Source organism: Pseudomonas sp. Pmew2 (assembly GCF_058129885.1).
Genome location: NZ_CM176702.1, coordinates 861273 through 918943, shown reverse-complemented (window position 1 = coordinate 918943; position 57671 = coordinate 861273). Strand labels below are relative to the sequence as shown.

General features: G+C 58.1%; 44 protein-coding genes, 2 tRNA genes and 3 pseudogenes (2 of these 49 cut by a window edge). 13 read left to right on the top strand and 36 right to left on the bottom strand.

Annotated features, from left to right (window positions below; genetic code table 11):
* The 12 genes and pseudogenes from AC4ANK_RS04095 to AC4ANK_RS04040 form a co-directional block, all read right to left on the bottom strand.
* Positions 1 to 430: the 5' portion of an alpha/beta hydrolase gene (locus AC4ANK_RS04095; protein ID WP_002551867.1), read on the bottom strand. It extends 422 nt beyond the left edge of the window; 430 of the gene's 852 nt are visible here — the first part of the coding sequence; it begins with the start codon at positions 428 to 430; the stop codon falls past the left edge of the window.
* Positions 430 to 2709, bottom strand: coding sequence for an autotransporter family protein (locus tag AC4ANK_RS04090; protein ID WP_031594771.1), 2280 nt, complete (start codon positions 2707 to 2709; stop codon positions 430 to 432). Before AC4ANK_RS04090 ends, AC4ANK_RS04095 begins: the two co-directional genes overlap by 1 nt.
* Positions 2710 to 2901: 192 nt before the next feature.
* A pseudogene (locus tag AC4ANK_RS04085) lies at positions 2902 to 3945 on the bottom strand (WavE lipopolysaccharide synthesis family protein).
* Between the two features lie 42 nt (positions 3946 to 3987).
* The gene (locus AC4ANK_RS04080) at positions 3988 to 4593 is read right to left on the bottom strand and encodes a hypothetical protein (protein WP_002551864.1); all 606 of its coding nucleotides are present in this window, start codon (positions 4591 to 4593) and stop codon (positions 3988 to 3990) included.
* A complete protein-coding gene (locus AC4ANK_RS04075) occupies positions 4590 to 6365 on the bottom strand; it encodes a hypothetical protein (protein WP_460384252.1) in 1776 nt (591 codons plus the stop codon). The genes AC4ANK_RS04080 and AC4ANK_RS04075 overlap by 4 nt, the downstream gene beginning before the upstream one ends.
* A 3-nt stretch (positions 6366 to 6368) precedes the next feature.
* Positions 6369 to 6689 (bottom strand): hypothetical protein, encoded by a 321-nt coding sequence (locus AC4ANK_RS04070; RefSeq protein WP_002551862.1) that lies wholly within the window; start codon positions 6687 to 6689, stop codon positions 6369 to 6371.
* On the bottom strand, positions 6686 to 7417 hold the full coding sequence (locus AC4ANK_RS04065) for a glycosyltransferase family 2 protein (protein ID WP_002551861.1): 732 nt from the start codon (positions 7415 to 7417) through the stop codon (positions 6686 to 6688). Before AC4ANK_RS04065 ends, AC4ANK_RS04070 begins: the two co-directional genes overlap by 4 nt.
* Positions 7414 to 8052: an HAD family hydrolase gene (locus tag AC4ANK_RS04060; RefSeq protein ID WP_002551860.1), complete on the bottom strand. Its 639-nt coding sequence runs from the start codon at positions 8050 to 8052 to the stop codon at positions 7414 to 7416. Before AC4ANK_RS04060 ends, AC4ANK_RS04065 begins: the two co-directional genes overlap by 4 nt.
* Positions 8053 to 8059: 7 nt before the next feature.
* Positions 8060 to 8674, bottom strand: a complete 615-nt coding sequence (locus AC4ANK_RS04055; RefSeq protein ID WP_002551859.1) for a PI-PLC domain-containing protein — start codon at positions 8672 to 8674, stop codon at positions 8060 to 8062.
* Position 8675: 1 nt separating this feature from the next.
* Positions 8676 to 9449 (bottom strand): glycosyltransferase family 2 protein, encoded by a 774-nt coding sequence (locus AC4ANK_RS04050; protein ID WP_460385128.1) that lies wholly within the window; start codon positions 9447 to 9449, stop codon positions 8676 to 8678.
* 58 nt (positions 9450 to 9507) lie between these two features.
* Positions 9508 to 10212 (bottom strand): ABC transporter ATP-binding protein, encoded by a 705-nt coding sequence (locus AC4ANK_RS04045; protein WP_002551857.1) that lies wholly within the window; start codon positions 10210 to 10212, stop codon positions 9508 to 9510.
* Positions 10209 to 10984 (bottom strand): annotated as a pseudogene (locus AC4ANK_RS04040) (ABC transporter permease). Before AC4ANK_RS04040 ends, AC4ANK_RS04045 begins: the two are co-directional and overlap by 4 nt.
* Positions 10985 to 11296: 312 nt before the next feature.
* Between AC4ANK_RS04040 and yghU the strand changes: the two are divergent.
* From yghU to AC4ANK_RS04005, 7 genes are all read left to right on the top strand, one after another.
* Positions 11297 to 12139, top strand: a complete 843-nt coding sequence (gene yghU / locus AC4ANK_RS04035; RefSeq protein ID WP_002551855.1) for a glutathione-dependent disulfide-bond oxidoreductase — start codon at positions 11297 to 11299, stop codon at positions 12137 to 12139.
* A 200-nt stretch (positions 12140 to 12339) separates the two neighbouring features.
* On the top strand, positions 12340 to 13344 hold the full coding sequence (locus tag AC4ANK_RS04030) for a PDDEXK nuclease domain-containing protein (protein ID WP_031594769.1): 1005 nt from the start codon (positions 12340 to 12342) through the stop codon (positions 13342 to 13344).
* A gap of 85 nt (positions 13345 to 13429) precedes the next feature.
* Positions 13430 to 14596 (top strand): cystathionine beta-lyase, encoded by a 1167-nt coding sequence (gene metC, locus AC4ANK_RS04025; protein ID WP_002551853.1) that lies wholly within the window; start codon positions 13430 to 13432, stop codon positions 14594 to 14596.
* A 102-nt stretch (positions 14597 to 14698) separates the two neighbouring features.
* Entirely contained in the window at positions 14699 to 14944 is a 246-nt protein-coding gene (locus tag AC4ANK_RS04020) for an exodeoxyribonuclease VII small subunit (protein ID WP_002551852.1), read from the top strand.
* Positions 14941 to 15828, top strand: a complete 888-nt coding sequence (locus tag AC4ANK_RS04015) for a polyprenyl synthetase family protein (RefSeq protein ID WP_002551851.1) — start codon at positions 14941 to 14943, stop codon at positions 15826 to 15828. Before AC4ANK_RS04020 ends, AC4ANK_RS04015 begins: the two co-directional genes overlap by 4 nt.
* A 160-nt stretch (positions 15829 to 15988) precedes the next feature.
* Positions 15989 to 17881: a 1-deoxy-D-xylulose-5-phosphate synthase gene (gene dxs, locus AC4ANK_RS04010; RefSeq protein ID WP_460384246.1), complete on the top strand. Its 1893-nt coding sequence runs from the start codon at positions 15989 to 15991 to the stop codon at positions 17879 to 17881.
* Positions 17882 to 17953: 72 nt separating this feature from the next.
* Positions 17954 to 19168, top strand: a complete 1215-nt coding sequence (locus tag AC4ANK_RS04005) for an AGE family epimerase/isomerase (protein ID WP_031594768.1) — start codon at positions 17954 to 17956, stop codon at positions 19166 to 19168.
* A gap of 42 nt (positions 19169 to 19210) precedes the next feature.
* Here AC4ANK_RS04005 and AC4ANK_RS04000 read toward each other — a convergent pair whose 3' ends face one another.
* The 6 genes from AC4ANK_RS04000 to AC4ANK_RS03975 all read right to left on the bottom strand — a co-directional run bounded on the left by AC4ANK_RS04000 (position 19211) and on the right by AC4ANK_RS03975 (position 25809).
* Positions 19211 to 19975 (bottom strand): SDR family oxidoreductase, encoded by a 765-nt coding sequence (locus tag AC4ANK_RS04000; protein ID WP_002551848.1) that lies wholly within the window; start codon positions 19973 to 19975, stop codon positions 19211 to 19213.
* A 720-nt stretch (positions 19976 to 20695) separates the two neighbouring features.
* On the bottom strand, positions 20696 to 21412 hold the full coding sequence (locus tag AC4ANK_RS03995; protein WP_002551847.1) for an ABC transporter ATP-binding protein: 717 nt from the start codon (positions 21410 to 21412) through the stop codon (positions 20696 to 20698).
* A complete protein-coding gene (locus AC4ANK_RS03990; RefSeq protein ID WP_002551846.1) occupies positions 21409 to 22284 on the bottom strand; it encodes an ABC transporter ATP-binding protein in 876 nt (291 codons plus the stop codon). The genes AC4ANK_RS03995 and AC4ANK_RS03990 overlap by 4 nt, the downstream gene beginning before the upstream one ends.
* Positions 22281 to 23594 carry a high-affinity branched-chain amino acid ABC transporter permease LivM gene (gene livM, locus AC4ANK_RS03985; protein ID WP_002551845.1) on the bottom strand — a complete coding sequence of 438 codons (1314 nt, stop codon included), beginning with the start codon at positions 23592 to 23594 and terminating at the stop codon, positions 22281 to 22283. The genes AC4ANK_RS03990 and livM overlap by 4 nt, the downstream gene beginning before the upstream one ends.
* A gap of 2 nt (positions 23595 to 23596) precedes the next feature.
* Positions 23597 to 24511, bottom strand: coding sequence for an ABC transporter permease subunit (locus AC4ANK_RS03980; RefSeq protein WP_002551844.1), 915 nt, complete (start codon positions 24509 to 24511; stop codon positions 23597 to 23599).
* 161 nt (positions 24512 to 24672) lie between these two features.
* Entirely contained in the window at positions 24673 to 25809 is a 1137-nt protein-coding gene (locus AC4ANK_RS03975) for a branched-chain amino acid ABC transporter substrate-binding protein (RefSeq protein ID WP_002551843.1), read from the bottom strand.
* 504 nt (positions 25810 to 26313) lie between these two features.
* Between AC4ANK_RS03975 and AC4ANK_RS03970 the strand changes: the two genes are divergently transcribed.
* The 3 genes from AC4ANK_RS03970 to nadE all read left to right on the top strand — a co-directional run bounded on the left by AC4ANK_RS03970 (position 26314) and on the right by nadE (position 29396).
* Complete coding sequence (locus AC4ANK_RS03970) at positions 26314 to 27219, top strand: LysR substrate-binding domain-containing protein (RefSeq protein ID WP_031594767.1); 906 nt, start codon at positions 26314 to 26316, stop codon at positions 27217 to 27219.
* Between the two features lie 99 nt (positions 27220 to 27318).
* Positions 27319 to 28542, top strand: a complete 1224-nt coding sequence (pncB, locus tag AC4ANK_RS03965; protein ID WP_002551841.1) for a nicotinate phosphoribosyltransferase — start codon at positions 27319 to 27321, stop codon at positions 28540 to 28542.
* Positions 28543 to 28568: 26 nt separating this feature from the next.
* A complete protein-coding gene (gene nadE / locus AC4ANK_RS03960) occupies positions 28569 to 29396 on the top strand; it encodes an NAD(+) synthase (protein WP_002551840.1) in 828 nt (275 codons plus the stop codon).
* A 214-nt stretch (positions 29397 to 29610) separates the two neighbouring features.
* Here nadE and azu read toward each other — a convergent pair whose 3' ends face one another.
* The 4 genes from azu to AC4ANK_RS03940 form a co-directional block, all read right to left on the bottom strand.
* On the bottom strand, positions 29611 to 30057 hold the full coding sequence (azu, locus tag AC4ANK_RS03955; RefSeq protein ID WP_002551838.1) for an azurin: 447 nt from the start codon (positions 30055 to 30057) through the stop codon (positions 29611 to 29613).
* Between the two features lie 153 nt (positions 30058 to 30210).
* Positions 30211 to 31104 carry a transglutaminase family protein gene (locus tag AC4ANK_RS03950; RefSeq protein WP_002551837.1) on the bottom strand — a complete coding sequence of 298 codons (894 nt, stop codon included), beginning with the start codon at positions 31102 to 31104 and terminating at the stop codon, positions 30211 to 30213.
* Complete coding sequence (locus AC4ANK_RS03945; protein ID WP_002551836.1) at positions 31104 to 33599, bottom strand: circularly permuted type 2 ATP-grasp protein; 2496 nt, start codon at positions 33597 to 33599, stop codon at positions 31104 to 31106. Before AC4ANK_RS03945 ends, AC4ANK_RS03950 begins: the two co-directional genes overlap by 1 nt.
* An 89-nt stretch (positions 33600 to 33688) precedes the next feature.
* Positions 33689 to 36967 (bottom strand): transglutaminase family protein, encoded by a 3279-nt coding sequence (locus AC4ANK_RS03940; protein WP_002551835.1) that lies wholly within the window; start codon positions 36965 to 36967, stop codon positions 33689 to 33691.
* 273 nt (positions 36968 to 37240) lie between these two features.
* Here AC4ANK_RS03940 and AC4ANK_RS03935 point away from each other — a divergent pair, with 273 nt between their 5' ends.
* Positions 37241 to 39985: a hypothetical protein gene (locus tag AC4ANK_RS03935; RefSeq protein ID WP_002551834.1), complete on the top strand. Its 2745-nt coding sequence runs from the start codon at positions 37241 to 37243 to the stop codon at positions 39983 to 39985.
* Positions 39986 to 40036: 51 nt separating this feature from the next.
* Here the strand turns inward: AC4ANK_RS03935 and AC4ANK_RS03930 are convergent, their stop codons facing one another.
* The 8 genes and pseudogenes from AC4ANK_RS03930 to rnr all read right to left on the bottom strand — a co-directional run bounded on the left by AC4ANK_RS03930 (position 40037) and on the right by rnr (position 49661).
* Positions 40037 to 42352, bottom strand: coding sequence for a YgiQ family radical SAM protein (locus AC4ANK_RS03930; protein ID WP_002551833.1), 2316 nt, complete (start codon positions 42350 to 42352; stop codon positions 40037 to 40039).
* Between the two features lie 107 nt (positions 42353 to 42459).
* Complete coding sequence (dnaB, locus tag AC4ANK_RS03925) at positions 42460 to 43854, bottom strand: replicative DNA helicase (RefSeq protein ID WP_002551832.1); 1395 nt, start codon at positions 43852 to 43854, stop codon at positions 42460 to 42462.
* Between the two features lie 123 nt (positions 43855 to 43977).
* Positions 43978 to 44424 carry a 50S ribosomal protein L9 gene (gene rplI, locus AC4ANK_RS03920; RefSeq protein ID WP_002551831.1) on the bottom strand — a complete coding sequence of 149 codons (447 nt, stop codon included), beginning with the start codon at positions 44422 to 44424 and terminating at the stop codon, positions 43978 to 43980.
* Positions 44425 to 44443: 19 nt separating this feature from the next.
* Positions 44444 to 45340 (bottom strand): YybS family protein, encoded by an 897-nt coding sequence (locus tag AC4ANK_RS03915; protein WP_002551830.1) that lies wholly within the window; start codon positions 45338 to 45340, stop codon positions 44444 to 44446.
* A gap of 39 nt (positions 45341 to 45379) precedes the next feature.
* A complete protein-coding gene (rpsR, locus tag AC4ANK_RS03910; protein WP_002551829.1) occupies positions 45380 to 45610 on the bottom strand; it encodes a 30S ribosomal protein S18 in 231 nt (76 codons plus the stop codon).
* Positions 45611 to 45638: 28 nt separating this feature from the next.
* Positions 45639 to 46064 carry a 30S ribosomal protein S6 gene (rpsF, locus tag AC4ANK_RS03905; protein WP_002551828.1) on the bottom strand — a complete coding sequence of 142 codons (426 nt, stop codon included), beginning with the start codon at positions 46062 to 46064 and terminating at the stop codon, positions 45639 to 45641.
* Positions 46065 to 46299: 235 nt separating this feature from the next.
* Positions 46300 to 47031: pseudogene (gene rlmB, locus AC4ANK_RS03900) on the bottom strand (23S rRNA (guanosine(2251)-2'-O)-methyltransferase RlmB); the annotation flags it as partial.
* Positions 47028 to 49661 carry a ribonuclease R gene (rnr, locus tag AC4ANK_RS03895; RefSeq protein WP_460384238.1) on the bottom strand — a complete coding sequence of 878 codons (2634 nt, stop codon included), beginning with the start codon at positions 49659 to 49661 and terminating at the stop codon, positions 47028 to 47030. The pseudogene rlmB and the gene rnr, both read right to left, overlap by 4 nt.
* A 225-nt stretch (positions 49662 to 49886) precedes the next feature.
* Between rnr and AC4ANK_RS03890 the strand changes: the two genes are divergently transcribed.
* Both AC4ANK_RS03890 and AC4ANK_RS03885 read left to right on the top strand, forming a co-directional pair.
* Positions 49887 to 49973, top strand: a tRNA-Leu gene (locus AC4ANK_RS03890).
* Positions 49974 to 50133: 160 nt separating this feature from the next.
* A tRNA-Leu gene (locus AC4ANK_RS03885) sits at positions 50134 to 50220 on the top strand.
* A 106-nt stretch (positions 50221 to 50326) separates the two neighbouring features.
* On the opposite strand, the gene AC4ANK_RS03880 is transcribed toward AC4ANK_RS03885, so the two are convergent.
* The 6 genes from AC4ANK_RS03880 to hflX all read right to left on the bottom strand — a co-directional run.
* A complete protein-coding gene (locus AC4ANK_RS03880) occupies positions 50327 to 52261 on the bottom strand; it encodes a methyl-accepting chemotaxis protein (RefSeq protein WP_002551825.1) in 1935 nt (644 codons plus the stop codon).
* Between the two features lie 171 nt (positions 52262 to 52432).
* Complete coding sequence (locus tag AC4ANK_RS03875) at positions 52433 to 53725, bottom strand: adenylosuccinate synthase (RefSeq protein WP_002551824.1); 1293 nt, start codon at positions 53723 to 53725, stop codon at positions 52433 to 52435.
* A gap of 54 nt (positions 53726 to 53779) precedes the next feature.
* Positions 53780 to 54967, bottom strand: coding sequence for an ATP phosphoribosyltransferase regulatory subunit (locus tag AC4ANK_RS03870; RefSeq protein WP_002551823.1), 1188 nt, complete (start codon positions 54965 to 54967; stop codon positions 53780 to 53782).
* Between the two features lie 270 nt (positions 54968 to 55237).
* The gene (gene hflC / locus AC4ANK_RS03865; RefSeq protein ID WP_002551822.1) at positions 55238 to 56107 is read right to left on the bottom strand and encodes a protease modulator HflC; all 870 of its coding nucleotides are present in this window, start codon (positions 56105 to 56107) and stop codon (positions 55238 to 55240) included.
* Positions 56107 to 57306 carry an FtsH protease activity modulator HflK gene (gene hflK, locus AC4ANK_RS03860; RefSeq protein ID WP_002551821.1) on the bottom strand — a complete coding sequence of 400 codons (1200 nt, stop codon included), beginning with the start codon at positions 57304 to 57306 and terminating at the stop codon, positions 56107 to 56109. Before hflK ends, hflC begins: the two co-directional genes overlap by 1 nt.
* 96 nt (positions 57307 to 57402) lie before the next feature.
* Positions 57403 to 57671, bottom strand: partial view of a ribosome rescue GTPase HflX gene (gene hflX, locus AC4ANK_RS03855; protein WP_002551820.1) — the 3' portion only. Its footprint extends 1033 nt past the window's final position; only the last 269 of its 1302 coding nucleotides appear in the window; the start codon falls outside the window, past its right edge; its stop codon occupies positions 57403 to 57405.

Here is a 57671-nt window from a genome sequence, read left to right as displayed (position 1 = left end):
GGCTGGTGACCACTGCCTGGGAGAAACGGCGATTGGTCCAGAGGGCAGCGTTGCAAGCCGGGGCCGTGATGAATTGGCAAGGTCGTGCCAGATAGGCGCTGGGCGTCGGGTCGTTGACTGCCAGCTGCGGCACGAGGAGCTTACGTGGGCTCGGGTCGAGACTGGGTTGAGTGGCGGTGGCCCAGGCATGACCGTCGCCTTCCAGATAGACCCGCAGACGGTTCGCTCTGAAGGTCTCTGGCGGTAACAGCGCCGCAAGTGGAAAGGGCTGTGCCGACAGAATCTGCATCTGTCGGCCATGCTGGTTGGCCAATTGCTGTAGATCAGCGCGCGGAGACTGACAACCGGCGATGGCTCCGCTCAACAGCAGCGCCATCACGACTGCAAGGGTACCGCCCAAGCGTTTTCGACCGAGGCGGTAACTCCACATCAAAAGTCGTAACGCACTTTTGCAGAGAACACATCGGCATCGAAGCCTGATTTACCGATGTAGTCATAGTTGACGCCCAGTGTGACGGCACCCAGTTTGTAATCGGCACCCACACCCGCTTCGTAACTGTCACGCACAGCCTTGGCACCGCTGGTTACAAACGGTGTACTGCCGAGCAAAAAGGTGGACGTGCTCTGCGCTTCGTCGGCGGCGAAGTCGTGGTAGGCCATCAGTTTGGCTTGTGGCTCCAGTGTTCCGGCGCCCAAGAGGAAGCTGCCAGCCACGCGCATGCCTGCGCCCAGCTCAATGGTTTCATAACGCTGGTCTTCAACCTTTAACGCAGTCGACGAGCCTTTCTCACGATAGCCGTCGATGTTCACTTGGCTGTAACGCGCCGCCAGGCGTGGTTCGACCAATACTTGCGGGTTGACGTGATAGGTGTAGCCACCCACCAGATTCAGGCCCAGCAGGTCACTGTCGTAATCTGCCTTGGCACGCGTACCTGCAATGCTGCGTTTGCCCTGGTTGTCGTTGAGGCCGTAAGTCAGGCTTGTATCGACAAAGTAATTGCCTTGTTCGAAGCCGCTGTACAGCGTGAATGCATGGCTATCGACTTCGGTCTTGTTGCCACTTTTGCCATTCACGTCGGTATTGATGAAGCTGTACGCCAACCCCAGCGTCAGGTTGTCGTTGAGCTTGCCGTCAGCGCCCACCGCGACTCCGCTGCTGTACGCGTTATAGCCAGCAATTCCGTCACGCTGGCCTTGAGTGGCATCGCTGTAGAGCGACTGGACCCAAACCCCGGCATTCTTGAAACCTTCGCCAGAAGACGCGCCGCGTATCGAGCTGGTGCGGCTGCCCGTTACGTTGCTGATCAGACCCTGGCTGGTAGTAGCGGCGCTTCTGGCCCCGCCGTTGACCTCCGGCGACAGCTGCGAGGCCAGCTTGGCAAGCTGCCCTCCGTCAGCGTTCAGCAAAAGCTGTTTGAACGCATCGCTGTCGTTCAGCTTGCTGATGATGCTGTCGCCGGTCAGGTTGACCAGTGTGGTCTGTTCATTAACTGAGCCGCCGTTGTTGGCAACTACCTGAGCGACCTCTTCCTTGCCCTTGGCGGTGACCACAGCTACAACGTCTTTGCCGTCAACGGTATAGCTGTCGATTTTAAGTAGCGCCGAGGTACTGACTACATCCAGTTTGCCAGCAGGGTCGACCGCGCGCCCATCCTTGGTCAGCAGTTCGATCTTGCCTGATTCGATGAGCGTGTAAGCAGTGCCGTTGGCATTGAAGTCGTCACCCTTGGCCGCGAGCTTTACTTGCGCTCCCGGTTCGAACTGAGTAGTGCCGGTAACTTTCAGCACCGCGGTTTTAGTATCAGTGGCCTTACTCAGATTCAGGCCGAGTGCCGAATTGCCGTCGACATACAGATCGCCGCCAATGCTGCTGTGTGCGGACTCGAAAGTCATGGTAGTAGGACTGTCGGAGGTGCCACCAACATAAACCGATCCGCCGCTCTTGAGGCGAATGTTGTAGCCATCTTTACGGCTGTCAGTACCTGTGAAGGAAGTATCCCCCTCCAGCTCGATATTGCTTACGTCGATCAGGTTACCGACAACGACGCTGCCCTTTCTCAGGATCAGCTCGATCGGACGATTGCTTCCAGAAGCGTCGATAGCCCTGTCAGCGGAAATGATCGAACCTTCGTTATAGATATTGAAGTCGCCCCGTTCGATGTACCAAGGCTGAGCGCCGATCATAGAGAATTTAGTAGTGCCCATCACGATAGCAGCGCTCTCGCCGCGGATCGTCCCGGTGTTGGTTATGTCCGCACTATTGCCTATCATAGTGGCCCCGTCGATTCGAAGACCTTGAGACCCCGCGCCGCTAGCGGAGAGGCTGCCATGGTTTTCGAAGAATTTCAGGCTCGTGGCGACGTCCAGGGCCGTCGCGCCTTGACCGGAAACTTCAACCAGACCGTGGTTGATGACGTTGCCGTTGATCCTACCGCCCTCCAGGCTGATGCCTTTGGCTCCTTCACCACTAGCAAAGGTGCCGGAGCCACTGATGTTCCCGTTGAGGATAAGGTTCTTTTCAACGGTCGAACCACTTAGCTGAATCGCATCTTTAACCGCACTCCCCGAATAGGCACCGTTGATCTCAAGATTGCCGGTATGGGTCTGACGCTCGCTTTTGTAGCCAGCGTTGGTCAGTTGGACTGTTTCAGCAAAAGCCGGAACGGCAGTTGCAGCCACAGCCATGGCGAGAAGGGTCTTGCGAAACATCACAGAGTTCAAGATTCATTCCTTATGTTGGGGGCGCTGCCATGCTTGTCGAGAACCTGTCGCAGCGAAAAGTGGCCATTGGCCACACAGAAGAGCGCGGCGAGAATAAAGTAACCGACTTGAAATAACATCAACTATTATCGGCGCAATCGCACTTCGCTAAAGTCGAGCAAGTGCTCAGGGTCGGGATGACTAGATCCGATATGACTCTGCATGCGCTACCTTCCTGAGCGTGCGCCAGTACGAGCGAACGCGCTTGGCAAAGGTCGGCGAACTGCTGAACAATACGATGGTCGCAAAGGACACCCACCAGCCGGGGCGCAGGCAGGTCAGCAGGTACTGATTGAGTCAGATGCGCGCGATTCTCAGCCTGTAGCGCTTCGGATCAATACCCCGCAATTGCTCTATCGCAGAAGCTTTGTAGAGTGTGCTCAATACGCGGCGGCTGGTTAGAAAGCGTTCCGGGAAGTCTACGCCAGCCTCGGAGTGATTCAGGACTCTGAAGTTGCGCCTCAAGACGTTGTCCCATAACTTCAGATTGCTCAGCCCTACCTCGCAGGGACGTCCAAGCCGGGCGTCAATGCCCTTCCTGCGCATGACACCCAGCATCAGCGCCTGCTCGGTCACCATGCGCGCAGACGTGTAGCCAATGAAGTTGCCAAACGGGTTGCGAGACGGCTTGTCATTGAAAAGCGCGCGCCTTTCAAACAGTGGTTGCTCCCACATGGCGAGCATCGCATCGCGTGTGCCGAACTGAACAAGGTCCGATATGTGGAACAACATCGGTAACCGTTCAGGGTCACGAATGTAGAGCGTCGTGGTGGTAATGGGCGTCTCGAACAAGCGCGTTTCGCCAGGGTTGGCATCATCTGGCTGGCCTATGACAGCCAGTGCAGGGCTGGTCAGGTTGTGGTCGGCGCGCGTCTTCATGACATACGGTCTTGAGGCGGCCTGAATACCGCACAACGTCGATCGCAGCATGCGATTGATGTTGATCTGATTACCGGCATCGTCGACGAAGGCACCCGGATCATCCGACATGATGAGCTGATCCGCTTCAACCGCAGAAGTATCTTCATGACACCAGGTAGAGACGATAACTTCGGCATGTGGCAGGTGTGTCCTGACCGATGCGATACAGGCGAAGATATTCCGCTGGGGGCTCAGGTTGCGATAAAGAGGTCCCTGGATAACCACGCTGATTTTTCTGGAATCAACGGCCACAAGATGAGGCATGTTCTTAACCTTTAATGAGGAATGACGACGAGAACAGATCATTCAGATAAATCTCGCAGCACGCCGAAAGACGCGCAAAAAAAGACGATGCATGCGACGCAGGACTCCAGCCAGCATTGGCAGGCTGATCAGCACCGTCTCAAGACGAGTGACCATGAATAACCTCCCGATTTGAGCCGAACGAGCTGCAGCTGTTGTGATTGAAGGCAGGTTATTGAACGAGGCATTGAGGGTTCGCGAATAGATACCCAGGTGCATGGCAGGCACCATGATCACGATGTTTCGGTTTCGAAGCCTTGGGCTCAAATAGTTGTAGCGAGCCATTTTCTGGATGAAGTCCATGCAGGTAGCCGAGTCATGCTGACCAAAATCAATCAGCACCCATACGCTCTCGACCTTATCCATATGACGCGCAACGCTGTTCGCCACGATGCCGCTCAGGCCATTTTCGTGAAGGAAGTCTTCCAGACTGAACTGGACGTGGTCCGTCGGTAGATCGCTGATGGGCAGTTCGGTCAGGTTGTAGCGGTCATCGATGACAAGCACCGGGATTGTCTTTCTATACGCGTGCTGGATGTGGGACAGCTGACAGATCAGCTCATGACTGGCCGGCCTGGGGCTCAAATGAGACACGACGAATATCTTCATTTTGAACCTCTGGCATAGGACTCGAAGGGAGTGGAGTTATAGATAGCCTTCACCGCAGCCCACACGCTTTCAAAATAGAAGATTTTCCCGTTGTTTCTGCAAGCACGAACCGCGGAAATCAAAATACCCGGGAGCGACAGGAGGAGGTGATGAAAGTAATCATCCTGCTGACGAACAAACCATGTCTGCGTACTGCGTTGACGCAACATATTGCGCACTTCACAGCTCTGGGTGATCAGCGTCTGTTTGGCCAGCACAGGGTCTGCAAGGAAGCGATTGACCAGAAACTCTTGCCGCGTACTTGGGAGCTGGTCAAACAACACCAGCCTCTCAAAGTCGCTGATAAATTCTCTGACCGTTCCAATATCGTTTTTGAACGTGGACTGCTGAACGACATGATTGATCAGCTCGATCCAGGCTCGAACACTTATATGACAAACCCCGGTCGGTATACTCACTGCTGCCCGGCTGACGAGGTACTTACTTGCGAACTGGTGCAGCCTGGCGAGAGCCGTTTTGCTGGAGATGTTGATCAGAGGCTTCTTGTTCAGAACCGAGAAGTAACGCGGGCCTATGCGTCCGAGTTTGCCACTTGCTGATTGCACCAAAGTCTCTGATCCCAATAGCGCACGGGAGGTGATTGATTGCGTAATGCCGAATGGATTGACCCTGCAAGGTACGCCAGCTTTTGACAGGCGCATACCGTGTTCAATGTCTTCAAATTCAACCCAATACAAAGACTCGTCCAACGGGAAGGCATTCCACACTTCCTTCCGGCAGATGTAGAGACTGCCGGTCGCGTAGCAGGAGTCGCTGTTGTAACGCATGGCACTGGCATAACTGAAACCGGTCCGCTCGATCTCTGGAAAAATCGACGGGGCGATACTCGCTGCATCGCTGCAGTTTCGGCTCACCCCCTGAAGACCGTTGGCTATCGCGCCCAAAGCCATGCCGTAATCCGAATAGCGGCGAGGGTGCATACTGAGCCGATTGTCGAAAAACATGCTTTGCAGTGTCATCAACGGATAGCGCGGACCAAAGCGACGTACGATTTCTCCAAAATTCCTGGGCAGAAATACGCGGTCATGCAGGATCACGAGATTGCTGAATCCGGCCTCCAGAGCGAGACGATTTTTCTTCTTGCAGATCTGCACTGGCGGAGCGGTAATGTCCTGCCCCACGATGCGGACCTTGTCGAAATAGGCGAAGTTGCTTCCCGGTGTGCCACACAGAAGTATCTCCTTGCGCGGGACGTCAATTTCCAGAATACGCTTCACTACCGCATTCAGGACCGTGGCGTCTCCTGGCCCTACAGGAAGGCAAAAGCTCCAGCCATCAAGATCGTCATCGGATTCCGCCGCCAGCCTTGCTACCTTTTTGTAGGTGACAGAGGTGGCCGAGCGTTCGATTGCCTTGAGTGATCCGGCAAAATACTCACGGTCCAGATAGCACTCAAACTCAGTGTCTTCGATAACTGTAATCTTCTGGCCAACATTCAGAAAATGGGCACCGTCCCACAGCAGCAGTGGCGCCAGCGGTGAATCACTCTGGACACCATAAAAGCAGTAACTACCCGAGTCGTACATGGATAACGGACGCAGTGCGGCATGCAGGTTTTTGATTACCCGCTCCGGCTTGCGAAACGGATGGGCGCGGAACGAAACAAAACCCGAACATTCATGGGGCAGCAGCAGGCCAACCGGGAGCTTATGCAGGCTGTCCGCCGCCAGGTAACCAAGGCTTGGATGGTGCTGGAGATGGGTCGTTTTCATGGCTCAGACGACGTACTTGTCGGCAAGCGCGCCGGGCACCTTAACGACAACGGTGGTTGCATCAGTGAGCGCTTCGAACGCAGTGATGTCGCCCGGCTCCAGAACGATGATGTCGCCTGCATGCCAGACCTGATCGCGCATGTTGACGGACCCGGAAATGAGCACGGTTATCTCTGTGGCAACCTTATGATAATGGGCAGCTTCCTTTTCGCCTGCCTGGTAAATCTTGACCCCGACCTCACAGGACTCGGTATTGAAAGCAGCAGGCTCGAAGCCGCCCACAAACCAGCCTTTGACCATGTCTTGCAGTCTTGCCGTTTTCATCGCATTTCTCCTGCTTCGAAAGCGTGAAGCTGACTATTGGTTTTCAGTGGCCGGTACTGACTGGGTTCGATTCGGTAGGCACCGATCCTTTTCTGTAACAGCACCAGTTCATTGAGGGCGGGTGCTATGTAGAAGTTGTCATTGACCCTGGCATCCTTGCGAATCATCTCTTTCGCCGCCGCCACGAACAGCGAGCCGGATTTGAACCAGTACACACCTGCAATGGCGTGGGGACTGATCGGATTTTTTTCGGCAGCTTCAATGACCCGGCAGTTGCTATCCAGACGTGCGAATGAATAGCGAGGGTGCAGTGAATTGAAGATAACCACGCCGGCATCTTCATCGTTGTTCCGAAACGCACGCACGGCGTCACGCAGCTCTATATCCAGAAAATCACTGACACTGAGAATCAACAACTCATCATCGTTGTCGATTTGCCCGCTCGCCAGAAGTGCCGTGCAGGCGGCACCCCGGGTGACTTTGTTAATGGGCAGAACACTGGCCGCAGGGTGCATTTGCTGGACCATGTTGCGAAGGTGCAGCCGAGTGACATCGTCATTCGAGAATGTGCAGATGATCCTGCGCGGCTCAAGCGCAGCACAGTTGTCGATCAGCGTATGGATCAGTGGCTTGCCATTGCATTCGCACAGATATTCGGGGTACTCGCCGTCGTCGAGCGACGTATCTCCCTTCTTTCCCGACAGAAGAATGATGTTCAATGCGCTCACAGGCTAGCCACCTTGTCGACGTTGATCTCATCGACCTTGCCGAGGATGTTATTGAGGTTTACATCGCAGGTTTCAGCCACGACCAGAACATGGGCACCGGAATCTCTGGCGGCTTTGATACCATTTTCGTTGTCTTCGACGATCAGACACTCTTCGGGCATCAGGCCCAGTTGCCTGATGGCTTTGGTGTAGATATCGGGAGCTGGCTTGGCATGTTTGACATCCTCGTTGGAGAGCTGCAAATCGAGGTATCGCTCCAGGTCTGCCCTGTTCATCATGACCTCCACGGTGTTGCGAATGGAGTTGGATGCAACCGCCAGCTTGTAGCCCATTGTTTTCAACGATGACAGCGCGTACTGATGCACAAACGTCGGTTTGCACTGGGCGTACACGATTTCCATGGTGTACTGCTGCTTCATTTCGTTGATGAATGCGTGCAACGCAACCGGCAGGTCGCGCTCTACGCTCAGCATGTCGAGTTTGCGCGAGGTGGGCAGACCGTCGTAGGCGGTGAGGTGTTCATGGCGACTGATGTTGTAACCGAACAGGCTGAGGGCTTTGTTCAGTGCATCGTAATGCCATTCCTTGGCTTCAATGAGGACGCCATCCATATCGAATATCACTGCCTTGATCATGATTGCCTCACTTGAAGAAAGTGGCTGCGTCTGCGGGAATATCAGTGCAAATCGTTAAACCGTCGTGCGCGTCGAGTTCAAGCAATTGCTGCCACAGGCTGCGATGGTCACGCCCATGCAACTCGGGAGATACCACACACACCTGCTTGCCCTGAGATAGAAGATCGCCAATAACCTGACTGGAAAACCATTCCCCCTCAAAACCGTCAAGCCAGACACCTGCTGCCTTTTCGATCCAGGCTGGGGACGGTTCAACTTCGCTGAGCCGGGTGTAAGTAATAACGTTCGCGTGAAAGTAACTGCGCATGTCCGGTACCGCCATATCGAAGGCAAACCAGTTGGTATGACCATATCGAGCGAAGGTTTTGGCGAGCGCCTGCGCCATTCCATCAGCTTTGATGTTGATGGCCAGTGGCAAGTTACGACCTGCCATGATGGCGAGCAGCTCCTCAAGCGTCAGCTCGCCACCAACGGGCATGTCGTGAGAAATAACCAGTTGACCCGCCACGTCGCGGACATCGGTTTCTGTACCGAAACCAAGGTCGAATGATCGGTGAAATGCTTCGGGCAAATTGCGCTCCGGCTTTTGCAGCCAATAGCCGCGATGGCTGATGATCTGCATGTCAGGCCTGCCTTCCCGAGGCTGCCTGCCTGCTTAGCGGCAACGACAGGAATTGGTTCAGGTCTGCCGGTATACCCAGTCCGTACATGCCATGACCCTCTGCGCCAATACTGTAATGAATCACTTTGGCGCCGCGTCCGATGATCTCGTTGTACGCCGGGGCAACATAGAACTCGCCATTGACGCGAAGATCTTTCATGACCATTGTCTCGATGGCCGATATCAACTGACCTGCATTGCGAAAGTTGTAGATGCCGACAGTGGCTTCATCAGAGATGACCTCTTTTTCCACTACGCGGGTGATGAGGCCTTCTGCGCTGAAGCCCACAAACGACCACTTCGGATCACTGGCTTTCATCGTCATGATCAAGCCCGCTGCGTCACTCTCGTTAATTGCCTGCAGATAAGCGTTTATGTCCACATCGACATACTGGTCGCTGTTGGCAATCATCACTTGCTGGCTATAGTCGAGCAGGTGCCTGGCGGCATAAACGGAGCACGCGGCGCCCCCCGTCAGCCCACCAAGCTCGACGATGTCGCATCCAGGTGCCCAGGCATTCAGCTTTTCCCTCAGCGAATAGGTTGCGACCTGATCCGCCTGACAGATGAAGATGAAGATGAAGATGAATCGGTGCGGACAATTCGGCGTCAGGTTGTCAATCACGACCTTGATCATCGGTACGCCATGTACAGGGATCAACGGCTTGGGATCGGTGTAGCCCGCGACCGCAAAGCGACTCCCGGCACCCGCCATCGGAACGATAATTTGCAGCATGAAAATCCCTTTTGAATGGGTGATTTGAAGTTGACGAAGCGGCATTGACTGCAATGAATCAATAACAACCGTGTTCAATCATCCGGCCACGCTCAAGCGTCAAATAGCGCTGACAAAACTCTTTACCCTCTTCTACCGCGTGGGTAACAAGAATCAGGGCCATGCCGTCATCCTGCAAATTGCGAATTCGCTCGTGGCATTTGCGCTTGAACTCTTCGTCCCCCACAGCGAGCACTTCGTCAGCCAGCAAAACCTGTGGCTCAACATGAACCGCCACCGAAAAACCCAGCCTCATATACATACCCGACGAATAGTTCTTGACCGGGGTATCAATGAAGTTTCCCAGCCCGGAAAAATCCACGATCTCGTTGAAACGCGAACGCACTTCCCTGTTACTTAACCCGAACAGGCTGGCGTTGAGATAGATATTCTCCTCCCCTGTCAGATCAGGGTGAAAGCCCACACCGATTTCTATTAAAGGGGCTACACGACCCACCGTAGTCAAACGTCCGCTGGTGGGAACAAGGATGCGTGAAACCAGCTGTAAGAGCGTGCTTTTACCTGAACCGTTATGTCCCACAAGTGCAAGCGACTCCCCTTTATGCAAGGTGAACGACACGTCGCTGACTGCCATGAACGTTTCGGCATGCTCACGGTATCGAGCATCGAACAGGCCTAGAAACTTGCTTTTCAAACCGCCCCTGTTGTGGCGAAGAGTGAACTGCTTGGTAAGGTTTTCCGCCTTGATGACGACGCGGCTCATAAATACTCCACCACGTCGTCGACCTTTCTGAATATCAGCAGGCCGATGAGCAACGAGGCGGCCCCCATCAACACGCAAAGCAGCAGATCACGGGTGTCTGGAACCACACCAGCATGCAAAATGCTGCTGAAACTATCGAAATATAGAGCTACCGGGTTGTAGGCCGCTATGCTGGCGACACCCTCGGGCAGCGCGGAGGTGACCCACACAATTGGCGTCAACCAGAACAGCAAGGGCAGAAACACATCGATGAAGTGTTTTGCATCCCTCACAGTTACCTGAATGACGCTAAGCGCCAGACCGAACCCCATAATCAGCGCCATGAACGCAATCAGTACAATGGGATAAAAAACAGAGCGCGTGAAAACACGCCACCCAGCATGGGAAATAACGATGCATACACGATCATGCAGCCCGCCCAGAACACAGCAATCGACAATGCTCCGGAGAGGGGTAGCAATATACGCGGGAACCGTAACTTTCGAATGAGATTGCCGTTATTGATGAGCCATTCCCCGCTCTGTGAAACTATTTGCGCCAAAAGCATCCAGTGGACAACACCCGTTACCAGATGAAGTGCAAAACGGTCCTGACTGCTGGGCAGGATATAGGTAAAAACCGTGTAATACGTAAGTGTAACAACCAGCGGATTTCCCAATGACCAAACGAAGCCTAGCGTCGCACCCATGTAACGGATTTTAATTTCCTTGGACACGAGATTGATGATCAGGTCACGCCATTTTATAAAGCTTGTGCTGCGAGATGACGACATACGGTATCCAGCTATTGACAGGTAGATCAGAGAACGATTTTGACAATCAAGATCATAAATGGATAACCTTATGGCCTCATGCTGCGGGCACATGCTCTCTTCTTTCATAGAGTTACAGCTATAGGACGACGCCTTAGTTACTGTAGGAATATTCCACAAACTACCGGCGGCAGCTAAATGGCCCTTTCGAGGCCTCGCCACGCTCGATCAGAATCGCAAGGCACTTCCATCCGCGCACGTTGATCTATAACGTCAATGGTCATTCGCAATACGACCGGTCCAGCGATCACCCTTGAACAAGCGAGGCTACTCATGACCCAAACCCCTTACACCCCGCCGAAGGTATGGCAGCAGGAAACAAAAGCAGGCGGTACGTTCGCCAGCATCAACCGGCCCGTAGCCGGTCCCACGCATGACAAGGTACTGCCCGTCGGCAAGCACCCACTGCAGCTTTATTCTCTGGCCACACCCAACGGGGTGAAGGTCACGATCATGCTCGAAGAGCTGCTGGCGCTGGGGCATAGCGGCGCGGAATACGATGCCTGGCTGATCCGCATTTCCGAGGGCGATCAGTTCTCCAGCGGCTTTGTCGAGATCAATCCCAACTCCAAGATCCCTGCATTGCTGGACCGAAGCCATGAAACACCTGTTCGGGTATTCGAGTCCGGTTCGATTCTGCTGTACCTGGCTGAGAAGTTTTCCAGTTTCCTGCCCGCCGACACGGCAGGCCGTACCGAAACGCTGAACTGGCTGTTCTGGCAGATGGGCGCGGCGCCCTACCTGGGTGGCGGGTTCGGGCACTTCTACGCCTACGCGCCGGAGAAACTCGAATACCCCATCAATCGCTTCGCGATGGAGGCCAAGCGCCAACTCGATGTGCTGAACCGCCGACTGGGCGAGCACCGCTACCTGGCTGGCGATACCTACACGATTGCCGATATCGCGGTCTGGCCATGGTATGGCGCGCTGGTAAGGAACAAGGTTTATTCGGCCGCCGAGTTCCTGTCGGTGCACGAATACCCGAACCTGATTCGCTGGACGGAAGAAATCGCCGCGCGCCCTGCCGTCATCAAAGGCCAGAAGGTCAACCGCACCTGGGGCGAAGAGGCGGATCAGGTGCCGGAGCGGCATCAGGCATCCGACCTGGATAAATAAGACGCAAGTCAAGGCCTGCGCAAACAGAAACCTGTTGCTACACACTCAAAAGAGATTCTGGGTCGGACAGTCGTGATCTGAACGTAAAGTAGCGTCCTTAGCCACTGCCCAAGGACGCGCCCTATGAGCCGGACAACTGCCCATCCAGATTTTCACTTGCAACTCGACACCGGTTTTCCATGCAGTGGAGTACTTGCAGCATGAGTACTCCCAATGCACCGCATACGCCTGTAAATGATCGCTTTGATGAAGTGCTCGCAATGATTCAGCAAGCTGCACAGGCGGTCAACACTCGCCTGATCGAGCTTTACTGGCAGGTAGGCGCTTACATCAGCCGCAAGATTGAAAACGCCGAATGGGGTGACGCGGTGGTCAGCCAGCTTGCCGAGCATCTGGCTGTAACCCAGCCAGGGTTGCGCGGGTTTACGCGTCGAAACCTATTTCGTATGCGCCAGTTCTTCGAGGTTTACCGCGACGATGAGAAAGTGTCAGCAGTGCTGACACAATTGCCATGGACTCATCACCTGATCATCTTCAGCCAAAGCAAGCGCCCCGAAGAGCGTGAGTTTTATCTGCGCGTGGCAATCAGGGAAAACTGGTCCAGCCGAGAGCTGGAGCGCCAGTTCAAGACAGCCTTGTTCGAGCGCAGTATCACCCAGCCAGCCAAGGCCTCGGCGATGCTCAAGGAAACCCGACCGGCAGCACTGGATGTGTTCCGTGATGCCTACATGGTGGAGTTTCTCGAGCTGCCATCGGGACACGCCGAAGCTGACCTGCACCGCGGTTTGCTGCAACGCCTGAGGGATTTTCTGATCGAGCTGGGCCGCGACTTCTGTTTTGTCGGCTCCGAGTACGCGTTGCAGGTCGGCGGCCAGGATTTTGCGCTGGATCTGCTGTTTTTCCATCGCGGCCTCAACTGCCTTGTTGCCATCGAACTCAAGGTCGGCCGCTTTGAACCCGAATACCTGGGCAAGCTGGACTTTTATCTTGAAGCGCTGGACCGGAATGTACGCAAACCCCATGAAAACCCGGCCATCGGCGTTTTACTCTGCGCCAGCAAAAACGATGAAGTGGTCGAGTACGCCCTGAACCGCTCGCTTTCACCCGCGCTGATTGCCGAGTACCAGACCCGCTTGCCGGACAGGCAGCTATTGCAGGCGAAGCTGCATGAGTTCTATGCGAGTGCTGTGCTGAGCGATCAGTGATACCTGCCAGACGCACGATGCATTACGCTTGTGCATGCCTGAGCGGCAGTCTGCCTGCTTGCCCTTTCCCTGACTGGAGCCTCCAATGCCGCACGATAAGGACCCTCGCGCCCACACCGCCCTGTCGCAACGCGGCCGTAGCGCCAGCAGCGGGCCAGGGCTGGCGGTCAACCCGCCGGTCGTGCGTCTGAGTACGGTGCTGTTCGACAGTCTGGAGAGTTTGCGCGAGGCGGAAATTCGCACCACGGGGCCTGAGCGCTCGCTGACTTACGGTGCCAACGGCAACCCGACGGCGTTTGCCTTGCAGGATCTGATTTCCGGGCTTGAGGGCGCACACGGTACTTGCCTGTACCCGACCGGGCTGGCGGCAGTGGCGCAGATGTTTCAATCGTTTCTGCGCCCAGGCGACCATGTGCTGATTACTGAATCGGTGTATGGCCCCGTTCGGCGCCTGGCGAAAACGATGCTGACGGCCTTCGACATCCAGTTCGATTTCTACGCGGCTGACGGTAGTGATGTGGAATCGCTGATCAAGACCAACACACGGATGATCTACGCTGAAGTGCCCGGCTCGCTGACGTTCGGCATGTGCGACCTGCCTGCACTGTCACAGGTGTGCAAGGCCAGGGATCTACTGCTGGCTGTGGATAACTCGTGGGGCTCGGGAATTCTGTTCAAGCCGCTGGAACTGGGCGCGGACATTTCCCTGATGGCCCTGACCAAGTACGTGGCCGGGCATTCCGACGTCATGATGGGCAGCGTCAGCACCACCGAAGCGCACTGGAAAACCCTCAAGACCATGAACACCGCCGTGGGCAATACCGTCAGCCCCGACGATGCGTATCTGGTGCTGCGCGGTGCCCGCAGTCTGGCGGCACGCATGGCCATGCATGAACGCCACGCGATGCAAATTGCACAATGGCTGCAGGACCAGCCTCAGGTTGCCCGCGTGCTGTATCCCGCATTGCCGGACGATCCGGGCCATACCATCTGGAAGCGCGATTTCCATGGCTGCAACGGCTTGCTCAGTTTCGAATTCCATGCCGTTGACCGGCAGGTGCTGGACCGATTTACCGGCGCGTTGAAACTGTTCGGGATTGGTTACTCCTGGGGCGGTTTTGAAAGCCTGATCACTGAAGTCGAGCAATATGGTCCTGAGCGCGGCACCGGCCCGATGCTGCGGCTGCAGGTTGGCCTGGAAAGCCCGGAAGACCTGATTGCAGACCTGCAGAACGGGTTCGCTGCGGGTTAATCCTGATAGTTGCTGCCCTTGCATTGCTCCGTCGCCGTTATTTGCCCAGAAGCCCTCGCTCTGCTAGTGTCGCGCGGTTCAACCTCTACCGGAAATGCCCCCATGGCCCGCAAGAAAGCTGCACTGGATTTCGAACAGTCACTCGCTGACCTGCAAGCGCTGGTAGAGCGGCTGGAGAATGGCGAGTTGTCTCTGGAAGACTCCCTGACCGCCTTCGAGCAAGGTGTACGCCTGACCCGCGACTGCCAAAGCGCCCTTACCCAGGCCGAACAGAAGGTCCAGGTGCTGCTGGAGCGCGATGGCGAACTGAGCGAAGAGCCGTTCGACGATGCGGAACTTCCCGAATGATCGCGAGCTATCAAGCGCAAAGCCAGACTCGCGTCAACGCAGCACTCGAAAAACTGTTTCAGGCACCGAGCCCTGAGCTGAACCGGCTTTACGAAGCCATGCGCTACAGCGTGATGAACGGCGGCAAGCGCGTGCGCCCGCTGCTGGCCTACGCGGCCTGCGAAGCGCTGGGCGGCGTAGCCGAGGATGCCAACGGTGCCGCCTGTGCGGTTGAACTGATTCACGCTTACTCGCTGGTGCACGACGATTTACCGGCGATGGACGATGACGACCTGCGTCGCGGCCAGCCGACCACGCACAAGGCTTTCGATGAGGCCTGCGCGATCCTCGCAGGTGACGGTCTGCAAAGCCTGGCGTTTACTGCACTGCTCGCGCCGCACCTGACCTCACGCGATGCTGAAACGCGTCTGCAGATGGTCAATACCCTCGCAGCCGCTGCCGGCCCGGCAGGTATGGTGGGCGGGCAGGCGATCGATCTGGGCTCTGTGGGGCTGAAGCTTGATCAGGCAGCGCTGGAATACATGCATCGGCACAAGACCGGTGCGTTGATCGAAGCCAGCGTCCGGCTTGGCGCACTGGCCAGTGGTCAAGCCGATCAGCCGCGTCTTGACGCCTTGCAGATTTATGCGCGCGCGGTCGGTCTGGCCTTTCAGGTTCAGGACGACATTCTCGATGTCGAAAGCGATACTGCGACCCTCGGCAAGCGTCAGGGTGCCGATATCGCCCGCGACAAGCCGACCTACCCTGCGTTGCTGGGCCTGGAAGCGGCCAAGCGCTATGCACTGGAACTGCGTGATCAGGCGCTGACGGCGCTGAGCACATTCGATGCCGCCGCAGAACCGTTGCGCGAGCTGGCACGCTATATCGTCGAACGTCGCCACTGATCACCGTCACCGAAGCCGGAAATCTGCTGAATCAACCACGGTTCGTCAGGTCTCAGTCATTAAGCGTGTCAGTCGGCGGACTATCCGCCGACTCACTTCATGGGCAGCTTGCGATGCATAAGGTAAACTGCCGCCTCTTTTACTTATAACGATTCGCCTGATGCCCACGACGTTCAAAGAGATCCCCCGCGAGCGCCCGGTCACGCCGCTGCTCGACCGAGCCGATACCCCGCACGGCCTGCGCCGTCTGGGCGAAGCCGAGCTGGAAACCCTGGCCGATGAGCTGCGCCTGGAATTGCTGTATTCCGTTGGCCAGACCGGAGGGCATTTTGGTGCCGGTCTTGGGGTCATCGAGCTGACCATCGCGCTGCATTACGTTTTCGACACTCCGGACGATCGCCTTGTGTGGGACGTGGGTCATCAAGCCTATCCGCACAAGATCCTCACCGGCCGTCGCGCGCGCATGTCCACCCTGCGCCAGAAGGATGGGGTGGCGGCCTTTCCGCGTCGTAGCGAGAGCGAGTACGACACCTTCGGCGTCGGGCATTCCAGCACCTCGATCAGCGCCGCACTCGGCATGGCGATTGCCTCGCGCCTGCAAGGCAGCGAGCGTAAATCCATTGCCGTGATCGGCGACGGTGCGCTGACTGCCGGCATGGCCTTCGAAGCGTTGAACCACGCGCCGGAAGTGGCAGCCAACATGCTGGTAATTCTCAACGACAACGACATGTCGATCTCGCGCAATGTCGGCGGTCTGTCGAATTACCTGGCCAAGATTCTTTCCAGCCGCACGTACAGCAGCATGCGCGAAGGCAGCAAAAAGGTGCTTTCGCGCCTGCCCGGCGCCTGGGAAATCACACGTCGCACCGAAGAATATGCCAAAGGCATGCTGGTCCCGGGCACACTTTTCGAAGAGCTGGGCTGGAACTACATCGGCCCTATCGATGGCCACGACCTGCCGACTCTGATCGCCACTCTGCGCAACATGCGTGATCTGAAAGGCCCGCAGTTTCTGCACGTGGTCACCAAGAAGGGCAAAGGTTTTGCGCCAGCCGAAGTCGACCCGATCGGTTATCACGCCATTACCAAGCTTGAGCCGCTGAATGCGCCTGTCGTCCCGAAAAAAATCAGCGCGCCGAAGTATTCCGCAGTGTTTGGCCAGTGGATATGTGACATGGCCGAGGCTGACTCACGGCTGGTGGGCATCACGCCAGCCATGAAGGAAGGCTCGGACCTGGTGGCATTCAGCGAACGCTTTCCAGAACGCTACTTCGATGTTGCCATCGCCGAACAACACGCTGTAACACTGGCGGCCGGTATGGCCTGCGAAGGCAGCAAGCCGGTCGTGGCTATCTACTCGACCTTCCTGCAACGCGGCTACGATCAACTGGTGCATGACGTCGCGGTGCAGAACCTCGACGTACTGTTTGCCATCGACCGCGCCGGGCTTGTGGGCGAAGACGGCCCGACCCACGCAGGCAGCTTCGACCTGTCCTACCTGCGCTGCATCCCCGGCATGGTGGTCATGACGCCGAGTGACGAAAACGAACTGCGCAAGCTGCTCAACACCGGTTACCTGCACACCGGCCCCGCGGCAGTGCGTTACCCACGCGGTACCGGTCCGGACGCGTTGATCGAGACAGGCCTTGACCCGGTCGAAATCGGCAAGGGCGTTGTGCGTCGTCAGGGCCAGGGCGTTGCGATTCTGGTGTTTGGCGTGCAACTGGCCGATGCGCTGGTGGTGGCCGAGAAGCTCGACGCGACGGTGATCGATATGCGCTTCGTCAAGCCACTGGACGAAGCCTTGGTGAGCGAAGCGGCCGCCAACCACGAGTTACTGGTCACACTGGAAGAAAACGCAGTGATGGGCGGTGCCGGTGCTGCGGTCAGTGAGTTTCTGGCACGCGCCAATATCCTCAAGTCGGTACTCCACCTGGGCCTGCCGGACACCTACGTCGAGCATGCCAAGCCTGCGCAGATGCTGGCTGAGTGCGGGCTGGACGCCCAAGGGATCGAAGCGGCGATCAATGCGCGGTTGGCGTTGATTGGCTGAGTGGCAGAGGTTCCTCACGCGCCGAGCGTGAGGAATCATCACCACGACCCCGCATGCAGCAATCCTGATAACATGCTGCGCACTTCGACACTGCCGCGATGCCAGCCGATGCCTCATGTGACCCGTTCCGCCCCCACGCCTGAATTGACCTCGGTGTTCGCTGCCTTGCAGCAGCATTTTCTGCAGGTCGTCGTTCCGCTCTGGCAGGGCCCTGGCTGGAACGCACAATTGGCATTGCCTTACGAAGCGCTCGACGCCAACGATCAGCCTCTACCGCCGCAACGCTATCGAGCCATGGCCTGCGCACGTCAGCTGTTTCTGTTTTCCAGCCTTATCGATAACGTCGAAGTGCCGAACGCTCGGGCGCGGGCCGGTGAGCTGTTTCGCTCCCTGCAACAGCACTTCCACGATGCCGAGCATGGCGGCTGGTTCTATAGCATCGATCCACAGGGCAAACCTCTGGATCGCCGCAAGGACCTCTACACTCACGCCTTCATTATTTTCGCCTGCGCACATTACTGGGCGAAGGTGCAGGACCCGCTGGCAGAGTCAGTGCTCAATGCGGCGCTCAGCGTTGTAGCGGAGCGCTTTGCCGACGATGACGGGCTGTACGAAGCGCAACTCGATGAGGACTGGTCGACGCTGGGCAGCGGCCCGCTCCAGAACCCCTTGATGCATCTGGCAGAGGCCTTTCTGGCAACGCTGTCAGTGCGCGCCGACCCTGCAACCCAGTCAGCGCTGGACGCCCTGGTTATCCACATGCAGCGTCGCTTTGTCGACACCGCCACCGGCGTGATGCTGGAGAAACCCTTGGGCGCTGTGGATAACTGGTACGAGCCAGGTCATCAGTTCGAATGGTTCTTCCTGCTGCAATCGTCGCCAGAGCTGCATGGACGTGAGCTGCACGAATCCATGACCCGCGCGTTTGCCTACGCTCAGGCACAGGGTGTCGAGCCGCAGAGCGGCGCGGTGACTGCAATGCTGACACTTGATGGCACGGTACGCGACGCCACCCAGCGTATCTGGGCTCAGGCGGAATACCTGCGAGCCATGGCCATGCGGCCAGAGTGCGAGGCGAACCTGGCTGCGCAAATGTCAGCCTTTTCGCAGCGCTTCCTGCATGCCAAAGGCTGGAACGAGTGCGTAGAGCCCGATGGCGCGGTCAGCCGCAGTGACATGCCGTCGACCACGCCTTACCACTTGGCAACCTGTTACATCGGGCTGGCTGACTTTGTCGAGAACCGCTTCGTGAACGCTTTCCCGCCGCCGACGCCTGTAGAAGACTGATCGATCGAACCGCACCACCTGTGCGGCCCGATCAGCAAGCAATCAACCGCGGTTACGATCAATCGCAAAACCGGCCCAGGTCTGGCTGACGGGCATCAGTTCCAGGCTGTTGATGTTGACGTGCGCTGGCGTGTTCATGATCCAGAAGATGGTATCGGCGATGTCCTGCGGCTGAATCGGCTCGGCACCTGCGTAGGTCGCATCGTACTTGGCCTGATCACCGCCGAAACGTACCAGCGAAAACTCACTCTCGCACAGCCCGGGTTCCAGGTTGGTGACGCGTACGCCAGTGCCGATCAGATCGTTGCGCAGGTTCAGCGAGAACTGCCCGACAAACGCCTTGGTGCCACCGTAGACGTTACCACCCGGATAAGGATAGTTGCCGGCTACCGAGCCCAGGTTGACGATACTTGCCCCGCGACCATGCGCAATCAGACGTGGAAGCAACAGGCGTGTGGTGTAGACCAGACCTTTGACGTTGGTGTCGATCATGGTGTCCCAGTCATCCAGATCGCACTTGGGCGCAGGGTCGATCCCCAGCGCCAGACCGGCGTTGTTGATCAGCCCGCGAATGCTGCCGAACTCTTCAGGCAAATCTGCGATAGCACTCTCCATCGCCTTGCGGTCACGCACATCCAGCACCAGCGTATGCACCTTGGTCTGCTTCGACAGCTCGGCGCTCAAGGCATCCAGACGGTCCTTGCGTCGACCGGTCAGCACCAGCGACCAGCCCGCCTCGGCGAAACGGCGGGCACACGCCTCGCCAAAACCGGAAGTGGCGCCCGTGATGAATACAGTGGAAGTCATTTCATTCTCCTGACATGGCGCAAAAACAGCGCTGCCTGTTAATAAGTTTCTGGTAAGGGCAGCAGAATGCCCGTCAGCGGGACATCGATGCAACAACCGAGTGCATTTGTACAAAAAACAACCAACCCGGAGCAAGCCTTGCGCCACGGGCCTCGCAGGTACTTTTGCCCACCTTATCCACAGTCAGACCCACAATCTCTGGGGGCAAGTCAGTGGCGCTGGACATCACGTGTTTCGGGGCCTGCAGCGTATCAGGCGAAGTTTTTTCCTTGACTTTGCCCGACACTGGCAAGAGGCCGGAAAGCGTCAGAAAACGGTGGTGGCCTGTAGCCCAGACCCTATAACGTCCGGGGCAGTCTTTCCAAGGCTTGTTAACAGACTTATCCACAGGCTGCCCACCTGGAAACCCTGTATGAACGACCAGCCCCCATGCTGTTGACAAACGGCCCATCAGGCCGGTCGAAAACCACTGTGCGAAATTTAACCACTCTTCTACAGGCCTTATGCATAAAAGGCTGCAGGCAAATACTCCCAAGTTATTAACAGCCGGTTCCACTGCAAACCTGAACAAGTCAAAACGGTGACAAAACAACCATTTGCAGCGGTTTTATGTCGCACTTATCAGACGCGCCAAAATTGTTTTCCACAATTGCATACGACCGCGCCCCGGATGTTTGAGCATCCGGGGCGCGCGAAGAAAACGGCAGGGTTTTGACGAACTCAATGCCCGCCCAGATAAGCGTTCCTTACCTCTTCATTTACCAGCAATTCCTGCCCGGTGCCGGACAGCCGGATCTCGCCATTAACCATCACGTAGGCGCGATCAGACAGCTTCAGCGCATGGTTGGCGTTCTGCTCGACCAGAAAGATTGTCATGCCAGTCGCTGCCAGTTCCCGCAGGGTCGAGAAGATCTGTTTGACGATGATCGGCGCCAGCCCAAGGCTCGGCTCATCAAGCAACAACAGCCTGGGACGACTCATCAGCGCACGGGCGATGGCGAGCATTTGCTGCTCGCCTCCGGACATGGTCATGGCGCGCTGGTTGCGGCGTTCCTTGAGCCTGGGGAACAGTTCGAACATGCGCTGCATGTCTTCGGCCGAATGCTCGTAGCCAATCGGTATGGTGCCCATCATCAGGTTCTCCTCGACCGACATGTCGGGAAACACCCGCCGCCCTTCCGGCGACTGCGCAATGCCGTTGGAGGCGATGTAATGCGAGGACTTCTGGGTGATGTCGGTGCCCTGATAGATGATCTGCCCGCTGGCGGCGCGCGGCTGGCCGAAGATCGACATCAACAGCGTCGACTTGCCTGCACCGTTGGAGCCGATCAGGCTGACTGTTTCGCCCTCGTTTATGTGCAGCGAGACCTTCTTCAAAGCCTGAATCGGCCCGTAAAACACATCGATCTCTTTCAGTTCGAGGATCGGCTTGCTCATACCAGCTCCTCTTCATCAGCGCCCAGGTACGCAGCAATCACTTTCGGATCGTTGCGGATCTGTTCCGGCCCGCCCGCGGCAATCACGTTGCCATGGTCGAGCACCACAATATCGTCGGAAATCCCCATCACCATGCCCATGTCGTGCTCGATCAGCACAATGGTCATGTCGTGTTCATCGCGCAGCAGTCGGATCATGCCGCTGAGCGCCTCGGTTTCCTGCGGGTTGAGACCGGCAGCCGGTTCATCCAGGCAGATCACCTGCGGACGCGTGCACATGGCCCGGGCGATTTCCAGACGACGTTGCTGCCCGTAGGACAGCTCTCCGGCCAGACGATTGGCGCAGTCCACCAGGTCCACGACTTCCAGCCAGTAGAACGCCGTATTGAGCGCATCCTCTTCAGCCTTGCGATAGCCTTTGGTGTTGAGGATCCCGCTGATCAGGCTGCGGTTGACCCACATGTGCTGGGCAACCAGCAGGTTTTCAACGACCGACATTTCCTTGAACAGACGAATGTTCTGAAACGTACGCGCCAGCCCTGCCCTGTTGACCAGATGGGTACCGCCGAACATTTTGTAGTACACCCGGCTGAAGAAGCTTTTCGGCGAAACAAAGTCGGTCGCCTTGAACGGCTCGCCCAGCAGCCTGATCACATTGGTGGTCTTGCCACGAGTATGCAGCTCGATGCGTCCGCCTGTGGCCTTGTAGAAGCCGGTCAGGCAGTTGAACACGGTGGTCTTGCCTGCGCCGTTGGGGCCGATCAGAGCGAAGATAGAGTTGCGGCGGACTTTGAGGCTGACATCGCTGAGAGCCTTGATGCCGCCGAAGTGCATCATCAGGTGCTCGACGGAAAGAATCACTTCATTACTCATCGCGCACCTCCTTCTGTCACCAGCGCACCCTTGCGCGGTTTCACGCCGGTACGGCTGATGCGGATCAGCCCGCGTGGGCGCCAGATCATCATCAACACCATCAGGATGCCGAACAGCAGCACGCGGTACTCGGAGAAGCTGCGCAACAGTTCAGGCGCAACGGTCAGCACGAACGCAGCGATAACCACCCCTACGGTCGACCCCATACCACCCAGCACCACAATCGCCAGAATCAGTGCAGACTCGAAGAAGGTGAACGACGTCGGGTTGACGAAGCCCTGATAGCTGGCAAAAAACACCCCGGCCAGTCCCGCCGTCGAAGCACCAATGGTGAACGCCGAGAGCTTGACCAGAACATGATTGAGGCCCATCGAACGGCAGGCGATCTCGTCCTCGCGCAGGGCTTCCCAAGCGCGGCCGATCGGCATGCGAGTCAGACGATGCTTGATGAACAACACGGCCAGCACGACGAGAAACAGCACGGTGTAGATGAACAGGAATTTCAGGTCCGGGTTGTAATCGAAGCCGAAATATTCATGAATCGGAATGCCACCATCCTTGGCACGACGCCCGAACTCCAGGCCGAAAAAGGTCGGTGACGGCACCGGAACACCATTCGGGCCGCCGGTGAACGACAGCCAGTTGTTCAGCACCAGACGGATGATTTCCCCGAACCCCAACGTCACGATGGCCAGATAATCGCCATGCATGCGTAACACCGGAAAGCCCAAAATACATCCGGCCAGCGCTGCCGCAATTGCCGCCAGCGGCAGCGCCGACCAGAAGCCCAGGCCAAGGTACTGATAGCCAAGCGCCAGACCATAGGCTCCGATGGCATAGAACGCCACGTAGCCCAGATCGAGCAGGCCGGCCAGGCCGACCACGATATTCAGGCCAAGCCCCAGCAATACGTAGATCAGCCCGAGAATAACCACGGTCAGAATGTACTTGTTGGCGAAGATCGGAAACACGATGGCAATCACGATCAGTAGCGGAATGATCCAGTACAGGCGGGATTTGTGATCAGGCTTGAGCACATGCACGCCGGAGTCGGAGCTTTCGAAGCTCTGGGAAACACGTATGCCTTTGGGTGTTTGCAGAAACAGGCTGATCAGAAAACGACCGACCATGACCACGGCCACCAGCCAGGCCACGCGAGTGGGTTGCAGGTTGAAACTGTAGCCATCGAGCACTATCCCGACGATGGGACCGAACACGATCAGCGCCAGCAGCCCCGCGACCACGGCATCTATCAGGCTTTTCTTGATTTCAACAGGTTTGACGACAGGAGCAGCAACAGGAGCGGACATACTTATACCTTCGCCACGAGTGGGCGACCCAGCAGGCCTTGAGGACGGAAAATCAGGATCAGCACCAACAGGCCGAAACTGAACACGTCTTTGTAATCGGAGTTGATCAGGCCGGAGAACTGCGACTCGGCAACCCCCAGGATCAAGCCGCCCAACATGGCACCCGGCAGCGAGCCGATCCCGCCCAGCACTGCGGCAGTGAACGCCTTGATGCCGATGATGAAGCCAGCATAGAAGTCGAACGTGCCGTAATTCATGGTGATCAGCACACCGGCCAGCGCCGCCATGGCAGCACCGATGATGAACACGTAGGAGATGACCCGATCAGTGTTGATGCCCAGAATCGACGCCATCTTGCGGTCCTGCTGCGTGGCGCGGCACATGCGGCCCAGCTTTGTGTATTTGATGATGTAGGTCAGCACGCCCATGCCGACAAAAGCGGCGATGAGAATGAAGATCTTGGTGTAGGTAATTTGCACAAAGCCGCTGCCAATCTCGAAGCGCCACGCACCTTCAAGCAACGTGGGCACGCCCTGCTGGCGAGCGCCCTGACTGATCTGCGCGTAGTTTTGCAGAATCAGGGAAATACCGATGGCGCTGATCAGCGGTGCCAGCCGGGTCGAGTTGCGCAGCGGCTTGTAGGCCACGCGCTCGATGACAAACCCGTATACCCCCGTCACCACGATGGTGAAGACCAGTGTGCCGAGAATCAGGAATGGAAAGGACTCCAGTCCGAAGAAAGACAGAACCGCCAGACCGATAGCGGCCAGGTAGGCGGAAATCATATAAACGTCGCCGTGGGCGAAGTTGATCATGCCGATGATGCCGTAGACCATCGTATAGCCGATGGCGATGAGGCCATAGACAGACCCGAGGGTGAGTCCGTTGACCATTTGTTGCAGGAAGATCCCATCCATCACGCACGCTCACACTGAAAGGCAGCTCAGCACCCCGCCGATCACACCCTCGTGAGGTGCGACCGACAGGTCCGAAAACAATAAAAGAGATGCAGGCTCGCTCATGGGCGAGCCCATCACCGGGTCAACGTCTGCTGGGCAGAACTGACACGAGGTCTATATCACTTCTGTTTTTCGAGTTGCTTGTATTTGCCGGCGGCGTCCCACTGGTAAACAACGTAGTCGGAAACTTTCAGGTCGCCCTTGGCATCCCAGGCTTTTTCACCCATGACGGTCTTGACCGGGTGCGCTTTAAGCCACTCTGCGGCTTTGTCGCCCTTGTTGGATTTGGCACCATTGAAACCGGCAGCCAGGGCCTGTATCGAAGCGTACGCGTAGAGGGTATAGCCTTCAGGCTCGTAACCGGACTTGCGGAATTGGTCCACGACTGCCTTGCTGTCCGGCAGTACGCGCGGGTCGGCACCGAAGGTCATGTACACGCCGTCTACGTATTGCGCACCACCGGCAGTGGTGACCAGTTCGTCAGTCACGATACCGTCATCAGACATGAACTTGACGTCCTTGAGGCCCTGCTCGCGCATCTGGCGAACCAGTGGACCGGCCTCCGGATGCAGGCCACCGAAATACACAACGTCGGCACCGGTCGAACGGATTTTCGTTACCAGCGCACTGAAATCCTTTTCGCCTCGGGTCAGCCCCTCCTCAAGTACCGGCTTCACGCCACGCGCTACCAGTTGTTTGGCAGTGGCATCAGCAAGCCCTTTGCCGTACGTGTCCTTGTCATTGATGACCGCGACTTTCTTGCCCTTGAGCACATCAACGATGTAATCACCGGCGACCACACCTTGCTGATCGTCACGGCCACACATGCGGAACATTTCCTTCAGGCCACGCTCGGTCACCGTCGGGTTGGTCGAACCCGGCGTGATGGCAATTACTCCCGCATCGCTGTAAACCTCTGAAGCAGGAATGGTCGATGACGAGCAGAAGTGGCCGACCACCCCGATCACCTTGTCGTTATCGACCAGACGGTTGGCCACCGCCACGGCCTGTTTCGGCTCACAGGCGTCATCGCCTGCGACCAGCACGATTTTTTCCCCGTTCACACCGCCCGCAGCGTTGATCGCGTCGGCCGCAGCCTGCGCACCTTTCATGTACTGCTGCCCAAATGATGCGTTCGCGCCGGTCATCGGACCCGCAACGCCGATTTTCACGTCCGCCTGTGCAAACGAAGACACGCCCAATGCAGTTGCCACTGCGATTGCCAGAAAACCTTTCCTGTAAAACGTATGCGACATGAGTGGTGCTCCTGAGGATATTTTTTTAATTAGCAGTGCGGTTACATGATTGCCCGGATACGCGTTTGCTTAGAGCAAGGCCCGTGCCATCACTTTTTTCTTATTGAAAATGTCATGCGTTTCCAGCCATTCAATAACACGACTGCTCAAGTCGCTGGCCGTACAACCGCTTGAGACGCCAAAGGTGCAACCCTACCCATAAAAAGGGCAACCCAAGCCAGGTCAAATAGCAACCCAGCCCAATACCTTTGGACAACCCACCTGTAACAACACGCGTCACCGAATTGCACACGCCCGGTGCGCGAACGCTACGAGACGCACCATTTGAGGCTAGCGGATTCAGCCGCAACTGCCGGAATCAACGCCTTAATCTGAAAAACACGTCACGTAACCGCAGTAATAACCTTCCCGCATGCGACCGACAAACGACCTTTAAGCGAGATATCATTCCGATTATTCATAGTGACCGTGTCTGCACCCTCGCGCCTGAACAGAGAAACCATCATGCTGAACAAACGTCATCTGCCCTCGATAGCCGCATTGCAATGCTTTGAGGCGGTGACCCGGCACCTGAGCTTCACCCGCGCGGCCGAAGAACTCAACCTGACCCAGAGCGCCGTCAGCAAACAGGTTGCGCAGCTTGAGGAGCTGGTTCAGCACCTGCTGTTTCAGCGCGTCCGCCGCCGTTTGCAGTTGACGCCAGCCGGGGCGCTGTATCTGGCCGAAGTGCGCAAGATCCTGACCCAGATAGAGATGTCCACTCACTTCCTGCGCTCTTACGGCGGAGAAACCGAGGTACTGCGGGTGTCCACGCCCTCGACGTTCGGTGCCCGGTGGCTGGTGCCACGCCTGAAGGGCTGGCGCTTGCGTCATCCGCATATTCACCTGGACCTGATCAACGAACAGGAGTCCGACGACCTGATCAAGGGACGTTGCGACGTGTCGTTCTACTTCGGTCAGGCCGCCATACCGGGCGCGGAAAGCGTGAAGCTGTTTGGCGAAGAACTGGTAGCGGTGTGTTCACCCGAGAGCCTGCCGGTTGAAACCCTCAGCGACCCGACTCAGTTGAGCGAACTGGTCCTGCTGCAGAATGCCTTCCGCCCCGAGGCCTGGCACGAATGGTTCGAAAGCCAGGGGTATCACACCGACCATAGCTATCACGGGCCGCGTTTTGAGACGTTCTATATGTGCATCCGCGCCGCACAGGTTGGCTGCGGCGTTGCGCTGCTGCCACGCTTTTTGGTCGAGGAGGAACTGGCCGAGGGCAAACTGGTGATTGCCTGGGATTACGCATTGCCCAGCACTAACAGTGCGTACTACCTGTCCTATCCGGAACACACTGCCGACGTGCCCAAAATCCGGGTTTTTCTGCAGTGGATGCTGGAACAGTTGGATCAACCGGCCCGTTAAGGGCGACAATGCCCACCCATCCGGCCGTGAGCTTTCCGTGGTGACAGACAGGAAGTCGCGGGTCCGACATTATCCGGCTGCTCTGGAGAGCCCGATTCAATGAGCGAGAGCGCCTTTTCAAATCGTATCGTGCAAAGCCTGCTCGACACCGATTTCTACAAGCTGACCATGATGCAGGCAGTGCTGCACAACTACCCCAACGTCGACGTTGAGTGGGAGTTTCGGTGCCGCAACGGGGAGGATCTTCGCCCCTATCTGGACGAGATCAGACACCAGATCGAGTTGCTGTGCGAGCTGTCCCTGAGCCCGGAACACCTGGCTTTTCTGGAGCGCATCACGTTCATAAAACCGGACTTTCTGAGGTTTCTGGGACTGTTCCGCTTTAACACCCGCTATGTGAAAACCAGCATCGAAAACGATGAGCTGTGCATTCGCCTGCACGGCCCCTGGTTGCACGTCATTCTGTTCGAAGTGCCACTGCTGGCGATCGTCAGTGAGGTGCGTAACCGGCACCGCTATCCTGACACCCTGCTCAGTCAGGCGCGGGATCGTCTGTATGACAAGTTCGAATGGCTGACCACTCATGCCACGGCCGATGAACTGGCCGAGCTGAAAGTGGCAGACTTCGGCACGCGCAGGCGTTTTTCCTATCGCGTGCAGGAAGAAATGCTTGGCGTCCTGAAAAATGACTTCCCAGGCCAGTTTGTCGGCACCAGCAACGTTCATCTGGCCCGTCAGCTTGACCTGAAACCACTGGGCACAATGGCTCATGAATGGATCATGGCCCACCAGCAACTGGGACCGCGCCTGATCGACAGCCAGATCGCCGCGCTTGATTGCTGGGTTCGCGAGTACCGCGGCCTGCTGGGTATCGCGCTGACAGACTGCATCACCACTGACGCATTCCTGAATGACTTCGATCTGTACTTCGCCAAACTGTTCGACGGTTTGCGCCATGATTCGGGCGACCCGGTGAAGTGGGCCGAAAAATGCATCTCGCATTACCAGAAGCTCGGTATCGACCCGATGAGCAAGACGCTGGTGTTTTCCGACGGGCTGAACCTGCCCAAGGCACTCGACATCTTCCGGGCGTTGCGCGGACGCATCAATGTCAGCTTCGGGATCGGCACCAACCTGACCGCCGACATACCCGGCATCGCGCCCATGAACATGGTGCTGAAAATGACCGCATGCGCCGGTCAGGCTGTGGCAAAGATTTCCGACGAGCCCGGCAAGACGCAGTGCAAGGACCCGAACTTTGTCGCCTACCTGCGACATGTGTTCAAGGTGCCGGATTTGCCGAGCCCTGAAAAACCAGCTTGAATTGTCCTATTTACGAGGAGTGAATCATGCACGCCGTACAGCGCCAGATTGCTGAACAGCTCAAGGTCCAGCCACCTTTCGCGGACCAGAACGCGCTACAGGCCGAAGTCGCCCGCCGCGTCAGTTTCATCAAGGAATGCCTGCAGAACGCACGGCTCAAGACCCTGGTGCTCGGCATCAGCGGCGGGGTCGACTCACTGACGGCCGGCTTGCTCGCTCAGCGTGCGGTGAAGGAATTGCGCGCGAGCACAGGCGATAACAGCTACCGCTTTATCGCCGTGCGTCTGCCCTATGTCGTGCAGGCCGATGAGCACGAAGCCCAGGCCTCGGTCGACTTCATCGAGCCGGACGAGCGCCATACCATCAACATCGGTAGCAGCGTCAAGGCGCTGGCTGCCGAGGTGAAGGCGTTTGACGGTCTTCCAGCCAGCTCGGTGGATTTCGTTCTCGGCAACACCAAGGCGCGCATGCGCATGGTCGCGCAGTACACCGTCGCCGGCGCTTATCAGGGGCTGGTGATCGGTACTGACCACGCTGCCGAAGCGGTCATGGGCTTCTTCACCAAGTTCGGCGACGGCGCATGCGATCTGGCACCGTTGAGCGGTCTGGTAAAAAACCAGGTACGCGCTATTGCCCGCCATTTCGGCGCACCGGAATCACTGGTCGAGAAAGTACCGACGGCGGATCTGGAAGACCTGTCCCCCGGCAAACCGGACGAAGCCTCGCACGGCGTGACCTACGCCGAGATCGACGCTTTCCTGCACGATGAACCGGTGCGTGAGGAAGCCTTCAAGATCATCTGCGAAACCTACGCCAAGACCCAGCACAAACGCGAATTGCCGTACGCGCCTTGAGTGGGTACGTGCGGAACGAGAGAGCAGCAACACCATCGTGCCCATGCTCCGCGTGGGTACGCCTTTCTGGACGCTCTGCGTCCGTTCCTGAATGTGCGGCGCGGCACAGTTCTGCGACGCGGAGCGTCAACCAAGGCATCCCCACGCTGCGGCGTGCGGAACGATAATCTCAACTATCGTGCGACGCTCCGCGTCCTCGTTCGGGGGCGTGTGGTTACTTCAGGGTCACAGCGCCTTTCATCATGCTGATGTGCCCGGGGAATGTGCAGAAGAACTGGTATTCCTGTGCCGGGTCCAGCTTCGATACATCAAAGGTCACCGAGTCTTTTTCACCAGCGCCGATGACTTTGGTGTGGGCGATGACGCGGCTGTCGTCGGGCTTCAGGTAATCCTTGTCGATGCCTACAGCCATGCCGTCGGTAACGATTGCCTGGGTGTCGGACTTCTTGCTCAGCACCCAGTTATGGCCCATGACATTCTTCGGCAGGCTGCCGGAGTGAGTCAGGTTGACGGTGAATTCCTTGCAGCTCTTGTCGATCTCAATGGCTTTGGTGTCGTACATCATTTGATCGGTCGAATCGACTGTGGCCGAACACTCGGCAGCCAGCAACTGGCTACTGGCCAACGACAACAGCGAAATCGCTACAAGCTTGCGAATCATTTGAATCTCCAGGGCAGGACTTGATTAACGTGATAACTGACGTAAGAAGAGAGTGCCCGATCAGGGCCGGGGTTCCAAGGACGTGCGTCAAATGGTCCCTCGGGCGCTCGCGACGGAGCGCCCCACTGAATAACGATTCACGGGAGCAGGTAATTAGGCGCTGACCGGCATTACCGTCACCCGGACATCGGGATCATGCGTGCCACCGCCCAGAATCACGCCGCGCAAAGGCGATACGTCGGAGAAATCACGCCCCCAGGCCAGGCTGATGTGCTCCAGCGCAGGTTGCACATTGTTGGTGGGATCGAAGTCAACCCAGCCAGAGGCCGGACAGAACACCGATACCCAGGCATGCGAGGCATCGGCACCGATCAAGCGGGGCTGGCCCGGTGGTGGCTGGGTCAGCAGATAGCCACTGACGTAGCGCGCCGCCAGGCCACGGGAGCGCAGACACGCCAGCATCAAGTGGGCGAAGTCCTGACACACACCCCGTCGCCGCTCCAGCACTTCCACCAGGGGCGTGGCGACCTGAGTCGCCTCGTCATCGAAGGTGAATTCGTCGAAAATCTTTTCCATCAGGGCCTGTACGCACAGCAACAACGGGCGGCCCGGCGGGAAACAGACCTGCGAAAATTCGACGAACGAACGCTTCAGGTGAACATAGGGGGATTCGAAGCGATAGCGGCAGGCCTCCAGAATATCAGCAGTCATCGGCTTGGCGCTGTAAGTCAGCGCACTGCGGGTCACTCCCCATTCCGGCGACAGATTGAAGTCCAGAAACGGCTTCTCCATGACCTCGATACGCAACCGCGCATTGACTTGCAACTCGTCGTGCGGACGCTCGAACGCCAGTCGGGTCAGCGGGTTGCCGAACACATCCAGCTCGTCACGGCGCGTGGTAGGCTCCGGGAAAATCTCGAGTGTCTGCTCGGTGCAACGCTGCCACGGGCTGCTGCGCGGCCAGAGATGCGCCAGTTGCTGAGCCAGCGAAACCGGGCTGTCGTACTTGTAATGCGTGTCATGAAAAATCTGGTAGAAGGCGCTCATCAGACAGATACCGTGCGTTGGCTGACGTCATCGACGTGAGCAAAATGGCGCAGCGCCAGGCGGTCGGAGGCCTGCTCACTGCTGTCACCAATGCTCTGCAGCAGATCGGCCAGCCCGTCGAGGACAGCGTCGATGCTGCTCTGACCGAACAGCGGGTTCTCCAGGCTGCCAAGGTCAAATGCGGCGAGACGCTGAGCCAGCACCGCCAGGCTGCTGTCACGCGGCGCATCAAACTCGTCGTTCAGGCGGCGCAGCGAGCGTTGCACCAGCTTGAGCTGAAACAGCACCGCATGCGGGTTCTGCTCATCAAGCAGCAACAGGTCCAGCACCGGAATCAGGTGCGGCACGGCCATGTACCGCGAACGATAAGTGATGCTGCTGTTGCCCAGCTCCAGCAACCACTCCAGCCCGGCTTTCTCCGAGACTGCCGAGCCACGCAAAAACGCCGCCAGACTGGTGCTGAGAAACTTCAGACGCTCGATACGTCGCCCGATCATCAAAAAGCTCCAGCCTTCGTCGCGGGTCATGTCGTCCAGCGCAAAACCGGAAAGCGCTGCCAGAGACATCACCAGCCGGTTGAGGAAATCCAGCAATTCGCCAAAATCCGGCTCGTCGGTTTCCAGGCTCGAGGCTTCGCGCTGCAATTCGACCAGCGCCTGCCAGTTTTCCCGTGAGAGCTTGCCGCGCACTTGCGAAGCGGCCCACTGCAGACGCTGCAAATTGGCGCGCAGGCTGAACGGCCACTCGTCGCCCAGCAGAGCAACCAGCAGGCGGTCCTTCAACTCTTCGCCCTCCTCGGCTTCGGGCAGCATGCCCAGGCTCTCGGCCAGCGCGACAGCCGCCTGCAACGCGAGGGGATCGTCGTCATCGACATAGCGCGTCAACATGATGCGCAGCAGGCGAGCACTGTCGTCGCAACGTTCGCAGTAACGCCCGAACCAGAACAGGTTCTCCACCACCCGCGACGGCAGGTAAGGGTCACGGCGAATCAGGTCATAGACACCCAGCGTGCGCTGCCCCTTCCAGGGCTCGCCAAGGTGCGAGCGTTCGCCCAGCACCCAGGTGTCCTTGCTCGCACCGCCGCGCTGCATCGACACCACGTCGGCATCGGCTTCGGCGGCCACTCGGGTCAGGCCGCCCGGTAGCACGCGATAGCCGTCGAGGCTGGCCACTGCGTAGACACGCATGCCGATGGCGCGCGGCTGCAAACCGGTACCATCGGCCTGCAGCACCGGTGCATGAGACAACTGCGCCAGCTCCTGGGCGACGTAGGCATAGGGGCGCGACTGCATGCGCAGGGCAAGCGCGTTGCGCTGCTCCTCATTCAAATCGCGACCGAACACCGGGGCGAAGTGCTGCGAAGGAAATGCAGGTTTGATCAACAGATCAGGCAGTTTCTCCAGCGCTTGCGCCAGCACGGGCGGTTCTCCGCACCACCAGGTTGCGACCGATGGCAGGATCAGATCTTCGCCAAACAGGTACTGACTGATTTTCGGCAAAAAGCCCAGCAGGCCAGGCGACTCCAGAACACCACTGCCCAATGCGTTGGCGACCAGCACATTGCCCTGACGCACCGCCTCCAGCAGCCCCGGCACACCAAGCGCGGAATCGGTACGTAATTCCAGAGGATCGCAGAAGTCGTCGTCCAGACGGCGCATGATCGCGTGAACCCGACGCAGACCGCTGAGGGTTTTCAGGTAAACAGTGGCATCGCGTACGGTCAGATCGCCGCCCTCGACCAGCGGATAACCCAACTGCCGCGCTAAATACAAATGCTCGAAGTAACTTTCGTTGAAACGCCCCGGCGTCAGCAGCACCACCAGAGGCGCCTCGCTGCTGGTCGGTGCCTGCCGGGCAAGCGTCTGTTGCAATGCGTCGAAGAAACCCGAGAGGTGCCGGACTTGCAGGTCACGATAGGTTTCCGGCAAGGCACGCGCGACGCTCTGGCGATTTTCCAGCGCATAACCGGCACCCGAAGGCGCCTGGGTGCGGTCGGCAGTCACCCACCAGCGCCCGTCCGGGGTGCGTGCCAGATCGACCGCGTACATATGCAGGAACGTGCCTTCTGGAGGTTTTACGCCCTGACACGGCCACAGAAAGTTGTTATGGCCAAATACCAGTTCAGCGGGCAGCAAGCCATTGGCAATCAGCGTCTGCGGGCCGTAAAGGTCCGCCAGCACCGCGTTGAGCAGTCGTGCACGCTGGGCAATCCCTGCCGCTACGTGCTGCCACTCATCCGCCGCAATGATGTGCGGCAACAGGTCCAGCTCCCATGGGCGATCCGCGCCTTTGGGGTCGGCATAAACGTTATAGGTGACACCGTTTTCCTGGATCTGCCGGGTCAGCAAGGCCTGGCGCTGGATCAGTTGCGCCGAGGTGCTGCGTTGCATGTGTTCGTACAGACGACGCCAGTGCGGGCGGACGGCACCGTCGGCATCGAGCATTTCGTGGTAAGTACCCTCGGACAGCGGGTAATGGTCAAGCAGGTCGGGCATGGAAGGCTCGGCAGGCAACGTAAGGACTTCAGATTAGTGCAGTCAGATGTCACGTCCGTGTGCATCTGACGCACAGAGCCACTGTTTTTCTAATGCAGACGCATATCCAGCGTCATCGGCAGCTCGTCGTTAATGTTGAGCGACGGAACGTCCAGTTTGCCCGGGGTGTGACCGATGCGGAAGAAACGTGACAGGCGACGGCTTTCCGCTTCGTTGGCGTTGACCGGCAAGGTTTCATAGTTGCGGCCGCCCGGGTGGGCGACATGATACGCGCAGCCGCCCAGCGAGCGGTGCATCCAGGTGTCGACCAGATCAAAAACCAGTGGCGCATGGACGCCGATGGTCGGTTGCAGGCAGTTGGCCGGCTGCCAGGCGCGATAACGCACACCCGCGACGAACTCGCCAGCCCGTCCGGTGGGCTGCAAAGGCACCGCGACACCGTTGCAGGTCAATACGTAGCGCTGCGGTGGTAGCCCGCTGAGATGCACCTGCAAGCGCTCCAGCGACGAATCGACGTAGCGCACCGCGCCACCGGCCGAGCCCTCTTCACCCAGAACGTGCCAAGGCTCCAGCGCCTGCCGCAGCTCCAGCTCGAGGCCGTTGACGGCGTAATCACCCACTTTCGGAAAGCGGAATTCCAAATGCGCAGAGAACCAGTCGGCCTGCACCGGGTAGCCTGCCGCGTTGAGGTCGGCGACCACATCGGCGAAATCCTGCTCGATGAAGTGCGGCAACATGAAGCGATCATGCAGTTGCGTGCCCCAGCGTGCCAGCTTGGCCGGCGCATAGGGTTCACGCCAGAAACGCGCCACCAGCGCCCGTAGCAGCAACTGCTGCGCCAGGCTCATGCGCGCATGCGGCGGCATCTCGAAGGCACGCAGCTCCAGCAGGCCAAGACGCCCGGTTGCACCATCGGGCGAGTACAGCTTGTCGATGCAGAATTCGGCGCGATGGGTGTTGCCGGTGACGTCGATCAACAGGTTGCGCAGCAGACGATCGACGATCCACGGCGCGACTTCTTCACCCGGCTCCGGCATCTGTGCGAAGGCGATTTCCATTTCATAAAGCGAGTCGTTGCGCGCCTCATCGATACGTGGTGCCTGGGACGTCGGGCCGATGAACAGACCGGAAAACAGGTACGACAGCGAAGGATGGTTGTGCCAATAGCTGATCAGGCTGCGCAGCAGGTCTGGGCGACGCAGAAACGGCGAGTCCGCCGGTGTCGCGCCACCCAGCACGAAGTGGTTGCCGCCGCCAGTGCCGGTGTGACGCCCGTCGATCATGAATTTCTCTGTGGTCAGGCGTGTGAGACGCGCCTGCTCGTAAAGAAACTCGGTGCGCTCGACCAACTCGTCCCAACTGGCGGACGGCTGCACGTTGACCTCGATCACACCAGGGTCCGGGGTAATGCGGAAGTTGCACAGCCGCGGATCGCTCGGCGGCTCGTAGCCTTCCAGCAGAATCGGGCATTGCAGTTCTTCAGCAGTCGCTTCGATCACGGCCACCAGCTCAAGGTACTCCTCAAGCTTTTGCAGTGGCGGCATAAACAGATACAGACGCCCGTCGCGCGCTTCGGCGCACAGCGCCGTACGGGTCAGCCAGTCGGCCGACTCATCGATTTTCGGCGAGCGTTCGGCGTCGATATCTGTGGACTTGAGCGCCGAGGTCAGCGAGTCGCTGTCGGCAAGCTCCGGGAAGTCCTGGTTATGATCGGTCGGATGAATGAACGGGTACTCCGCCGCCTTGACCCAGGGTTGCGAGGCCAATGGCAGGCGATAGCCCAGCGCGGAATCACCCGGCACCAGACGGCAGTGTTCGTCACGCAAGTACCAGCGGCCACTCTGCCAGCTATCGCCGCCTGCATTACGGGCCAACGGCAGGACCTGACCAATCATCTTGTCCAGCCCCTGAGCGAAGACCTTGCGCAGACGCGCGCGCTCCAGCTCATCACCCAGCCGCGAGTCTTCGGCAGTCACGTTGACTGGCAATGCGCCTTCGCGCCACAGGTAGTAGAAATTGTCTTCGTAAGCCGGAAAAACGAAACGGGCCGGTAGTTTCAGACGCTCGGCAACGCTGGCCAGAAAGCGCCCGGCCAGCTCGCCGGTAGCGCCGTAATCCTGGGTTTCATCGGCTATCAGCGCATTGTTGCGCCAGACCGGTTTGCCATCCTTGCGCCAGAAACAGTTCAGTGACCAGCGTGGCAACTGTTCGCCCGGATACCATTTGCCCTGGCCAAAATGCACGATCCCCAGTGGCGCGTAATGCGCGCGCATGCGCTGAAACAGCTCGGCAGACAGCTCGCGCTTGCGAGGCCCCAGCGCAGCCGTGTTCCATTCGGCACCGTCGCGATCATCGAGGGACACGAACGTCGGTTCGCCGCCCATGGTCAGGCGCACGTCGTCACGCGTCAGGTCCGCGTCGATCTGTCGGCCGAGGGACTGAATGTCCTGCCATTGCTCTTCGGTGTACGGCTTGGTGACCCGCGGGGCCTCCCAGATGCGCTCGACCGACATTTCGTGGCTGAAATCGGTTTCGCACGGCTCGACCAGACCGCTGATCGGCGCTGCGGAAGACGGTTCCGGGCTGCACGCCAGCGGAATATGCCCTTCGCCTGCAAAGAGGCCGGAAGTAGCATCCAGACCGACCCAGCCAGCACCCGGCAGATAGACCTCGCACCAGGCATGCAGGTCGGTGAAGTCGACATCAGTGCCCGACGGCCCGTCCAGCGCCTCGACATCGGCCTTGAGCTGGATGAGATAGCCCGATACAAATCGCGCCGCCATACCCAGATGGCGCAACAGCTGCACCAGCAGCCACGCGGAGTCACGGCAAGAACCTGAAGCGTTTTCCAGGGTGAATTCCGGGGTCTGCACACCCGGTTCCATACGGATCAGGTAAGCGACATCCTGACTCAGGCGCTGGTTGAGACCCACCAGAAAGTCGATGGCGGGTATCGGCTCGCGACTGATGCTGTCCAGATACGCCTGAAATCTTGGGGTCAGCGGCAGTTTTTCCAGGTACGGCGCCAGCTCGCGCTGTTCTTCGCTGGCATAGGTGAAGGGGATGTTTTCGGCGTAAGGCTCCAGAAAGAAGTCGAACGGATTGAACACCGCCATCTCGGCGACCAGATCGACCTCGACGCGAAATTCCCTGGTCTTTTCCGGGAAGACCAGACGCGCCAGGTAATTACCTTGAGGGTCCTGCTGCCAGTTGATGAAGTGGTTTTCAGGCAGGACTTTCAGCGAATACGACAGTACGCGCGTGCGGCTGTGAGCGGCCGGGCGCAGGCGAACGATCTGAGGACCCAGTTCGACCGCGCGTTCGTAGCGATAGTGCGTGACATGGTGCAAGGCAATATGAATCGACACGGCGTGCCTCCTGCGAGCCTGAACGGTAATTGAGCCGCGCAAGACTTATGCCATCCGGTCAAAGTCGTGCGCCAACGAGAGTGACATTCCCCGCCCGATCAGGCGCAGCACCATAATTGTGCTCGCCTGAACTGAAGGTGCAAGGGTCGCACGGAAACGGGGCGCACAGGGCAATAAGGTTGGACCCGCACGCAATATTTACTTAGTGCCACAGCCAGATTGATGCCTGATTACATCGTCCTCCAATGATTAACCATTATCGGAGCACTTGTAATGACACAGCTAAATCCCGCGCAACAACCGCTTTCAGAACCGACCGAAGCTGTCGACGCTCACATCGACCTCATGGATCCGGCCGAACGTGCTGACTACGAGACGACACGAAAAGCATTGCTTGCGGTAATGCAGAGCAGCAATGCCCCTATCAGCCTTGAAGACATTCGGATCAAGCCAGATCCAGCGTCCGGATTCGGCGAATACTGCGCTGAGAAAGCGGCTCTGCCTGCACCGCTTCAAGCCGAAAAGCAGGAGTTGCCGTTTCAGATAGACAGCGATGGCCGCGTCAGCCTGGCATTGATGCTGAGCTACAACTACGGGTTGTCGCTTCCACCATCGCCTGACACAACGGCAATCAAAAACCTGCTCAATACGCTGGCAGAACTTCGCGCCAGTCAGGAATTGGGGCTTATTGATCAGTTCGACATCAAGGCCATGCTGACACCGAAAAATCTGCAGGACCTGAAACGAGCCCGCACCGAGTACTTGGGCAACGAAGGTGGCACGCTGCTAAGCAAGCTGGGTGCTGAAATCATTGCCTCCTGTCCACTGGCACATGTTCAGGACTCCCCAGTGGCGGTTATGGCCCGGGTTCTCAGATCCGGACCGGCAAGGGCATTGGGACAAACGCTGCTGGCACAACTTGATCGGCCTGAGGGAGAAACGTCCGCGTCCCTGATGACACTCATGGACCGGATTTTATGGCATGCCATCAGCAGCGATCTTCAGCAACCTGAGGATCGAAAGCCTGGAGAAATTGCCGACTACACATTCTCCAGAACAGAAAACCTGGGGCGTAGCCACGCTGACATCCTGAACGATATGCACAGCCACCTGATCAACACGGGCAAGGCGGCGTCGATCAACGAAGCAATACTCGCACGCTTCATACTGGCACTGGAGAACTGCCCTGAATGGCTGGTCAACGGTGTTCCCGACGATCTGCCATATGGTTGTACTGAAGTGTGGGTCAATTTTCAGCATGGGGTCACCCTTGCGGAAGCCATCGAGTTTGGTTCTTCACGCTGGATGAGCTTTGACGACCTGATCGAACTGCCAGTGATCTTCAACAAAAAGATGGACACCGATGAACAGCAGGCAGCCTATCTCACAACCCGCCTGCCCATCCTTCTGGCATGGGCGCAGGCCAACGGTTATATCCGTATTCAGGGCAACCTGCCTTATTCCGAACAAGAGATAGCACAGGCAGTCAGCGCGTTCGAAGAATCCGAAACCGAATCACTTGAAGCTGTGAATGCACTGGTTCGCACAGCGCCAGAACGCAAGGCGATGGCCATCGTCGCCATGACAGAAGCGCGAAGGACGCCTGCAATTCAACAGATACTTGAGCAGGAAGATTATCCATTCCCGCCCATTGATCTACGCCCCAGGCTGGCGGTGCTACGGAAAAGCCATACGCCTGTCTATCGCGATCATAAAGGCACCCTCTCAGCATCCAATCTGCCCTATAACGCTTACGGCATAAAACACGATTCGTCGTCGTTGCTGGAGGTCTACATGGCCGGTGAAAACATTGATGACTGGAGACTGCCGGGGCGCGACAGCACGGAAGGCCTACTTCCCATAAACCGTGAAATGCAGTTGCTGTACAAGGCGCTGCCAGACATCAATCAACAATTCGAGCATGAGTTTCAGGCTTATCTGGCTGATGCCCGCAAGGCTTACGCGACAATCATTAAAAAGTTGCTGACTCAACTGCCTTTCAAGCATCGCCTGGCCATCGAAAATGGTGCCGTATCACTCTACTCGCTCAGACTACCGACCCAAGACCTGATGGCTGTTGCAGAAAGCGAGAAGCATCGAGAACCACTGCGAGGCCGCGCCGGTTTTATCATTCAGGCTGTCTACGAAGGCAAAACAAGGTTCTACGAAGTTTTCCCGCTGTTGATGATGGTGCGTTATCGCCCTGATCTGAAGGCGCTTATCGAGAATGGTGTACCCGGGATCGAGTTCTGGACGATTACATCCACAATCCCGACGCCGGTGGTTGTCAATAAGGGAAGAACATTGCCGTTTGATCAAAACGCCTACCTGCGCGGCGATGAACCGCGTGATGGCGCGACCGCCACCATGATTGCAGAAATTGTTGGCGAACCATTCGGCCCATCGAACACTGAGACAGCCCTGCATATGCCCATAACCACGTTTTCAAAACGCTGTACCGGCATTGCCAGTATTGTCTGCAGCCAGTTGTTCTACGTTAATGAGGATGACCTTTATGCACAATGCAAAGGCATTACCAAAATAGAAAAGGACAAAAGCGCGCCCGGGGCTATCGAAGAGATAACCAATATCCTGATATCTCTGACGCCCTGGCCCGAATTCAAAAGCCTCCTGTCCGGAGAGAAAAACCGCATGAGGGCAGGAGCACTAGGGCTGACGGTCTACATGATTCCGTACGGTGGCTTCGCCGGAAAGCTGCTTGCAGGTACTGCAAAGGTCGCCACGCGTTTAGGCAGAAATCTGATAGCCCGAGGTGGCAAAGTTCATGTTTCGAAATTGCTCATGAAGACGCGCATTACACTCAGAGGTACCACCTCGATCAATATCAGGCCAGCCCCTGACGTGACGGGAAAAGTATTGACTGGCGTCTCGCAATTCGTCGTGAAGCACGTCACCTGGAAATTTTTGGCGATAAACGTAGGTAAGGGTTACAGTCGCAGACTTCTCGCCAGTATGGGCACGCAGGAGCCTCAAGCTGAAGAGCAAAAGGCTACCTGACCTGAAGAACAGCCGGGCCGCAGGTACAAGCGTACCTGCGGCCCATAGCTATCAGCGAGGCACTACAGGCTTGCGGGCTGGCTTGCCGCCTTTGCCCTTGCCACCCTTGGCTGCATCCATGCGCTCCTTGGCGGCCTGCTTGTTGCGCGCCATTGCGGCGGCCTTGGCCTCTTCGCGTTTGTCCCACGGCTTGCTGCCATCGCTGCCACGCGGTGGCAGGCCAGTATGCTGGGTCTGGATCAGCGTAGTCTTCGCGTTCTTGGCAACCTTGTGGCTGCCAGCTGGCGTCGAGTTCTTGCGGCGCGCACTTTGATAGCTGTCGGTCGCCGGCTGATGCAACGGGATCAGTTGATCCTTGCCCGGCCCGATCAGATCGGCACGGCCCATGCGTTCAAGGGCCTCGCGCAACATCGGCCAGCCTTTCGGGTCGTGATAGCGCAGGAAGGCCTTGTGCAGACGACGCTGCGCTTCACTCTTCACAATCGTGACTGCGTCGCTCTTGTAGGTGACCTTGCGCAACGGGTTCTTGCCGGAGTGGTACATGGCCGTGGCGGTTGCCATAGGCGACGGGTAAAACGCCTGCACCTGATCCGCGCGGAAGCCGTTGCCCTTGAGCCACAGCGCCAGGTTCATCATGTCTTCATCGGTGGTGCCGGGGTGGGCGGCGATGAAGTAAGGAATCAGGTACTGCTCCTTGCCGGCTTCCTTGGTGTACTTCTCGAACATGCGCTTGAACTTGTCATAGCTGCCAATGCCCGGCTTCATCATCTGGTTGAGCGGACCTTCCTCGGTGTGTTCCGGGGCGATCTTCAGGTAACCACCCACGTGGTGCGTTACCAGCTCTTTGACATACTCCGGCGACTCGACCGCAAGGTCGTAGCGCAGGCCAGAGGCGATCAAGATTTTCTTCACGCCCGGCAGGGCGCGGGCGCTGCGATACAGCTGAATCAGCGATGAGTGATCGGTGTTCAGGTTCGGGCAGATGCCGGGGAATACGCAGGACGGCTTACGGCAAGCCGATTCGATCTCCGGGCTTTTGCAGGCGATGCGGTACATGTTCGCGGTCGGCCCGCCCAAGTCGGAAATCACGCCCGTAAAGCCCGGCACCTTGTCGCGAATCTCTTCGATTTCGCGAATGATCGACTCTTCGGAGCGGTTCTGAATGATCCGGCCTTCATGCTCGGTGATCGAGCAGAAGGTGCAGCCGCCGAAGCAGCCACGCATGATGTTCACGGAGAAACGAATCATGTCGTAGGCAGGGATCTTTTCCTTGCCGTACGCAGGATGCGGGACGCGCGCGTAAGGCATGCCAAACACGTAGTCCATTTCTTCAGTGGTCATCGGAATGGGCGGCGGGTTGAACCAGACGTCGACCTCTCCATGCTTCTGCACCAGCGCACGGGCGTTGCCCGGGTTGGTTTCAAGGTGCAAGACGCGGTTGGCATGGGCATACAGCACAGCGTCATTACGGACCTTTTCCACCGATGGCAGGCGGATGACCGTCTTGTCCCGGGTCATGCGCGGGCTGGCAAGAATCTGCACCACCTTGGCTTCGTTAGGGTCCTCGACGTTGCCTTTTTCCTGCTCGATGGCGCAGGCCTGCGTGTCCTGGGTGTTGACGTACGGGTTGATGATCTTGTCGACCTTGCCCGGACGGTCAATACGCGTCGAATCGACTTCGTACCAGCCCTGCGGCGTGTCGCGACGAATGAACGCGGTGCCGCGCACATCGGTGATGTCTTCGATCTTGTGGCCGTAGGACAGGCGCTGAGCGACTTCGACAATCGCACGCTCGGCGTTGCCGTACAGCAGGATGTCGGCGCAGGCATCGATCAGGATCGAGTTGCGAACCTTGTCCTGCCAATAGTCATAGTGGGCAATACGACGCAGGGAAGCTTCGATGCCGCCCAGCACGATAGGCACATGCTTGTAAGCTTCCTTGCAGCGCTGGCTGTAGACCAGACTTGCGCGATCCGGACGCTTGCCGGCCATGCCGCCAGGGGTATAAGCGTCATCGGAGCGAATTTTCTTGTCCGCGGTATAGCGGTTGATCATCGAGTCCATGTTGCCTGCAGCGACACCGAAGAACAGGTTCGGCTCGCCGAGCTTCATGAAATCGTCTTTGGACTGCCAGTTTGGCTGCGCAATGATCCCGACCCGAAAGCCCTGGGACTCAAGCAGACGGCCGATGATCGCCATGCCGAAAGACGGGTGATCGACGTACGCATCACCGGTAACGATGATGATGTCGCAGGAATCCCAGCCAAGCAGATCCATCTCTTCCCGGCTCATGGGCAGGAAAGGTGCTGGTCCGAAACATTCGGCCCAGTACTTGGGATAGTCAAATAACGGCTTGGCTGCTTGCATGTTCAGGACCTACGTTTGCACGTTGGAAAAATCGCGGGCGCGGAATATAGCACATTTTTTGATCAAACCCGACGACAGTGGTCGGATTTGATGGGCCTTACCCCGGGTCAATCGTCGTCGAAGTTGTAACTGCCCGGTGCCAGGTTCTCGAAACGCGTGTATTTGCCGATGAATGCGAGGCGCGTGGTGCCGATCGGCCCGTTACGCTGCTTGCCGATGATGATCTCGGCAATGCCTTTATGCTCGGTTTCCGGGTGATACACCTCGTCCCGGTAGACGAACATGATCACGTCGGCATCCTGCTCGATCGCTCCGGATTCCCGAAGGTCGGAGTTGATCGGACGCTTGTTCGGCCGCTGCTCCAGGGAGCGGTTGAGCTGCGACAGGGCAATGACCGGGCAGTTGAATTCCTTGGCCAGCGCTTTCAGCGAGCGCGAAATCTCGGAAATTTCGTTGGTCCGGTTGTCACCGCTCGAGCCGGGAATCTGCATCAACTGCAGGTAGTCGATCATGATCATGGCGATATCGCCGTGCTCACGTACGATCCGCCGGGTACGCGCACGCATTTCGGACGGGCTGATACCGGCAGTGTCATCGATGAACAGCTTGCGATCATTGAGCAGGTTGACCGCAGACGTCAGCCGCGGCCAGTCATCGTCGTCGAGCTGACCCGCGCGCACCTTGGTCTGGTCGATGCGCCCAAGCGACGACAACATACGCATGATCAGCGACTCACCTGGCATCTCCAGCGAGTAGACCAGAACCACCTTGTCACTGCGCAGCACCGCGTTCTCGACAAGGTTCATGGCAAACGTGGTTTTACCCATCGACGGACGTCCGGCAACGATAATCAGGTCGGCGGGCTGCATTCCGCTGGTCTTTTCGTCGAGGTCGGTATACCCGGTGGACAGGCCGGTGATGGCGTTATCACTGTTGAACAGGGTATCGATACGGTCGATGGCCTTGGTCAGCAGGTCGTTGACGCTGACCGGACCGCCCGTCTTGGGGCGCGCTTCGGCGATCTGGAAGATCTGCCGTTCAGCCTCGTCAAGAATTTCTTCGGCGGTACGGCCTTCCGGGTTGAACGCACTGTCGGCAATTTCGGTGCTGATGCCGATCAATTGCCGCAATGTGGCACGGGCCCGGACAATCTGCGCGTAGGCCTTGATGTTGGCGACAGAAGGCGTGTTTTTCGCCAGCTCACTGAGGTAGCCCAGGCCGCCTACTTGCGAGGTCTGTCCTTCCTTGTCCAGCTGTTCAGCCAGGGTGACCACGTCAATCGGGCTGTTCTGGTCGGCCAAACGGGCGATGGCGCGGAATATCAGGCGGTGGTCATGTCGATAGAAATCACCATCGGAAACTTGATCGAGCACCCGCTCCCAGGCGTTGTTATCCAGCATCAAACCACCGAGCACGGCCTGTTCGGCCTCGATGGAATGTGGCGGCACCTTCAGGGCAGCGGTTTGCAGATCGTATTGTTCGGGGGTGGAAATATCGTTCATGGCCACTTCAATTCGAGGTTTGCAGAATGGGGATGGCACAAAGACAAAGGGCACGACCTGTGAACAGGATCGTGCCCGATGTTAATCCTCTGGCAGCAATGCCGCCAGACGATTACGTATTGCTTAAGCAGCCACTACGACAACGCGTACGGTCGCTTCTACGTCGCTGTGCAGGTGCACGGCTACGTCGTATTCGCCAACGTTGCGGATAGTGCCGTTCGGCAGACGAACTTCGCTTTTTGCAACTTCAACGCCGGAGGCGGTCAGTGCATCAGCGATGTCGTGCGTACCGATCGAACCGAACAGCTTGCCTTCGTCACCAGCGGTGGCAGTGATAGTCACTTCCAGCTCAGCCAGTTGGGCAGCGCGAGTTTCGGCAGATGCTTTCTTGTCTGCAGCCAGTTTTTCCAGCTCTGCACGACGCTCTTCAAACGCAGCCACGTTGGCAGCGGTTGCAGCGGTTGCTTTGCCGTAAGGCAGCAGGTAGTTACGACCGTAGCCGGCCTTAACGTTTACTTTGTCGCCCAGGTTGCCCAGGTTGGCGACTTTTTCCAGAAGGATCAGTTGCATGTGGAAATCCTCTTAACTTTTAACCTTCACCGTTCGCAGGACCATTGCCGGAATCTTTCGAACTCCGGCGACCGCGAAAATCAATCAGGCTGTCGACAATGGCAATTACCACGAGCAACGGATAGATCAGTTGCATAAACACCAGCAGCGTTATGTACATCCCTACCAGCCAGAACCGGGAAAGCCGCTTTTCAGCAACCAGACCGTGGATCAGAGCCAGCCCCGCAAACACCAGCGGTACGCTGCAAAGCGGTGTAAGCATTGCTATCTGCGGACCGAAATTCGGCCCCACCAGCATGCACACCAACAGCGCCAACGCAGACACCAGCGGGAGTTTCACAGCGCGAAATTCACGCCCGAAACCACCAGGGTTGTACAACATCGCTTGCCAGTACCGCCCAAGAATCAGGCACAACACACTGACAATTTGCAGCACAGCCGCTATCAGGCCATTCAGGACGGGTGCAATCAGTGCCCCCAGACGCGCTCGCTCTTCTACGTTCAACTGCTCGTAGAGCCCGGCCAGCATTGTCGGCAGATGCTTTTGCAGCTCCTGCGACATTGCCTCCAGAGGTTCGCGAAAAACCGTGCCCAGAATTACTGCATACACCACACCCAACGCCACGCTGACCAGCAGCACGCGGACCCAGGACTCGCTGGCACGCAAAACCATTGCCAAACTCAGCGAACCGGCCAGCACCATGGCTGTACGAGGTTCGCCGAAATACCACCAGACCAAAGCCGGCAGCAGAGCCCAGGACAGGACATCAACGGCATCACTGAACCCGCGTCGCAGGAGCACAAGGCACCCTGCGGCAGCACTCAACCAGAACAACAGCGGCAATGCCGCACATCCAGCCACTACAAGAGTGGCCTGCATACGGCCGCGCATGATGAATTCAGCCAGGGCACGCATGCTTTCTATCCTTTGTTACGTTTTGTCGACTACCTGGTCTCAGCGGCCGTGGCTGTCGGTGTAGGCCAGCAGGGCCAGGAAGCGGGCACGCTTGATAGCGGTGGCCAGCTGACGCTGATAACGTGCTTTGGTACCAGTGATACGGCTTGGAACGATTTTGCCGGTCTCGGATACGTAGGCTTTCAGAGTGTTGAGATCTTTGTAATCGATCTCTTTGACGTCTTCAGCGGTGAAGCGGCAGAATTTACGACGACGGAAGAAACGTGCCATGTAATTGGCTCCTCAAAAGGTCCGTGGATTACTCGTCAGCGTTATCGCTAACGTCGCTGTTGTCGCCGTCATCGCCATCGGCGCTGTCGGAGTGCTCAGGACGGTCACGACGCTCACGGCGCTCACTGCGGTTCTCTTCAGCCTTGAGCATCTCGGACTGGCCAGTTACGGCTTCGTCGCGACGGATGACCAGGTTACGGATCACAGCATCGTTGTAACGGAAGTTGTCTTCCAGCTCGGCCAGAGCCTTGCCAGTGCACTCAACGTTCAGCATCACGTAGTGAGCCTTGTGAACATTGTTGATTGCGTAAGCCAGTTGACGACGGCCCCAATCTTCCAGACGGTGGATTTTGCCGCCGTCTTCTTCGATCAGCTTGGTGTAACGCTCTACCATGCCGCCGACTTGCTCGCTTTGATCCGGGTGGACCAAAAAGATAATTTCGTAATGACGCATGAATGCTCCTTACGGGTTGTAGCCTGCCGCTCAAAAGCGGTCAGACAAGGAGTGAATGACACTGTTGGTCTTGCTCAGGGACAGGCACATGCGCGCCTGCCGTGACAGCAAGGGGCGCAATTGTAGAGAAGGGTCGAGGGAGGCGCAAGGCAATTGGTGAATTAATGAGCAGATCGCATGGCGCGACCTGCTCACTCTGGCCAGGCGCCGAAATCAGGCCTTTTTGCCGGCAGCCTTGACGCTGCGCTTCAAACAGACACACGCCGGTCGCGACCGACACGTTCAGACTGCTGACACTGCCCGCCATCGGCAGACGCACCAGATAATCGCAGTGCTCGCGGGTCAGGCGACGCATGCCCTTGCCTTCCGCGCCCATGATGATGATGATGGTCGGGCCGGTCAGATCCTGTTGATACAACTCGACCTCGGCCTCGCCTGCCGTACCGACAACCCACAAGCCGCGCTGCTGAAGCTTTTCCAGCGCGCGCGCCAGATTGGTCACAGCCACCAGCGGAATGACTTCGGCCGCACCGCAGGCGACTTTTCGCACAGCTGGCGTCAAGGTCGCAGACTTGTCCTTGGGCACGATCACGGCCAGCGCACCTGCCGCATCGGCGGTACGCAGGCAGGCGCCGAGGTTGTGCGGATCGGTCACGCCATCAAGCACCAGCAGCAACGGCGAACCTTCGCTGCGGTCGAGTAGCTCGTCGAGCATTGCCTCGCCCCAGACCTGACTCGGGCTCACATCGGCAACCACACCCTGATGCACGCCTTCGACCCAGGCATCCATTTCGCGACGCTCCGCCTGACCAATGGTCACGCGATTCTCACCCGCCAGCGCCACCAGCGTCTGTACGCGAGGGTCGTTACGACCCTCGGCCAGCCAGATGTGCTTGACGCGTTTCGGGTGATGACGAAGTAACGCTTCTACGGCGTGAACGCCGTAGATTTTTTCCAGCTGACTCATGACTTGGCCTTGGGTTTACGAGCGCCACCGCTTTTCGCGGTTGGCGCGGAGCCCGATTTTGACGGACCTTTACGGTGTTTACTGGCCGGCTTGCTCGACGAAGGAGCAGAGCCCGACCTGTCAGACTTTCCCGACGACGCCTTGCTACCACCCTTCGCGTCTGCCAGAAGGGCTTTTTTCAGCTCGCGGCTTTTACGCACTTCTGCGTTTTTCGCCGCCGCATCGCTCGGGCGATACGCTTCGGTACTGCTCTCCTTGGCAGAAGCGCTACGGCGACCGGACTTGGCAGGCGCCTTTTCCTTTTCCGTCGTTGTAGTGGCGGCAGGCGGCGCAGTGTCATGACCACAACGCTTGCGACCAGCCGGCGTTGCAGCCGCTGCGGTTTCGGAAATCTCGAAGTCGATCTTGCGCTCATCCAGATCAACACGCATGACACGCACTTCGACGCTGTCGCCCAGACGGAAATTACGTCCGGTACGCTCGCCGGCAAGGCGGTGATGCAGGGGGTCGAAATGGTAGTAATCACCCGGCAGAGCCGTAACGTGAACCAGCCCTTCGACGTAGATGTCAGTCAGCTCGACGAACAGGCCAAAGCCGGTTACCGCCGTAATCACGCCCGGGAATGACTCGCCCACGCGATCTTTCATGTACTCGCACTTGAGCCAGTTGACCACGTCGCGCGTAGCCTCGTCGGCACGGCGCTCGCTCATCGAGCATTGTTCGCCCAACTGATCGAGCAGCGCGTCGTCGTACGGGTAGATACGCGCCTTCGGAATCGTTGCAGCACCGGCACGACGTACGTGTGGAGTATCCTGCTTGGAGCGGATAACGCTGCGAATCGCACGGTGCGTCAGCAGATCCGGATAACGACGGATCGGCGAGGTGAAGTGCGTATACGCTTCATAATTGAGACCGAAGTGGCCGTTGTTGTCCGAGCTGTAAACGGCCTGGCTCAACGAACGCAGCATGACGGTCTGAATCAGGTGGTAATCCGGGCGGTCACGAACGGTTTCAAGCAGCGCCTGATAATCCTTCGGTGTCGGACCTTCCTTGCCTTTGTGCAGCGTCAGACCCAGCTCACCCAGGAATGCACGCAGTTTTTCCAGACGCTCTGGCGGCGGACCATCATGGACGCGGTACAACGCGGGAATTTCGTGCTTCTTCAAGAACTGCGCGGTGGCCACGTTGGCGGCCAGCATGCACTCTTCGATCAGCTTGTGAGCATCGTTGCGAGTGGTCGGACGGATTTCGGCAATCTTGCGCTCGGAACCGAAGATGATCCGGGTTTCCTGAGTTTCGAAATCGATCGCACCGCGCACATGACGCGCACCCAGCAACACCTTGTACATGGCGTAAAGCTGCTTGAGGTGCGGAACCACGTCGCCGTATTCGCCACGAAGGCTTTTGGCTTCAGCTGTTTTCGGCTGTTCCAGGATCGTGCTGACCTTGTTGTAGGTCAGGCGAGCGTGGGAGTGGATGATACCTTCGTAGAATACGTAGTCAGTCATCTCGCCGGTCTTGGAGATGGTCATCTCGCAAACCATGGCCAGACGATCAACGTGCGGGTTCAGCGAGCACAGGCCGTTGGACAATTGCTCAGGCAGCATGGGCACGACGCGCTCGGGGAAGTACACCGAGTTGCCGCGAACCTGGGATTCAGCATCCAGCGCCGAGCCGATTTTCACGTAGCTCGATACGTCGGCAATGGCCACGTAGAGCTTCCAGCCACCGGAGAACAAGCGCAGTTTGCCCGGCTTGGCTTCGCAATAAACCGCGTCGTCGAAATCGCGAGCGTCTTCGCCGTCGATGGTCACAAAAGGCAGGTGGCGCAGGTCTACGCGATTTTCCTTGTCCTTCTCTTCGACTTCCGGCTTGAGCTTCGCTGCTTCCTTGAGTACAGCCTCAGGCCACACGTGCGGAATATCGTAAGTGCGTAGCGCAACATCGATTTCCATGCCCGGCGCCATGTAGTTGCCGACCACTTCGACCACATCACCCTGCGGCTGGAAGCGCGGCGTTGGCCAGTGGGTGATTTTCACCTCGACGAACTGGCCGATCTTCGCATTATTGTTGCGGCCCGGTGTTACCAGCACTTCCTGCTGGATTTTCGGGTTATCGGGTACAACAAAACCAATGCCACTCTCTTCGAAGTAGCGACCAACAATGGTTTCGTGAGCACGCGAGATCACTTCGACAATAACGCCTTCGCGACGACCGCGACGGTCAAGGCCGGAAACACGCGCCAGCGCCCGGTCACCGTCGAACACCAGACGCATCTGCGCCGGGCTCATGAACAGGTCATCGGAACCGTCGTCCGGCACCAGAAAGCCGAAACCGTCACGGTGCCCGGAGATGCGACCCAGAATAAGGTCAAGCTTGTCTACCGGTGCATACGTGCCACGACGGGTATAGATCAACTGGGCGTCACGCTCCATTGCCCGAAGGCGGCGGCGCAGAGCCTCGAATTGATCTTCGGTGGTCAGGCCGAATTCTTCGACCAGTTGCTCGCGACTGGCCGGCGAACCGCGCTCGGCAAGGTGCTGCAAGATCAGCTCACGGCTGGGAATAGGGTTTTCGTATTTTTCCGCTTCACGAGCGGCCTCGGGATCGAGGGACTGCCAATCGGCCATTAGATAGTTTTCACCTTGTATATATAGGGGTTAGTTTGGCATAGACCTCATGAAACGGGAAATTTCACGCTCAAACCACTCGACAAAAAGCCTCCCTGACCACGCTGCAAGACCCGAAACACACCGCTCGCGATTTTTTTCGACTTTTTTTCATCGCCGGGGTTTACAGCCTAAAAAGCGCTCCGTATAGTGCGCGCCATCGGCAGGTTGATGCCTTCCGATACTGCCCAGATGGTGAAATTGGTAGACACGCCAGCTTCAGGTGCTGGTGACCGCAAGGTCGTGGAAGTTCGAGTCTTCTTCTGGGCACCAATTCAGGCAGCAGACTACAACAGTCTCAAGCCTCACAAAAACCCGCGAAAGCGGGTTTTTGCATTTTCAGGTTTTGATTATTAAATCAAAACAGGGGTTTACAGAGCAAAATGATCGCCGTATAGTGCGCCCCATCAACGGCGGAGACGCTGCTGATGCTGCCCAGATGGTGAAATTGGTAGACACGCCAGCTTCAGGTGCTGGTGACCGCAAGGTCGTGGAAGTTCGAGTCTTCTTCTGGGCACCAATTCAAAAAAACCGAGCCAATGGCTCGGTTTTTTGCTTTCCGACTTCAGAAAAGCCCCCCCCTTCCGCAGGCATGGCAGCGCCACATTTGCAGCGCTGCATGATGCTCAAGCCCGAAACTGCCCCAGGCTCGCCTTCAACTGCGCAGCCAGCCCGCTGAGTACCTTGCCGCTAGCAGTCGTCTCGACCACCGCCTCGGCAGCACGCTCGGCCTGAGCATGAATCACCTCGACCCGACCGCGAACGGCCTGCGCGCCTTCAGCCTGATGTACAGCCGCCTTGGTTGCCAGACCGATGGCAGCATGCACTTGCTCGACGGACGCCTGCACGGTCTGCTGGCGTTTGGCGCTGTCACGTAATACTTCCAGCCCTTCCTTGGCCTGTCGGCCAGCGATGCCGATGGCAGCGACCGCCTCTTTCGCGCCGCGCTGCAAGGCGATGATGTGTTCCTGAATATCGCCCGTCGAGCTTTGTGTCTTGCTGGCCAGCGCACGCACCTCGTCAGCCACCACGGCAAAGCCCCTGCCCGTTTCACCCGCGCGTGCGGCTTCAATGGCTGCGTTGAGTGCGAGCAAGTTGGTTTGCTCGGCAATACCGTGGATAACTTCCAGCACGACCTCGATCTGCTGGCTTTGCTGCGCCAGACGCTCTATGACCTGCGCACCGGTTTCAACCTGCCCGGCCAGCGCCTCGATCAAACCGCCGACCTGATTGGACGTGCGGGTGTTTTCATCGGTCGCTTGTTTGATATCGACCACCTGACGCAAGGCCGCCTGCATCGCCTGGCTTTCCGACTGCGCCTCATCAGCCATCTGCTCCAGCGCCTTGAGGCTGGCCGCCACTTCATCACGCTGCAGCTCGGCCGCCGCATCAGCTCCGGCGTTACGCTGGCTCATGACACCGATTTCCTGCCCGGTGCGCTGCGCCACCTCGCCCGCCTCACGAACGATAGGCTGCAACTTGTCGATGAAGCGATTGACCGCCGCCGACATGTCGCCGATCTCGTCATTGCTGTCCAGCTTGACGCGCTTGGTCAGGTCGCCCTCACCCGCAGCCAAATCATTCAGTGCCGCGATCAGCAGGTGCAACTTGCTGACCACACGACGTCCGAGCACTACCGCGAGTAACAGCAGTACGCCCAGGCCGACCAGCGCCAGCCCCATGCCGATCCGCCAGCGCAACGTTTCGGCGGCTTGCTGAACCGCCACACGTGTATTGGTGGTCATTGCAGCACCCGCCGTCTGAGCGGATTGCAAGCGCGTGCGCAAGGCGGTCGAACTGTCTTTGGAGGCACTGGCAAGGCTGTCGGAAACCAGTTGCTCACCACTGGTTATCAGGGTGGCGAAACGCTTGTCCAGCGCAGCGAGATTTTCCTCGACCGTTGCCGTGGACACCCCCATGCGCACCTTGCCGATCTCGACACCGTTAGGGCTGATAGAGGCCTCGACGTAATACACCGACGGGTCGTTTTTCGCGGCATTGAGGATCTTGTCCATCGCCCGCTCGCCTTCACCCTTGGCCAGCAGCGCCTTGACCAGCGGGTTATCGCGGTTCATGTACCGCGTAAGGTGCTCACCTGCGGCGTCGTCATAGACCACAAACAACACGTTGGGATTGCGCTGAGCGCGTCGGGCAAATTCGGAAAGGGTTGGCGTGTCGTTGTCCCACATGGCGCGCGGGGCAACCGCAGCCAGTAGCTCGGCCATGTCAGTGGCGGACTCTCTCAGGTCTTTTTCCAGCGTGGCACGCAGTTGGGCCTGCTCTTCCTTCAGGCGGGTAGAAAGTCCGACGCTCAAGCGCTGACGCGTACTGGCTGAAAGCGAGTCGAGGCTCGACGTCACTTCGCTACTCGCCAGCTCCAGCTCGGAGGAAAGATGTTGCGAATCTACCCCAAGGCGATTGGCAAGGTCAGCCTCAAGCGCCGTGACCGTGCTCCGGGTAAGAGCAACCGCCACGATGACCTGCACCAAAAGGGCAATGCCCAGGGCAATGAAGACCGGGCGCAGCAGACGGCTTTGCAATAGAGATAAGACAGCAGACACAGGAGAATCCCTCCACCCTCAGCGCCATTAAAATGATGGCACTTTTCTGTCATCTTTGTAGCAAGCGCCGTGCCGTGACACAAGTCTCACTTTTGCCGCGATTGAATCCTGCGGACGCTGAAAACAAAAAGGGCCGCAAACGCGGCCCTCTTGATACAGCGCGGCGAAGTATTAGCCGAACGGGTGACGCAGCACGATGGTTTCGTTACGATCAGGACCGGTCGAAATGATATCGATAGGCGCGCCAACCAGCTCTTCGACGCGCTTGATGTAGGCGCGAGCGGCTGCAGGCAACTCTTCCAGGGTCTTGGCACCCAGCGTGGATTCGCTCCAGCCAGGCATTTGCTCGTAGACCGGACGCAGACCCAGGTAGCTGTCGGCGTCAGTAGGTGCGTCGATGACCGCGCCTTCTTCGTTCTCGTAGCCGACGCAGATGTTGATGGTCTCAAGACCGTCAAGCACGTCCAGCTTGGTCAGGCACAGGCCCGAGATGCTGTTGATTTCGATGGCGCGACGCAGGATGACGGCATCGAACCAGCCGCAACGACGAGCGCGACCGGTGGTAGCGCCGAACTCATGACCACGCTTGGCCAGGAAAGCACCGACATCGTCGAACAGCTCGGTCGGGAACGGACCCGAACCCACACGCGTGGTGTAAGCCTTGGTAATGCCCAGAATGTAATCCAGGTACATCGGACCAAAACCCGAACCGGTAGCGATACCGCCAGCAGTGGTGTTGGAGCTGGTGACGTACGGATAAGTACCGTGGTCGATGTCCAGCAACGAACCCTGGGCACCTTCGAACATAATGTCCTTGCCGTCGCGACGCATCTCATGCAGCGCAGCGGTGACGTCGAGCATCAGCGGCTTGAGCAGATCGGCGTATTCCATGCACTCGTCGAGTGTCTTCTGGAAGTCGATGGCAGGCTCTTTGTAGTAATTGACCAGCACGAAGTTGTGGTAGTCGAGCAGCTCGCCCAGCTTGGCCGCGAAGCGTTCGCGATGGAACAGGTCGCCAATGCGCAGACCGCGACGCGCAACCTTGTCTTCGTAAGCCGGGCCGATACCACGACCGGTGGTGCCGATCTTGAATTCGCCGCGGGCTTTTTCACGCGCCTGGTCCAGTGCAACATGGTACGACAGGATCAGCGGGCAGGACGGGCTGATGCGCAGACGCTCACGCACTGGAATGCCTTTCTCTTCCAGCTTGATGATTTCGCGCAGGAGCGCGTCTGGAGCAACCACTACACCGTTACCGATCAGGCACTGCACGCCTTCGCGCAGTACACCGGACGGAATCAGGTGCAATACGGTTTTCTCACCGTCGATCACCAGTGTGTGACCAGCGTTGTGGCCACCCTGATAGCGAACTACGGCGGTAGCATGTTCGGTCAGCAGATCAACGATCTTGCCTTTGCCCTCATCACCCCATTGAGTGCCCAGGACTACGACATTCTTACCCATAACACTTGTCCTCATTCACGCAAACTTGGTGCCGGCGGCGGCCGGCAGGAATACTCAAGAAGCCAGCGGCATTACCTGCCAGTGCTCGCCATGCTGAATCAATTGCCGGTCACAGTCGGCTTCACGCGCGGCGCTCGCCTGCTGCCCAGGCAATGCCTGAACCACACGCTGACCTTCACTGCGCAACTGGCAAACCTGCTGCCAGAGTGCCGCATCCGTACTGTCCGGCACCCAGATGCCACCAGACGGTAAGACGATTTCTGCCTGCCCCAGGGTAACCAGGGTTTTCAGGTCGGTAGAAAAGCCGGTCGCCGGACGGGCGCGGCCGAAGTCGGCGCCGATGTCATCGTAACGACCGCCCTGCGCGATCGACTGGCCCACGCCAGGCACGAACACCGCAAAAACCACACCGGTGTGGTAGTGATAGCCACGCAGCTCGCCGAGATCGAAGTACAGCGGCAACTGCGGGAAACGCGCAGCCAGACGCTCGGCGATCGCCAGCAGATCATTCAGCGCAGCCAATACCGGCGCAGGTGCGCCAGCCAGACGGTCGCGCGCCGCATCCAGCACCTCACGACCACCACACAGATCAACCAGCGCGCGCAGCATTGAAGCCAGCTCTTGCGGCAGATCGGCGGTCAGGGCAACCACTTCATCAATAGCCTTGCGCTGCAGTGCATCGAACAACTGCTGCTCGACTTCTCCCGACAGGCCAGCGGCACGCGCCAGACCACGGTAGATGCCGACATGCCCAAGGTCCATGTGCACGTCCGGCACATCGGCCAGTTGCAACATGGCCAGCATCAGGCTGATGACTTCAACGTCACTGCTCGGGCTGGCATCGCCGTACAGCTCGGCGCCCAGTTGAATGGGGCTGCGCGAGGAGGACAGTGCGCGCGGCTGGGCGTGCAGAACGCTGCCCGCATAGCACAGACGGCTCGGACCTTCACGCTTGAGGGTGTGAGCATCGATGCGTGCAACCTGCGGCGTGATGTCGGCGCGAAAGCCCATCTGCCGGCCCGATTGCGGGTCGATAACCTTGAAGGTGCGCAGGTCCAGATCCGAACCCGCGCCAGTCAGCAGGGATTCGAGATACTCGATATGCGGGGTGACGACGAACTCATAGCCCCAGCTCTGAAACAGATCCAACACCTGACGGCGCGCTACTTCAATGCGCGCCGCTTCCGGTGGCAGTACTTCTTCGATGCCATCTGGTAGCAGCCAGCGGTCGACCGTTGCCATTACGCCATTCCCCTGTGATCCAGGCGGCCAGCCTACAGGCCAGCCTTGAGTGAAGCAGAAAGTGGTGCGCTGTATGACGGGCACGACAAATGCCCGAGACAGGTCTTGCAGACCACTTTCCTCGAAAAATCTTGCCGCGTTCTGATTCAGATACGGCCAATCAATCGTGCAGACGCAAAAAAGCCGGGAATTTCCCGGCTGCCGCATGATACACACGTTTCACCGTACGTTCACCCCACCGGGCGGTTTTGCCGCCCGGCGGGTGATTAATTACGGCTTGGCTTTTTCCAGATAGCGAAAGAATTCGCTGTTCGGATCAAGCACCATCACGTCGCTCTTGTTCGCAAAGCTTTCACGGTAGGCACGCAGGCTACGATAAAACGCGTAGAACTCCTGATCCTGACCATACGCCTTGGAGTAGATCGCGGCAGCCTGGGCATCACCATCACCACGCGCTTCTTCCGACTCGCGATAGGCTTCTGCCAGCAACACACGACGCTGACGATCGGCGTCGGCACGAATGCCTTCAGCCAGCTCGTTACCCTTGGCACGATGCTCGCGGGCTTCACGCTCACGCTCGGTGCTCATACGCTCGAAAACGCTGCGATTCACTTCCTTCGGCAGATCGATGGCCTTGACCCGGACATCGACAACTTCGATACCCAGCTCTTTCTCGGCCATGCGGTTCAGCGAACCGGTGATATCAGCCATCAGCGCATCACGCTCACCCGACACGACTTCGTGCAGGGTGCGCTTGCCGAACTGGTCACGCAGGCCGGATTCCAGACGACGCGAAAGACGCTCGTCGGCGATCTGCTTGAGGCCGGAAGTCGCGGTGTAGAAACGCTCCGCGTCCTTCACACGCCACTTGGCGTAGGCATCGACCATGACCGCTTTCTTTTCCAGCGTCAGGAAACGCTGGGTCGGTGCATCGAGGGTCAGCAAACGACCGTCGAACTTGCGCACCTGGTTCACATAAGGAACCTTCACATGCAGACCTGGCTGAACGTCCGCCTGGACCACACGACCGAATTGCAGCAGAACCGCGCGCTCGGTCTGGGACACTATGTAGAAGCTGTTCCAGGCGATGACTGCCAGTACCACGCCGACAATAAGGGTGATCAGTGATTTGTTACTCATCAGCGAGTCTCCCTGGTACGTACTTCACCACGCTGCTGAGCCTCATTCGCCCGGGCAGCGGCGGCAGCAGCGGCAGCATCATTAGCCGACTGCGATGGCGTACCTGAATTGGAGCCATTGCCGTTACTGCTGCGGCTGCTCTCGATCATCTTGTCGAGCGGCAGATAAAGCAGATTGTTCTGCCCCTTGTCGCCGGTCACGAGAACCTTGCTGGTATTGCTGAAGACTTCCTGCATGGTGTCCAGATACAGACGCTGGCGGGTAACTTCAGGAGCCTTGCGGTACTCGGCAACCAGTTTGGTAAAGCGATCCGCCTCACCCTTGGCGCGGGAAACGACTTCATCGCGGTAGCCGTTGGCATCTTCAAGGATGCGCTGAGCCTGACCACGGGCTTCCGGAATCACGCCATTGGCATAGCTTTCAGCCTGGTTACGCGCACGCTGCTCGTCTTCACGGGCGCGGATCACGTCATCGAAGGCTTCCTGAACTTCACGCGGTGCCGCGGCGCTCTGTACGTTGACCTGAGTGACGGTGATGCCGGTACGGTAGGTATCGAGGAAGCGTTGCAGACGCTCCTTGATTTCGCTGGCCATCAGTTCACGACCTTCAGTCAGCACCTGATCCATTGCCGTGGAACCCACGACATGGCGCAGCGCACTTTCAGTGGCGTGCTGCAGGCTGATCTCAGGCTGGTCGACGTTCAGGACGAAGTCTTGCAGGTTGCTGATCTTGTATTGCACGGTCAGTGGCACTTCGACGATGTTCTCGTCTTCGGTGAGCATCTGGCCCTGCTTGCTGTAGGCTCGCTCGCGAGTCACGTTTTCCATGTACTTGCGATCGAACGGCGGGAAGTAGATGTTGAGACCCGGCCCTACGGTTTCGTGGTATTGACCGAAACGCAGCACGACAGCCTGCTCCTGCTCGTCAACAACATAGATAGCGCTGTAGAGCCAGAAAGCGACGAGCACGACCAGGCCGATACCGAGCAAGCCAAAGCCACCGCCCTTGCCTGAACCGCCACCACTGCCGCCGCCATCGCTGCCGCGTTTGTTACCGCCGCCGAACAACCCCTTCAGGCTTTCCTGCAGCTTACGGAAGGCCTCGTCGAGATCAGGTGGTCCCTTGCGGTCGCCGCCACGGCGTTTGCCACCCCAGGGATCTTGATTATTCGAGTTGCCACCCGGCTCATTCCAAGCCATAGCGCTCTCCATCTGATAAAGCAAAGACGCGCCCGCGGCGCGCCGACCAATGCTACAGAATGCTCGCGAAAGCCGTACAACGGCTTTCTCGTGCTTTTATTGCAAAGTGTGTTGCTCGATGAACTCCAGCGGCTGCAATCCTTCGCGACTCACCAGTCGATTGAGTTCAACGCGCGGCAGTCGTACGGCCAACACGCTGGCACCTTCCTCGTCATGCGTTTCGCTCTGCACCGCACCCAATTCGAAAAACTGGGCGCGCAGCCGGGCAAGACTCTGAGGCAAAAGCAGCGTGCCTACAAACAGGTCGTCGCCGAGCAGTTCGGCGATAGCCTGCTTGAGCAGATCAAGCCCTCGACCATCACGGG

What these genes read in the sequence shown, in the direction of transcription:
- AC4ANK_RS04090 (WP_031594771.1), bottom strand. Translation starts at nt 2,709, where the DNA reads ATGTTTCGCAAGACCCTTCTCGCCATGGCTGTGGCTGCAACTGCCGTT.
- AC4ANK_RS04080 (WP_002551864.1), bottom strand. Translation starts at nt 4,593, where the DNA reads ATGAAGATATTCGTCGTGTCTCATTTGAGCCCCAGGCCGGCCAGTCAT.
- AC4ANK_RS04075 (WP_460384252.1), bottom strand. Translation starts at nt 6,365, where the DNA reads ATGAAAACGACCCATCTCCAGCACCATCCAAGCCTTGGTTACCTGGCG.
- AC4ANK_RS04070 (WP_002551862.1), bottom strand. Translation starts at nt 6,689, where the DNA reads ATGAAAACGGCAAGACTGCAAGACATGGTCAAAGGCTGGTTTGTGGGC.
- AC4ANK_RS04060 (WP_002551860.1), bottom strand. Translation starts at nt 8,052, where the DNA reads ATGATCAAGGCAGTGATATTCGATATGGATGGCGTCCTCATTGAAGCC.
- AC4ANK_RS04055 (WP_002551859.1), bottom strand. Translation starts at nt 8,674, where the DNA reads ATGCAGATCATCAGCCATCGCGGCTATTGGCTGCAAAAGCCGGAGCGC.
- AC4ANK_RS04050 (WP_460385128.1), bottom strand. Translation starts at nt 9,449, where the DNA reads ATGCTGCAAATTATCGTTCCGATGGCGGGTGCCGGGAGTCGCTTTGCG.
- AC4ANK_RS04045 (WP_002551857.1), bottom strand. Translation starts at nt 10,212, where the DNA reads ATGAGCCGCGTCGTCATCAAGGCGGAAAACCTTACCAAGCAGTTCACT.
- yghU (WP_002551855.1), top strand. Translation starts at nt 11,297, where the DNA reads ATGACCCAAACCCCTTACACCCCGCCGAAGGTATGGCAGCAGGAAACA.
- AC4ANK_RS04030 (WP_031594769.1), top strand. Translation starts at nt 12,340, where the DNA reads ATGAGTACTCCCAATGCACCGCATACGCCTGTAAATGATCGCTTTGAT.
- metC (WP_002551853.1), top strand. Translation starts at nt 13,430, where the DNA reads ATGCCGCACGATAAGGACCCTCGCGCCCACACCGCCCTGTCGCAACGC.
- AC4ANK_RS04020 (WP_002551852.1), top strand. Translation starts at nt 14,699, where the DNA reads ATGGCCCGCAAGAAAGCTGCACTGGATTTCGAACAGTCACTCGCTGAC.
- AC4ANK_RS04015 (WP_002551851.1), top strand. Translation starts at nt 14,941, where the DNA reads ATGATCGCGAGCTATCAAGCGCAAAGCCAGACTCGCGTCAACGCAGCA.
- dxs (WP_460384246.1), top strand. Translation starts at nt 15,989, where the DNA reads ATGCCCACGACGTTCAAAGAGATCCCCCGCGAGCGCCCGGTCACGCCG.
- AC4ANK_RS04005 (WP_031594768.1), top strand. Translation starts at nt 17,954, where the DNA reads ATGCTGCGCACTTCGACACTGCCGCGATGCCAGCCGATGCCTCATGTG.
- AC4ANK_RS04000 (WP_002551848.1), bottom strand. Translation starts at nt 19,975, where the DNA reads ATGACTTCCACTGTATTCATCACGGGCGCCACTTCCGGTTTTGGCGAG.
- AC4ANK_RS03995 (WP_002551847.1), bottom strand. Translation starts at nt 21,412, where the DNA reads ATGAGCAAGCCGATCCTCGAACTGAAAGAGATCGATGTGTTTTACGGG.
- AC4ANK_RS03990 (WP_002551846.1), bottom strand. Translation starts at nt 22,284, where the DNA reads ATGAGTAATGAAGTGATTCTTTCCGTCGAGCACCTGATGATGCACTTC.
- livM (WP_002551845.1), bottom strand. Translation starts at nt 23,594, where the DNA reads ATGTCCGCTCCTGTTGCTGCTCCTGTCGTCAAACCTGTTGAAATCAAG.
- AC4ANK_RS03980 (WP_002551844.1), bottom strand. Translation starts at nt 24,511, where the DNA reads ATGGATGGGATCTTCCTGCAACAAATGGTCAACGGACTCACCCTCGGG.
- AC4ANK_RS03975 (WP_002551843.1), bottom strand. Translation starts at nt 25,809, where the DNA reads ATGTCGCATACGTTTTACAGGAAAGGTTTTCTGGCAATCGCAGTGGCA.
- AC4ANK_RS03970 (WP_031594767.1), top strand. Translation starts at nt 26,314, where the DNA reads ATGCTGAACAAACGTCATCTGCCCTCGATAGCCGCATTGCAATGCTTT.
- pncB (WP_002551841.1), top strand. Translation starts at nt 27,319, where the DNA reads ATGAGCGAGAGCGCCTTTTCAAATCGTATCGTGCAAAGCCTGCTCGAC.
- nadE (WP_002551840.1), top strand. Translation starts at nt 28,569, where the DNA reads ATGCACGCCGTACAGCGCCAGATTGCTGAACAGCTCAAGGTCCAGCCA.
- azu (WP_002551838.1), bottom strand. Translation starts at nt 30,057, where the DNA reads ATGATTCGCAAGCTTGTAGCGATTTCGCTGTTGTCGTTGGCCAGTAGC.
- AC4ANK_RS03950 (WP_002551837.1), bottom strand. Translation starts at nt 31,104, where the DNA reads ATGAGCGCCTTCTACCAGATTTTTCATGACACGCATTACAAGTACGAC.
- AC4ANK_RS03945 (WP_002551836.1), bottom strand. Translation starts at nt 33,599, where the DNA reads ATGCCCGACCTGCTTGACCATTACCCGCTGTCCGAGGGTACTTACCAC.
- AC4ANK_RS03935 (WP_002551834.1), top strand. Translation starts at nt 37,241, where the DNA reads ATGACACAGCTAAATCCCGCGCAACAACCGCTTTCAGAACCGACCGAA.
- AC4ANK_RS03930 (WP_002551833.1), bottom strand. Translation starts at nt 42,352, where the DNA reads ATGCAAGCAGCCAAGCCGTTATTTGACTATCCCAAGTACTGGGCCGAA.
- dnaB (WP_002551832.1), bottom strand. Translation starts at nt 43,854, where the DNA reads ATGAACGATATTTCCACCCCCGAACAATACGATCTGCAAACCGCTGCC.
- rplI (WP_002551831.1), bottom strand. Translation starts at nt 44,424, where the DNA reads ATGCAACTGATCCTTCTGGAAAAAGTCGCCAACCTGGGCAACCTGGGC.
- AC4ANK_RS03915 (WP_002551830.1), bottom strand. Translation starts at nt 45,340, where the DNA reads ATGCGTGCCCTGGCTGAATTCATCATGCGCGGCCGTATGCAGGCCACT.
- rpsR (WP_002551829.1), bottom strand. Translation starts at nt 45,610, where the DNA reads ATGGCACGTTTCTTCCGTCGTCGTAAATTCTGCCGCTTCACCGCTGAA.
- rpsF (WP_002551828.1), bottom strand. Translation starts at nt 46,064, where the DNA reads ATGCGTCATTACGAAATTATCTTTTTGGTCCACCCGGATCAAAGCGAG.
- rnr (WP_460384238.1), bottom strand. Translation starts at nt 49,661, where the DNA reads ATGGCCGATTGGCAGTCCCTCGATCCCGAGGCCGCTCGTGAAGCGGAA.
- AC4ANK_RS03875 (WP_002551824.1), bottom strand. Translation starts at nt 53,725, where the DNA reads ATGGGTAAGAATGTCGTAGTCCTGGGCACTCAATGGGGTGATGAGGGC.
- AC4ANK_RS03870 (WP_002551823.1), bottom strand. Translation starts at nt 54,967, where the DNA reads ATGGCAACGGTCGACCGCTGGCTGCTACCAGATGGCATCGAAGAAGTA.
- hflC (WP_002551822.1), bottom strand. Translation starts at nt 56,107, where the DNA reads ATGAGTAACAAATCACTGATCACCCTTATTGTCGGCGTGGTACTGGCA.
- hflK (WP_002551821.1), bottom strand. Translation starts at nt 57,306, where the DNA reads ATGGCTTGGAATGAGCCGGGTGGCAACTCGAATAATCAAGATCCCTGG.